This is a genomic window from Sphingomonas sp. QA11 (assembly GCF_028473665.1).
GTDB classification, from domain to species: Bacteria; Pseudomonadota; Alphaproteobacteria; order Sphingomonadales; family Sphingomonadaceae; genus Sphingomonas; species Sphingomonas phytovorans.
On sequence record NZ_CP098774.1, the window covers coordinates 2,844,196 to 2,901,866 of the forward strand.

Below are 57,671 nucleotides of genomic sequence, written 5' to 3' on the forward strand. Positions count from 1 at the left end.
CGCCCGCGGCCCGCAAAGTAATTCTGGTAGATATCGATCTGCGACGAGCTCAGGAAATAGAACTTGTTGAACAGATTCTCCACGCCGAGCGAGACGGTACCGATGCTGCCCGCCTTGACGTTCGCCGTCAGGTCGAAAAGCGTGTAGCCCTTGGTATATTCGTTGATCGCCGGGAGGTGACGACTGAAATAGCTGGTCGAACCGAGCGACAGCGAAGCCGCTGGAATGAAGCGCCACGTCGCCGTCGCGGTGAGCTTGTCAGGCGCGATATTGAGTACGCCGAGCGGCGTATCGATCGGACTGGCCACGCCATTGGCGGCCGAAGTCTTGCCGACGACGTGGCTGTAGACGACATTGAGGCGCACGTCGCTGGTCGGGCGCAGCTCGCCGCTCACATCGAAGCCGTAGATCGAGATCGGCCGGCGATTGAGGACGTAGTCCTTGGTCACCGGATCGACCGCGTAGGTCGAGCCATCCTTGGACTTCGATTGATAGTAGGAAATGCCGAAGCTGCCGATCCCGCCACGCCAATTGAGGCCGATCTCCTTGTTCTTGAAGATCACCGCTTCGAGTCCGATCAGCGACGTGACGCTGTTGCCGGCCGTGCTGACGTTGCGCAGCGGAATGCCCACGTTCGGTAATGAAAAACCCTCGCTGTAGGTCGCGAAGGCAGAGAATCCGCTACCGAACCGCCCGATGATACCGGCGTTGAACAGGTCGGCGTTATATTTGAGCGTACCACCCTTCACGAACACGCTGTTGCGATAATAGGTCGTCGTATAGTCGGCGATCTTCACGCGGCCGGCCTCATGGCGCCACCCGCCACTCAGCGTCACCGGACCGATATCATAGCTCAACTGCGCATACGGCTCGATGCCGGTATAGTTCATCGGCGGCACCCATACGCGATTGGTCTGCGCGAGGTACTGCTGCGTCTGGTCGTGAACGAGGTCGATGCCGAAGCGCAGCTCGAGGCCCTTGGTCAGCAGATCCTGATAGGTGTCCGACGTACGCAAGCCATATTTCTTGGACAGAATCTCGGACTGATCGAAGATGACGCCGGTCGAGATGCGCGGATCCTGCTTGTCGATGAGGTTGTCGCCAGGGAAACGCATCTCCTGCTTGGCATAATAGGCCGTCGCTACCAGGTTGCCGCCCAGCAAATTGGTATTGCTGTAGTTTAGCGCAAATTGCAGGAAGCGGTTGAAATCGGGCTTGAACAGCAGCTGGCCGGTGACCGGATCGGTCGGCGGACCGGGCTGCGCGGTGTCGGGAATGCCCGTGGTCTGGTCGGTGCCGGCCGCGGGGCGGACACCGGCGACATAGTGATAATTACCGTTCGATTTCAGATAGAAGAAGCTCGCCGTCGCCTCAAGGCGCTGCGAGCCATTATCGCCGAAGTCGTGGCCGACCTTGAGGAACAGGTCATATTGCTTCGAATCCGCCAGCGAGCTCGACGCGCTGAGGCCGATGCGCCGGCCATTGGCATCATAGGTGATGCCGCGCGAGAGGAAGGAGCCGGCGGCGAAGATGTCGATCCCGTCGGACTTGTGGGCGACCGTGGCACCGAGCTTCCACTGCGAACTGTCGTCGCGGAACTGGGTGCCGAAGCGAGCTGTGACGCCGAGGTGCGTGCCGTCCTGGGTGGCTCGCTTCGAGATATAGTTGATGATACCGCCGGCCGCACCGACGCCCTCGGCCGCCGAGGCGCCGCCGATCACCTCGATGCGTTCGATCGTCCCCATGTCGGTAAAGGTCGCGTTGCGGCTGCCGTCGCGCAACGGGGTCGATTGCGGAATACCATCGAACAGATAGAGCGCGGTGCGGCCGCGGAACGTCTCGCCCAGCGTGTTCATCGTCTGGTTCGATTCCGAATAGCCCGGCACGGTACGCGCCAGAATCGCGGTAGCGTCCTCAGTGATGGTGAGCGAGCGCTGCACCTCGGCCGGCGTGATGACAGTGATCGCCCCGGCGATCTTATCGACCGCCTTGGGCGAGCGGCTGCCGGTGACGATGACTTCGCCGCGATCGGCTGCCATGTCCTGTCTATCGGCGGAACCACTCTGGCCACCATCGGCGACCGATGCCGCGGAATCGGCGCCGGCCTGGGCAAAGGCCGGCAGGGCAACGCTCGATAGCAAGGCTGCCGCAAGCGTCAGACGCGCATGACTAGTCATCGGATATCCTCCCCATACCTATTTTTTCCGGAGGGTATAGCGGTGTAGACGCACGCAAAAGCGGCGGCCTACTACGTTCACACATCACATTTTATGTGGTTCGTCCGCCAAATCTGACTGCGGTTCAGGTCGGCCAGACCACAGTTTTCCTGCGCTGTGAACGCAGCATCAACGCGCTTTTCGCGCGCTACACACCAGCCGACCGCATCGAACACATTAACCGGCGCGGCGATCAGGGGAGAGTGTGTCGATGCGCAGCAAATTGTTCGTGCCCTGCTCGCGTCCCGAATTCTTCGCCAAGGCGGTGGCCGGCGATGCCGATGCTCTATCGTTCGATCTCGAGGACGCCGTTGCGGGCAGGGACAAGGCGACGGCGCGCACGAAGCTGGTCGAATGGCTGCAATCAGACGCCGCCGCATCGTCGGCCAAGCGCCTGATCGTCCGGGTCAACGCGCCCGACACCCCTTTCTTCGCCGACGATCTTGCCGCCCTGGCCGGCCTGCGCATCGACATCGTCAACCTTCCCAAGGCGGAATCGCCAAACGTCGTTCGCTCCGTCGTCGCACGGATGGATGAGGTGGGCATCGCGGCAGACCTGCTGGTCACCATCGAGAATGCGAGCGGGCTCTCTCGCGCCGCGGCGATCGCCGACGCGAATCCGCGGGTGATGGGGCTGCAGGTCGGCCTCAACGATCTGTTTGCCTCGCTCGGTATCGATCGGAACGATGTCCGCCATACCCATGCCGCCTTGTGGTCGATCCGGCTGGCCGCAGGCGAAGCCTCGCGCATCGCCTTTGACGGAGCGTGGCCGGATCTGGCCGATGACGATGGGTTCCGCGCCGAAGCCGAACTCGCTCGCAGCCTAGGCTTTCTCGGCAAAAGCTGTATCCACCCGCGCCAGGTGACGATTGCCAACAAGGTGTTCGACAAAGGCGAAGATATGTCGCGCGCGCAACGCCTGTTAGCCGCCGCTGCGGAGGCCGAGGCCCAGGGCCGGGGCGCGTTCCTGTTCGAAGGTGCGATGGTCGATGCGCCGGCAATCGCGGCGGCGCGCAGAACCGTTCGCCGCTGGGGGGAATCGACCTGATGCGCGGTCTGCTGAAAACGTTGCTGGCCGCGTTCCTTTTGGCATGGATAGCGACCCCCGCCTTCGCCGAACCGCCGGTATCGACCGTCACGACGCCGCTGCCGCCTCTGGCAACCGGCGAGCCAATCCTGCTCGGGGCGGTCGACGACCATTTGATCGCGATCGATCAAAGTGGGAAACACGCCTTCGCGTTCGACGGCCGCAACTGGTCGGCAATCGACGCCCGCCGAATCGCGGTAGCCGGGAGAATTCTTGCCGTCGTGAGCGACGGCCGCCGTGCGGTCCTCCTGATCGGGGCTGAGGGCCGCGCCCGAGCATCGGTCATGCTTGCTTATTCGGGCGGCGGCCTCGACGGACGCGCCCTGCCGCCGCTCCCCCTCCCCCTGCGGTCGGCCACTGGCGCGTTCGAACCCGACGCGCTGCTGGTCACTGGCATCGCCCGCGACGGCACGCCGCGGCTGTTTCGCCTGTCATGGTCGAAGTCGGACACTTGGCAGGCATTCCCGGCGTGGCCGGGAGGTGGCGCACCGACCGCGCTCGCGGCACAGAATGGCGGCATCTTCGTCACGCTTGCGAGCCGGCAGCAATGGCGCTGGCTGTCAACGCAAGGCTGGCATGCGGGTGCGCCGTCACCGGGCACGATCGTCCCCGGTTCGCCGCGCTCCATCGGCCAAGCGTATCTACTCTATCTGGTCGGCAATTCGGGCCGGACGCGCTTGTACAGCTATAGTGCAATCACCGATGCCTGGGCACCGCTGGGACCGGCTCTGACCAAACCACAGATTGCTGCGGTAAGTCGGGGAGACGGTATCCTGTCGGCAGCGCGCGACGGCGTGGGATTGGCCTTCTCGACGTTGACGCTCAAATCGGCGCGCCAATCGATCTCGCCGATCGATATGGCCATCATCGCTGTCTACATGTTCGCGATGCTTGGCATCGGCCTCACCTTCTACCGCCGTGCCAAGCAAGGGCCGTCGAGCGAATTCTTCCTAGGCTCGCGGGCAATTCCCTTCTGGGCGGCCGGCATCAGCATGTTCGCCGGCAGCATCAGCTCGATCAGCTATCTCGCCGTCCCGGCGAAAGCATTCGAGACCAATTGGGAATACATCATGTCGAAGATGACGACGGTGTGCGGGCTGATGTTCGTCGCCATCTTCGTCGTTCCGATCTTTCGCCGTCTCAATCTGGTCTCGGTCTTCAACTATCTTGAGCAGCGTTTCCACCCCGCGATCCGCCTGCTGTCGAGCGCCTTGTGGATCATGATGCAGATAGCCGGACGGATGGGAATCGTGCTCTATCTGCCGGCGATGGCGATCGGCACGATCACCGACATCAGCGTTGTCTGGTGCATCGTCGTCGTCGGGCTGTTCACCATTGTCTACACGGCGCTCGGTGGCATGCGTGCAGTGGTCTGGACGGACGTCTTCCAGGTGCTGGTGCTGACCTGCGGCGCGCTCTTCGCCATCGGTTTCATCGTCTGGCAGATCGGTTTCGGCACCGTGGTGGACACGGCAGCCGCATTCGACAAGACCAAGATGCTAAACTTCAGCTTCGACATCACCCAGCCGACAGTGTGGGGATTCCTGGTGCTGGTCCTGTTCGACGTGGTCCTGACCTTCCCCAAGGATCAGGTCCTGATGCAGCGCGTGCTGGCGACGCCGTCGGAAAAGGCTGCAAGCCGATCGGTCTGGCTGTTCGCGGCCGTGCTGCTGCCCAGCGCCTTCATGTTCTACATGATCGGCACGGTGCTGTTCGCGTATTACCGGGTGCATCCCGCACAGCTCAATCCGATGCTGCCGATCGACACGGTTTTCCCGTCCTTCATCGGCACCGAGTTGCCGCACGGGGTGGTCGGGGTGATCATCGCGGGCTTGATCGCCGCGGCGATGGGCACCCTGTCCGGAATCATCAACAGCGTCGCAACGCTGCTGTCGGTCGATTTCTATGATCGCCTGGTGCCGGGGCGCAGCCAGCGGCAGATCGTACGCTTTGCCGAGATTTCCAGCGTGGGGGTCGGCCTGATCGGAATCGGAATCGCGATCATCCTGTCACGGCTCGACATCCATTCGCTGCTCGACCTCACGATCGAACTGTTCGGGCTATTCGGCGGCAGCTGCGCGGGTGCCTACACGCTCGGTCTGTTCACCAGGCGCGCCAATTGGCAGGGCGTCGCGATCGGCATCGTACTCGCCTCGATCATCACGCTCGTCGTTTGGATCTTCAGCCTCGTCCACCCCTATCTGTATCTCGCGCTCGCAATCGCCTCCTCGATCGTGATCGGCTATGTCTCGAGTTTCCTGTTCCCGCCGCCCAGCCACTCGCTCGAAGGGTTGACGATCTTTTCGCCGCGCACCGGTAGGGCCGAAACCGAGGAGTCAGCGTTATCGATACAGGCTTCCTGAAGACATTCGTCACTGTCGTCGACCACGGATCGATGGCCGCCGCCGCGCGCATGCTCAACATCAGTGCATCAGCGGTCGCCCAGCAACTGCACGCTCTTGAGCGCGAATTGGGCGCGCCCTTGCTGTTGCGCGTCGGCCGCACGATGCGGATGACCGAGGAAGGTGCGCGTGTCCTTGCACCCGCACGCAAACTTTTGCGCGACGCGACCGACCTGCGCGGCATCGCACAGGATGGTACGGTGACGGGCGAATTGTGGCTTGGCGCCTGCACCACGCCATTGACCGGTCTCCTGCCCGACATCCTGGCGGGCGTGAGCAAGAAGTTCCCGCAGGTGAATATCCACATTCAGTCGGGCAATTCGGCGCAACTCTTCGTCGATGTCGAAGCGGGAAAGCTCGATGCGGCGCTGGTACTCGAGGCGCCCTATCCGCTACCCAAGACGTGCGACTGGCTGCTCCTGCGCGAGGAGCCGCTGATCGTGCTGGCGCCACGCGTGCTGGCGGATCGAGATCCGCTGGCGCTGCTGCGCGAGGAACCGCTGATCCGCTACGACCGCAATCAATGGGGCGGCCGGTCAGCCGACGTCTATCTGAACGAGCGCGGCATTGTGCCGCGCGAACGATTCGAACTGAACGCCCTAAATGCAATCGCGATGATGGTCGATCGCGGGCTGGGCGTATCGATCGTGCCCGATTGGGCGCCACCCTGGCCGGAGGGGATCGATATCGTTCGGCTGCAACTGCCGGAACGACGTATCGGCCGGCGCATCGGCATCGTCTGGTCGCGCTCTAGCGTGAGGACCCGACTGGTGACGGTATTGCTGCAGGAAAGCGAACGCCTCGCGAGTACGCAAGATCGGCCTTCAGGGCCGCAACAGAGCCTGTTGGACAGGAAGCCCTGATCATCCCCGCCCCCGTCGGCCAACGTCATTCGTCAACGCGCTGGCTGACACGAACCCGCCAGGAATAGTGGTCCGGCTCCTGCGCCGCACAACCGCGATTGTCGCGCATTGCGGGCAGCCAGATAGGTTTCGAGCGCCAGCCGGACGGTCAGCACAGGCCCCGACGCATCGGCGGCGCGCCTCAGCCTTGCTTTTGTGACGGCCCTCTTCGCAGCCCTCACCGCCTCGGCATAGTCGAGCGTGCCTTCGGTGACGACATCGTCGGCTACCCCGAGATCGAGACGCTGGTAGCAGCGATTCTGATGAGTATACCACCGGACGAACCAGAGCCCGCCCTGGCGCCCCTTGCGGTATCCAAGATGGATGTCCGTATCCATGCCGCGCCAATATATGCCCTTTTTTCAGCGCCGCGCGCGATGCGCGCGTCGTGATCGGGCTCTCGACCAATGTCCGAGCCAACGTCCGACAGGTCATACCAGACCGACAGTAGCAGTGCCTTGAACATCGCCAGCGGTGGCCAGGCCGCTTCACCCCTGGCGTTCGAATGGATGCTCCCGAGCAGGCCGGCGATCTCACTCCAGTCGAGCATCCTCGCAAGCCCATCAAGCGACGACCCCGATCTCGCCGCTGCCGCAAAACCCAGACGCTCCTGACCAATAGAACGATGCGCCATTTTCGTCTCCAGCATGACTCATAGTCGCATTGAATCAGTCATCTAACGGATAGTCCAGACCTACCCGCGCACAGGTCTCATTGGATCTCGACGCCTTTGGGAATCCTCGGCGATTCAACCCGGTCGGGTGCGAGTCTAGCCGCCAGCACCAGTCGTCATGTAGACGATGGCCCATCCGCCGAACCGGCCGCGACGATCATGGATCGACGGGCTGTGAGCATTTTTAAGCGTTTTGCTGACGGTGTAACGCGGGCAAACCATATCATGGTTGTCGATCGTATCGGTTGAACCATCCGATGATGGCCTCGGCCCTGGCTGCGGACTGACTTGGACGTGCAGCCATTTCGTGGAACGCGTCCGGCACCCTGAGCAGGCCGGTTGCGACACCACGATACTGCAACGCGCCGTAGAATTGCTCAGCTTCCGCGATCGGCGTGCGCACGTCCTTCTCCCCAACGACCACCAGCGTCGGTGTTTTGACATTGGAGATCAGCGACAGCGGCGAATGCTTCCAATAGCTCTCCGGGTCCTCCCAGGGCGTCTTGCCGATCCAGTTGCTCATGACCTTGTAGCCGGCGTCCGAAGTCAGCGCGAGGCTGGTCCAGTTCATCGCGGGGCGCTGGGACGCCGCGGCGCGAAATCGATCCGTCTTGCCCACGATCCAGGCGGTCATGATTCCGCCTCCCGAGCCCCCGGTCACGAACAGGCGATGGGGATCGGCATATCCTTGCGCAACCGCGGCGTCGACGACGCTCATCTGGTCGCTATAGTCGATGCCGGGATAGTCGCGATTAATCGCATTGGCGAATGCCTCGCCGTAGGAAGTCGAACCACGCGCATTGGCATATACGACAACGTAGCCGGCCGCTGCGTAGAGTTGGTCGTCGGTCGAGAAATAGGGGCCATAGTGCAGGAACGGCCCGCCATGAATCTCCAGGATCATGGGATATTGACGCGAGCGGTCGAAGCCCGGCGGCGTCAGTACCCAGGCGTCGATCGGCGTCCCGTCGGATGCGGTCACCTTCAACGGCGCCAACGCGCCCAGCGATCGCTTTTCCAGCAGTCCAGCGTTGAGCCGGGTCAACCGCTCGACCACGCCATCGCGCACGATCGCCACGTCGGCCGGGTGATCGGAACCGCCCTGCGGGATGGCAACGGTGCCGCTCCGCGCGACCGAGAACGAGCCACCGCTATAGGGAAGATCGAGCCCGCTATCGGCCAGTCTTTCGGCGACGACGCGCACGATGCCGCCCGGTTCGAACCGGACTACCTTGTTGACGCCCCGATCCTCCAGCGCAGCGAAGAGGCTGCGCCCATCCGCCGCCCAGACCGGGGTGCTCAGGCTGCGGTCGAGATCTTCGTGCGCGACGCGGACATGGCTGCCGTCGCTATCCATGAGATAGATCTTGCGATTTTCGTACGGACGGCGGCGGCGATCGTCATAGCCGCTAAAGGCGATGGTCCGACCATCGGGCGAGACGGTCGCGGAGGCAGCCGGACCTTCAAGCTGCGTCAATCGTGTCAGTGCCCCGCCGGCAAGCGACACCCGATAAATCGCGCTGCGATAGCTGTCGGTCTCCCAACCCTTGTCGCGACGGCTGGTGAAGACCAGTGACAGGCCGTCCGGTGTCCATGACACGGGACCGGCGTCATCAAATGGGCCGGTGGTCAGTTGCCGAAGTGTTCCTCCGACCACGGAGGTAACGAAAACATGATCATAGCCGGGATCGAGATCGCCCTTCCCATCCTTGTGGTACATCGCGCGGGTCGTGAGCGTGATCGACTTCGCCCAGTCGGCGCCCGCGGGCTTGACTAGGGTCGTTCCGAGCGTCTCGGGCGGCACGGACGCATGCATGATCAAGGCGATCTTCGCGCAGTCCGGCGACCAGGACACGCCCGAGGCGGGGCTGGCCAGCGTGGCGATACGCTCGATCCTGCGCGAGACCGGCATGTAGGTGAACAAGCCGCGCGCCTGCCCCTTTGGCGTGGCGGTGAATGCCAGCAGCTTGCCGCTCGCGCACCAGCGCGGCTGCGCGCCGCCGGCGGCCGCTACACCGCCGAGCGGCCGCTGCACGCCAGTGCGCGTGTCGACCAGCCAGATCGATTCCAGCCCCTCATCGGCCATGATATCGTTGGTGATCCGGACATAGGCGACCAGATTGCCGTCAGGGCTGATTTGCGGATCGCTTGCCTGGGTCAGGCGGAAAATGTCCTGAGCCTGGAACCTGGCCGGCTCCGCTGGCGCTCCGGCCATCGCTACCCCCGATACCGCAACCAATCCCATCGCAAAGAGGGCGCGAAATACCGCCATCGATCTTCCCCTTGTATGCGGGCGTATGCGGGCAGCCCCCAATCCGAAAATATGACAGCCCGCCGCTATGAACACAGTCGGCTAAGCCCAAGGATCATAGCGATCCCCGGGCTGGTTTGCCGTTCACATATCGACCTTGAGCGATAGCGAGTAGACCCGCGGCCGGATGAGATAATAATCAGCGTAACCGTCCGTCCCGCTTCCCGTCGAATAATAGCTATAGGAGGCCTGGGAGATGCCCTTCGAATTGAACAGGTTCGAAACACCCAACCCGACCTCGAAGCGCCCCTTCGACACCTTCGCGCGCAGGTCAGCCGTGGTGTAGGCGGACAGCATGAGGGCGCTGTCGATCTGCGCCTGACGGCTGCCGGTATAGGACAGCGTGCCGGACAGGCTCAGTTGCGTGCCCGACGGCCCAGCCGTGACGAATTCCGGCTGAAAACTTGCCTGCAGCTTCGGCGTACCCGGCAGGCGCGTGCCAGCAGGAACCTCGAAATTGCCGGTATAGCCGCCCGCGACGTCCGTGGCGAAGTTGCGTGTACTTTGGAACGGCGCCTTGGTCTTGGCATCGGTGTAGGTCATGCTGCCGTTGAACCGCAACGCCTGGACCGGGCGCCACCGTATTGCGAGCTCAGCTCCCTTTGACACCGCCTTGCCCACGTTCGAGATGATCAGGAAACCGTTCCGATCGGCCGATGTGATCTGCGGATTCCGCCAGTCGATGTAAAAGGCGCCGACGTCCACGTTGAGCGTCGAGGTCGGGGCCAGCCGAATACCGGCTTCATAGTTCCAGAGATTGTCGGACTTGTATTCCGCCGCCCCCGGCGCCGTGTTCACCCCGCCGAACCGGAAGCCCTTCGCCGCCAGTGCATAAAGCACCGTGTTGCCCGGCATCCGATATCGCGCCTCGAACTTAGGGGTAAAGCCGCTCTCGGTATGCGTCAGCGACCGGCTATTGGCGCTGGACGCGAGCGCGGCCGTCCGGACCTGATCGAAGCTGACGCTGGTATGAAAATACCGCCCGCCCGCACCGAGTTCGAGTCCACCGATATCCAGTTCGACTTCACCGAAAACGGCGCGCTCTTTCGCGATGCCCGTACGCGAGACGTTGAAGTACAGATCGCGATAGACCGGATCGTTCGCACCGACCAGGAAGACGTTCTGCGTCCGGTGAAAATTCACATCCTGACCGAAGACACCGACCAGCCAGTTGAACGTCCCCTTTTGCGCGGAGGCCACGCGGAATTCCTGCGAGAAGCCGTTGGAGTTTCGGGCCTCGACGTTGCGGGCTTCCTTGACCTGCGGGAACGGCCCGAAGCCCAGAAAGTCCTGTGAAGGAACATCGATGCCGGTGGTGACATCCGGCACGAGCAGCCGGGTGAGATCGCTGTTTGCGTTTCTCGTCTTGCTCTGATGCGCCGTCAACGAGGTCAGCTTCACCGGCCCGAGGAGATAGTTCACCTCGAGCTTCGCCAGGCTGAACCGAGACTCGTAGGACGAGGGGTGGCGCGAATTATAATAACGCACATCCGGCCCCACCGAGGCCGACGTATCACCCTGATGCGACTCCTGGTAGATATACAGGGCGTCGATCGTCAGCCGATCGTCAGGCCGGTACAGTGCGAGGACGCGACCACCCTTCACCGATCGACCATTCACGTTCTTCTCGTTCGTCCCGATATTATCCTGATAGCCGGGATCATTCTGATACTGTCCGACGAACCGCAGTGCGAATTTGTCGGTGGCGACCGGGAGATTCAGCGCGGCATAAACCGAGGCCTGGGCTTCGCCGCCCTGCGCGACGTCCCCGGTCACCATCATCGAGCCGCCGATCTTCGCAAGGTCGGGCTTCTTGAACGTGTAGTTGACCGCGCCGCCCAGAGAACCCGAACCATAGAGCGCGCCCTGCGGCCCACGCAGCACTTTCACCGCATCGAGATCAAACGCCGAAATGTCAGGCGTCGACACATATTGGAACGGGTCGGTGAATGGTACGTCTTCGATATAGATTCCGGTCGGCAACTGCCCGACGCTGGTGTTGTCGGACGACGTGCTGGTGCCGATGCCGCGGATCGACAGCAACGAGCCATCGGCGGATCCCTTGTTGAACTGAACGCCGGGAGTCAGTTTGAAGATATCCTCGGCGTCCTTGGCACCGGTCTTTGCCAGATCCTCTGAGGAAACGATATTGACCGTACCCGCTATATCCCGGACGTTCTGGGCACGCTTGCCGACGACCACGATATCACCCTGCCCGGCCGGGGCTATGGGGTCGTCCTGGCTTTGACCTGCAACATCCTGCGCCATTGCAGCGCTGCACTGCGCAAACGCCGTGATAGCTATCGTCGAACCGACAGCCCCAAATAACCGGACCGCATTACAGATCTTCCCTGGCATCCTCAACATCCCCAATGAATTTTTACCGCATGGAACGGCTATTGCCGCCACCCAATCCAGCCAGAGCGCCATTATTATAGCTGCTTAGTTTTATTGTTACTTGCTGAATCGCATATTCTTCCGAATAAATATTATGCCTTCTACTCCTCGGGTCGCGGGGCTTCGAAAACTTCCACTTCCGATAAAGCATATTAGGATATGCGAGCATGCCGGCCCAATGCCGGATCGGCATATAATCATGCAGGCCATGGCTGGATTCGCTGCAGCTCGAAGCCGTCATGCGCGCTCCTTGTCGCGGCCAATAGCCGGTCCCGGATCACAGAAATGCGTCGAGCGCCTGCAACAAATCCCGGGGCGTCTCCTCCTGCGGGCTATGCCCGCAGTCGATCGGATGGCCGCTGACATCACGCGCCTTGTCACGCCAGGTGGCGAGCACATCGTATAGTGCGCCAACGGTACCGCGGCCGCCCCATAGCGCCAAAAGCGGGACTTCGATCCGGCGATCGCCGTCCTCGGCATCATCCTCCAGATCGATGCCGGCGGCGGCGCGATAGTCCTCGCAGATCGCATGACGCGTGGCGGGGTCGCGATAACAACGCCGATATTCCGCCAGGACGCGCGGATCGACGGCGCCCTCGACCTTGATCTGGCCGGCCAGATGGCGGTCGAGAAAGAAGTCCGGGTCGGCCGCGATCATCCGTTCGGGGAGATCGAAGGGCTGGATCAGGAAGAACCACCAGAAATAGCGTGTCGCGAACTCCTTGTCGGTCCGATCGTACATCGTCGCGGTCGGCGCGATGTCGATCAGGACAAGACGGGTAACCTGTCCGGGATGGTCCAGCGCCATGCGGTGCGCGACGCGTGCGCCGCGGTCGTGACCAACCACGGCGAAGTGGTCAAAACCCAGCGAGCGCATCACCGCGACCTGGTCAGCGGCCATCGTCCTTTTCGAATAGGTCGCGTGATTGCCGCCACCCGGCGGCTTTGCACTGTCGCCATAGCCGCGCAGATCCGTCGCGACCACGGTGAAGCGCTCGGCGAGCGCCGGCGCGACCTTGTGCCAGGTGAGATGGGTCTGCGGATGCCCGTGCAACAGCAGCAGCGGCGGCCCCGAACCGCCGACCGCCGCTCGGATGCGAACTCCTTCCACCTCGATGTCTTGCCAGCGGAACCCCGGCATCAGGGCCGGATACCCGATGATGCCGCTCATCGGGCCGCCGCCTCGACCAGCCAGGGATGTTCAGCGAAATAGGCCTGTTGAAAGGAATGAATTTCCGCCGCGTGAGTCAGCGTGTCGCCGATGCGATCCAGCCCGAGGAGCAGCGCACGCCGAACCTCGGGGTCGATCTCGAAATCGATCGATACCTCCCCGGCCACGATCGTCCGCTTTTCCAGATCGATGGAAATCAGGCCGGTGTCGTCGGACAAACAGGCCGCGAGCGACGCGATCCCAATCGGATCGAGCACGATCAGCAGCAGCCCGTTATTGGCGGCGTTATCCGCAAATATGCCGGCAAAGCCAGTGCCGATGATGGCCCGTATTCCATATTGCAACATCCCCCACACGGCATGCTCGCGCGATGAGCCGCAGCCGAAATTCGGTCCGACCAGCAGGAAGCGGGTATCCGCCATGTCAGCGCGATGCAGCAGGAACTCGGGGCGCCGCCGGCCTTCCACATCGAACCGCAGATCGTGGAACAGGCCCAGGGCCAGACCGGTACGGTCGATTCCCTTCAGAAATGCCTTTGGCATGATCACGTCGGTGTCGATGTTCGCCGCCGGCATCGCCGCGATACGTCCGGTCAAGTGCGTGAAGCACTCCATCACAATGCCTCCAGCGGTGAAAAGCGCCGCACATCGGCAAGCTTGCCGGTAATCGCCGCGGCCGCCACCATTGCCGGGCTCATCAGATGGGTTCGGCCGCCGATGCCTTGTCGTCCCTCGAAATTGCGATTCGTGCTCGACGCGCAACGTTCACCGGGCGCCAGCATGTCATCATTCATCGCCAGACAAAGCGAGCATCCCGACTGCCGCCACTCGAAACCGGCATCGATGAAGATCTGGTCCAGGCCCTCGGCTTCCGCCTCGCGGCGCACGGTGCTGCTGCCCGGCGAGATCATGGCACGGACCCCGGGCGCGACCCTCCGTCCGTTGAGGATGCGCGCGGCATCGCGCAGGTCAGTGATCCGGGCATTCGTGCAGGAACCGATAAAGGCCCGGTCAATCGATACATCCTCCAGCGGCATGTGCGGCGCCAACCCCATATAGGCGATGGCGCGTGCGGCATCCGCCCGGCGGTCGATCGGCAAATCATCGGGATTGGGCACTCGATCGCCGATCGCCAAAGCCTGATCCGGGCTGGTTCCCCAACTCACCATGGGCGGGATATCCTCGGCGCGCAGCACGACTTCCGCGTCGAAATGCGCCGCCGCGTCAGTCGCCAACGCCACCCATTGTTCGCGCGCCCGCTCCAGCATCGCCGCCGGCGGCGTGCGCGGACGCCCCGTGATATAGTCGAATACCTTGCCGTCGGACGCCATCAACGCCACCCGGGCCCCACATTCGACCGCCATGTTGCACATGGTCATCCGCCCCTCGACCCCCAGGCCGCGAATGGCTTCGCCGGCGAACTCCAGCGCATAGCCAGCGGCTCCCCCCGCCCCGATCAGGCGGATGACCGCCATCACCGCATCCTTTGCCGTCACCCCCGTCGGAAGCTGCCCATCGATCGTCACACGCATATTCTTCAGCCGGTGATGAATCAGTGTCTGCGTCGCCAGCAGATGCTCGATATCCGAGGTGCCGATGCCGAACCCGACGGCCCCGAACGCGCCATAGGTCGTGGTGTGGCTATCCCCGGCGGCGATCACCAGCCCGGGCAGAACCCAACCGAGATCGGGCAGGACCACATGTTCGATCCCCTGCCGGGGATGCAGCACATCGTAGATCTCGATGCCGAAATCGCGGCCATTCCGGACAAAATAATCGATCTGCCGCTGCGCGCCGCCATCGCTGCTGCCGGCGCCGCGCACTGGGTCGGTCGAATTGACATGATCAACGACCCCCAAGGCCGCTTCAGGCCGCCACAGCCGCCGTCCGGCATCGCGCAGTCCGCTGAACGCCTGCGGACTGGTATATTCGTTCAGCACCGTGCGATCGACATACAGGAGCATCCGTTCGCCGGCGCCCACGGCTTCGCCCAGGGACAAGATCCGATGCCGATCGATGATCTTGTCGTAGAGCGTTCGCGACGCTGGCATATCATTCCCTCTTGGCGGTTTGCGAAAGCGCGACTTACAGTGCGCGCGACGTCCGTTACCAATGCCGGGAAATCATCAAATCATGCGATCTGCGCGGTAATATGGACACGATGTGGCTCGAGGACTTCATCACACTTGCCGACGAGATGAATTTCTCGCGGGCAGCGGAAGCGCGCAATATGACTCAGCCTGCCTTCAGCCGGCGGATCCGCGCGCTTGAAGAGTGGATCGGCGCGACATTGGTGGATCGCGATACGCACCGCATCGCGCTGACCGAAGCGGGTTTCGCCTTTCGCGGCATTGCCGAGGAAATTCTGCGCAGGCTGTCGCTCGGTCGCGATCAGGTCCGTGAAATCGGGGGCGCGCAAGTCAGCGAATTGCGGTTCGCGTCCACGCACGCGCTCTCCGTGACCTTCTTCCCATCCTGGTTTCGAGGACTGGAGGACGGATGGGATGTGGGTACCGTCACGCTCGTTGCCGATCATATGACCGCGTGCGAGCGCTTCATGCTCGAAGGCAAGGCCGATCTTCTTCTGTGCCATCATCATCCGGCCGCATCCCACCGGCTCGATCCTTCGGGTTTTTCATCGCTTCATCTGGGTGACGATGTGCTGCTGCCTGTTTCCGCCGCGGCATCCGATGGCACGCCGATTCATCGCCTGCCGGGCACCGATGCCAATCCGCTGCCTTATCTCGAGTTCGAGGAACGGTCAGGCATGGGCCGGATCATACAGGCGGCAAAGGTGGCCGGCAGCGGGATTACCGCCCTGCAGCCGGTCTTCAGGTCGCATATGGCCAGCGTCCTGCTGACCATGGCGCGCGATGGACGCGGCATCAGCTGGACTCCACTGAGCCTGGCGGAAACCGACCTCAAGGAAGGACGGCTGGCCTTGGCCGGCGACGATCAATGGCATATCCCGATCGAGATACGGATATTCAGGCCGCGCGCCAGACGGAGCCAAAGAGTCGAGGCGTTCTGGAATATGCTGAAAGCGCGAAGCGCATAGCCGGGGCCGGGCGGGGTCTGTCGCTACCCAGCCCTATTTTGCCCGCGGCCTATACTCAAGCACCTGTGTCGAAGCAGCAACCGCCCGCACATCGTCGGGATTCATGACGATCTTCTTCAATTCGTTGGTCTCGTGCATCATGGTCTGGTCCGACAGATGCGGGTTGCCGACCCCGCGCGGATCGACGAACAGACTTTGGCCCCCCGCGTCCACCACCGAATAGAGTGCGGGATGATCGGGGTTGAGCTCCATCAACCCCACCCAGCCCTCGCCACCATTGTGCGGAGCCATCGTCGGCCCGATGCGAAGGATGGCGGACAGACGGTTCGACGGATTGTCATCATCCGGAAGTTCGGGACGATCAGCCCTCTTTGCGGCAGGATCATAATATTTCCAGAAAACCGGCATCCGCCATTCGGTCATCGGTTTGCCGGGAAATTGCGGTTTGACCTGTCCGACCGTCGCCTTGATCGTCTCGATCAGCACCGCGTTGCGATCGCGGCCGTGGAAATAGTCGAAGACAAGAGGGGCACCGGCCTTGTCGCCCTGGAAGGCGCGCAACAACAGGCTGGTCTGATATCGCAGGTAGCGGCCCTCGTCGACCTTGCTCCACCAATTGTCGATATCCTTGCCGAAAACGATGCCGGGCGCGACGTTCAGCCATGCCCGGAACAGGGTCAGTCCGGGATTGTCATATTGATGGTCGGCATCGAGATCTTCGTAGAGGCCATTATAGCTCAGCATGAGCTCGCCTGCCTGCTTCACCTCCGGGTCATCGCTGGCAGCGATCGCGGCGCGAATATAGGGGACAAAGAACGCCGGTGTCGTCTGCGTCCGGTCCTGCGCCCCCATGGCATTGAAAATCTTGCGGTTGAACTCCCGCATGTCCAGCAGCGTGATTGCGTTGTTCGAAGCGGCTAGCTGATTGCCCAGCCAGGTCCGGAACGTCGCACCGATGCGGGCGTCATTCCCCTCCATCGACCAGCTCGTCGCCTTGCTGTTCCAGCTATGGATATAGCCCTGGCGAGGATTGAGCATGTGTGGCCGCTCCTGCGGCGTCAGGAAACCGGTCCATTCATACTCGCCGGTGCCCGGCGTCGGCAGGCGCGGATCCGCGCCGGGCGCCAGCTTCGGCAAATTGCCGGCTTCCCAGAATGCGATCTGGCCGTCTTCGCCACCATAGCAGATGCCCAGATTCCAGCCGACGCGATCCACCCCCTTGGTTTCGAAATCGGACAAGCTCTTCGCCCGTGCCATTTCGACGATCCCGACCCAGCTATCCAGTTCCTTGCCCCGCAGCCCGAAACGGTGGGAATAGGCGACGCCATGTTCCGCGTCCCAGTTCACGACCGGGCCATGGATCGTCCGGGCGACCTCATATGTGATCGGTTCGCCGCCCTTGACCAGAATGGTCTCGATCCGATGCTCCATGGTCTGCCAGGCGCCCTTGAACCAATATTGATATCGGTTCGCCGGGTTCAGGCGTTCGGCGAAAATCGTGTTCGCCTGCGCCACGCCCGAGGTCAGCAACCAGCCATGCTGCACGCCACGCCCCATGAACGGAGGCCCCCAGCCGCTGGAGCTGAAACCAGCACTATCGAACCCGCCGCCATTGAGATGGATTTCGGGCCCATCGGCAGTGGCTTCCATCATCAGCACATGACCGCTCGCCGACTTTTTCGGGCCGACGACCAGGCAACGGCTGGCTTCCTTGGGCAGTTCGGATGGAACCGTCGCGATATGTCGCAGCGATCGGAGATCGACCGCGCCTGCCTGTAACGGCAAAGGGGTCGCGACGGGTATTGGCCGGGGCGGCGCGAGATCCTCCCCCTTGGGTATCGCGGTGGGTGAATCAGGGTCCGAAATCGGCACGACGTCGTCAAAAATCTGACGCCCGATCTTTTCGCCATAACGGCTTGTCATCGCGTTCAGAAACTGGAGATTTTGCAATTCGTAGCTGTCGCGCCCATTCGGAACGGACGCGATATAGGCGAGATAGTCGATCAGGCTCCACGGCGTCGGCTTGATGCCCCAACGGATGAACTCCAGCGGCATCTTCTGCTCCGGGTCAGCGTTTACCTCGGCGATCGCGCGATTGACCCCATCGACAAATGCCTGGATCATCTGCTGGTGCTCGACCGGAATTGCCCGGTACATGCGCATCAGCTCGGCACTGGAAAGCTGCCGATCACGGGCGGTCTTGTCCGATTCGATTGCTGTCTTGCCCAGGACCTCGGCGCGCCGGCCGGTAGCGCCACGCCGGGCGAGTTCCATCGCCGCGAGCCGGTCCTGCGCTTCGACATAGCCCGCGCCAAACATGATTTCCGCAGAAGTCCTGGCGAAGACGTGCGGCACGCCCTTCGCGTCCCGGTAGATCGTTACCTTCTGCTCCGCGCCATCGGTATTTACCGGTTGGCGTTGGGCATCGACTGCCGGGGCAAGGAACAGGGCGGCGAGAAGAGCAGTGCTCTTGCCGCTCAAGGTCACGCAATTCGCCAGTCGCATGGTGCGCCCTTCAGCAGGATGTTTTCGAGAGAAACCGTTCGGCAAGCGTCGCCCACAAGGCGGCGCCCACAGGTGCGACCGTGTCGTTGAATTCATAATGTGCGTTGTGCAGCATCACCGCGCCGGCCCCCTGGTCGCCGTTGCCGATCAGCAGGAAACAGCCCGGTTTCTCTTCCAGATATCGTGCAAAATCCTCGCCCCCCATCGTGGGTTCGTCGAGATCGATGAAGCCCTCTTCACCGACGAGCGAGATGGCAATCTCACGGACGCGCGCGAACATATCGGGCGGATTGTGCATCGCGGGATAGCCTCGTTCATAGACCAGCTCAGCATGAGCCCCGAAGGTCGACGCGACGCTGGCCACGATTTCCTCCAGCCGCGACTGCACGATGTCCTGCGTCGCCCTGGACAAGGTGCGGACGGTTCCCGCCAGTGCGGCAGTTTCTGGAATCACGTTGAACGCAGTGCCCGCCGCCACCTTGCAGACCGACAATACGGCGCTGTCGAGCGGATTGACCCCACGCGACACAATGCTTTGCAGCGCGATCACCATGTGGGAAGCGACCAGCACCGGGTCGACCGCGAGATGCGGGCGAGCGGCATGACCGCCGCGACCGGTAATGACGATCTCGAAACGATCGGCCGCCGCGTACATTGGCCCCGCCCGACCGGCCAGCTTGCCGGCAGCCAGACCGGGCCGATTATGAATGCCGAAAATGGCCTGCATCGGGAAACGATCGAACAGACCGTCCCGGATCATGGCGCTGGCGCCGCCGTCGCGGTCGCCGTCCGCCCCCGAATAGCCGAGCGCTTCCTCGGCGGGCTGGAAGATGAAATGAACCGCGCCATCGAAATTACGCGTTTCGGCAAGATATTTGGCGGCGCCCAGCAGCATCGTGGTGTGCCCGTCATGGCCGCACGCATGCATGACCCCCGGGACGACCGACATATGATCCGATGCGCGTAGTTCCGTCATCGGCAGCGCATCGATATCAGCGCGGATGCCGATCCCGCGGTCCGACTGCCCAGCGCGCACTGTAGCGACGATGCCGGTTCCGCCGATGCCGGTATGGATCTCTTCGATCCCGAACGCGCGCAGTTTCTCGATGATGAACGCGGCCGTGCCGTGCTCCTGAAAGCCAAGCTCGGGATGCCGATGGAGATGTTGGCGCCAGCTAGCCAGTTCCGGCTCAAGAATGGAAAGATCGATGGTCAAAGCCTTGCCTCGTCGACAATGATTTGGTGAGTGCGGACGCCTATCACGCCGCGACGGGCGCGCCTGCTCGTTTTTCCCGCTGACGCGCTGCTATCGGCATCGCCAGTCCCGACACGACACCCGCCACGCTGGCCGCCATTAACCACCATGCCGGCACCAGCGGGTCGCCTGTAATCTTGAGCATCCATGCGATCAGAAATTGTGCACTTCCGCCGAAGATCGACACGGCAAGCGTATAGGTCAGCGCATAGCCCAGGCTGCGACGGTCGCGACGGAATCCTTCCGCCAGGCAGACGTTGGCGGGCGCGGTGCACAGCGCGTAGAGCGTGGTCAGGATGAAGGCGCCCACCGCAAGCGTCGTGAACGACGGATATCGCGTGATCTGAACGAAGATCGGGTAGATGAGCAGCAGCAAGGCAATCCGCGGCCAGACGATCAGCGGCCGCCGGCCCAGTCGATCGGAAAGGCAGCCACCCAGCAATCCGAACACGAACAGGCAAGACCCGGTAATGGCCGTGGTGGTAAAGGCGGTGACGGTATCGAGCTTCAATATGCTGACGGTATAAGTGTTGAAATATTGCAGCGTGTAGTTGGTGATGGTCCCCGAAAGGATCAGGACCAGGCCAGCGATGACGACCCGGGCGAAAGGCAGATCCTCGCTTTCCGGTTCGGAAGTGGGACCTTGGTGAAGCGTTTCCGGAATGATGCGGCGCAAATAGAAACCGATCGGCAGCAGGACGGCGCCCAGCAGGATCGCGATGCGCCATCCCCAGTCCGTTACGGCACTGGCCGGCAGCATCCAGGATATGACAAGCCCGACAATCCCTGCGGAAAGCACCGCGACACCCTGGCTTGCGATTTGCCATGCGCCATAGGCGCCTCGGCGATCGGCGGGAGCAGCCTCGATCAGCAAGGCGGTCGTGGGCCCGACTTCGCCGCCAAGCGCGAACCCCTGGACTAGGCGCGCCAGCACGACGATGATCGCACTCCCGATGCCCAGCACCGAAGCCGGCGGCGTCAATCCGATAACCAGAAGCGCCCCGCCCATCAGGGAGAAGCTGAGCAGCATGGCCGGCTTGCGGCCAGCCCGGTCGCCGTAGCGGCCGATGACCGCGGCACCCAGCGGCCTTGCGAGAAACCCCACGGCGAACGCCGCCAGGGCCGCGAGCAGGCCATCCGATTTGCCCGCGAACAGGCTGGCCCCGATCTGGGGGGCAAAGAACAGGAAGATCGTAAAGTCGTAAAACTCGAGCGTATTGCCTGCGACCAGGCCGACAAGATGGGAGGTTTTCAGATTGTTCTTAACTGGCTGGTCGAAACCCAGTCCCATTGTGTGTCTCCCCTGCCGGCTCGACGGGCCGCTCTACTCACACTCTCCAAAAACTGCCTTGATTGTGCCAATGCCCATTCGACATAGATATATTCTCGTCGTGGAACGACGAGGTCTACCGGGATTGGTGCACATCCCTGCTCAGACTAGGCTGCCGCCGCCATCTACCCGCACGATCTGGCCCGTCACATAAGTAGCGCGCATCAAGTAGAGATAGGCCTCGGCAGCCTCCTCTACCGTTCCGCCGCGTGGCAGTGGCAAGTTGACCGTGAAGCTGCTGATCGCGGCGTCGCCCATGGCCAGCACTTGCTCGCTCATGATCAGGCCCAGGCAGACGGCGTTGACACGAACGGGAGCCAGATCACGAGCGAGGCCCATTGCCAGGCCCTCCGTTGTGTTGGCCGAGGCGGTCACCAGCGGAGCGCCCCGCATCGGCCGGTGTGCCAGCATGCCGCCAGTCAACGTAATCGAGCCGGCGCTGGCGATATGCCGCATCGCATGTTTGGCGACACGCGCGGCGCCCCAGAACCTTACCTCCATCCGCGCTTTGCTGGCGTCGATGTCGAGCTCTCGAGTGGGCCCGAACATGTGGCCCCAATCGCCCGCCGTGAAAACAAGATGGTCGAACCGGCCAGCGACGTCGAAGAAGGCGGCGACCGAGCCCTCATCCTTCACGTCCACGGTCCGGCCCGTAGCCCCGTGTCCGAGCTTCTCAGCCGCCGCTTGGATGCGCGGCGCTTGGCTAGAGCCGACCACCACCTCGGCGCCACCCGCCAGCGCCGCTGCCGCCACAGCAAAGCCGACACCAGAGGCACCCCCGATCACTATGACTTTCGTACCGCTCAACTCTGCCATCTTCCAAGTTCCTCATATGACCAGATTCGACAATGCATCCAATGGGCAGGCTCAATGGACGGCCCATGGCAACCCACCTCGCGGGTGCGACCGCGATCAACCGTCGCCGCAAGGATTATGGGGACGGATCAACCGGCTTCGGCCATCCACTGGACCGCGTCCTCGCCTGCCGCGATCCGCAAGGGGGCATTCGGATCGGTGGCGGCCCGCCAGACCGCCTTCGCCACATCGGCCGCATGGGTGACGGGGCCCGTGTCTTCGCGGAACCGGGCGATCATGCCTTCGATCAGGGGCTTGTAGTCGGGGTTGTCGAGCCCGCGCAGGTGCGGCATCGCATTCTCGCCGAAGCTGGTCTCGGGCGAACGACCCGGCAGAACAATGTGCACGCGCACGCCGAACGGCTCGACCTCGACCGCGAGCGATTCCGTAAGCGCATTCACCGCTGCCTTGCTGGCGCGGTAAACGCTGACCAGCGGCAGCGGCCGCAACGTAGCGGTGGACGTGACATTGATGATCGTCCCGCTGCGACGTTCGCGGAACCTGGGCAGAACCGCCTGCACCGTCGCCAGCGTGCCGAGCATGTTGGTTTCGAACAGTTGCCGCGCGGTTTCGGGCTCGATCAGTTCGATCGGGACTGCGGCGCCGAACCCGGCATTGTTGACGAGGACGTCGATCTCACCAGCCTCGCCGAACGCGCTGGCGACGCTGGCGGGATCGGTGACGTCGAGCGGGAGGATCGTGAGGTTGTCGGAAGCAGGGAGGAGATCGCGCTTTGGATTGCGCATCGTGGCGACGACCTTCCACCCCTTTTCGAGGAACAACCTGGCGGTCTCGAGGCCGAACCCCGAGGAGCAGCCGGTGATGAGAACGGTGGGCATGGAGAAACTCCGGATGATTGCTGGTGCGCTGGAGATAGCCATGGCCTGCAAGACCTTCTATGCTCCACAATCTCGAATCAATTGGCGATAGTCCTGATATGGCCACCGATCCGCTCGCTGAGATCGTGACTCTGCTGCAACCCTCGGCCAGCTTCTCCAAGCAGGTCGACTATGCCGGGCGCTGGCGCATCAACCGCGACGTTGAGGGCAAGCCCGTTTATTTCGCGGTCCTGGAGGGCCAATGTCGCGTGGTCGCCGCGGGCCGCCCGCCGATCACCGTCCATGCCGGTGATTTCGTATTGTCGCCATCGACCAGCGACCAGGTGATCGAGAGCATCGACGCACCCCCGCACGGGATCGACATGGCGCCAGCGGAGGTCGGGCCCGGCCGGTTTCGGGTCGGCGCGGCGAACGAGCCGGTCAATCTCAGGATGCAGGTCGGATTATGCAGTTTCGCTTCGCCTGACGCTGCGTTGCTCGTCTCGCTTCTCCCCGCAATGGTCGTGGCCCGCGGCGAGCCGCGGCTCGCGCAATTGCTTCAGCTGGTCGGCGACGAGACGCGCCAATCGCGGCCGGGGCGCGAGTTGGTGCTGGAACGGCTGCTCGAGGTGCTGCTGATCGAGGCGCTTCGGTGCGGTACTGACATCGCAGCGGTGCCGAGCGTCGCGCGCGGACTGTCGGACGATCGCCTGGTAGGTGCCTTGCGCGCCATGCATGCGCGTCCCGCGCACAGCTGGACGGTCGCCGCCCTGGCCGCTGAGGCAGCGATGTCGCGTTCCGCCTTCTTCGCGCGGTTCAGCCGTGTCGTCGGGCTTCCACCGATGGAGTATCTGCTCGCATGGCGCATGGCGCTCGCCAAGCGCCTGCTGCGCGGCCGCGAGGTCGCGATCCAGCATGTCGCGGCGCAGGTGGGCTATGGGTCGGCGAGCACGTTTAGCACCGCCTTCACCCGCCATGTCGGAACGCCGCCGATGCGATACGCTCGGGCAGCGCTTATCGGGTGAGCCAGGCAGTTGCAAAGCACGACCTCCCGCCTCGAAGAAGATCGAGCGAACAGCAGTTTGGGAATCACGCAATCGGCATTGAACGACTATAAAGGCGCGCTGCCAACCGTCCGCCCGCTCCCAGCCACGAAACGCCATTCCTTCGAGCCCGCTGATGTTGCTGGTGCTACTCGCGCTTGAAAGGTTTCGGCCAGCCAGCCATCTGCTGCGTTGTTCAACCTCGGAAGGCCATTAGGAAAACTGCATGACGACGATCACCGAAGCCGTGCCTGAAACCCGTTCATTCGAAGCGGATGTCGCCAAGCTGCTGCACCTGATGGTGCATTCGGTCTATTCGGACAAAGATGTCTTCCTGCGTGAGTTGATCTCGAACGCAGCCGATGCATGTGAAAAGCTGCGCTACGAGGGACTTAGCAACGCGAGCCTCCTCGGCGAGGATGGGCAGCCCCGCATCACCGTGACGCTCGATCCCGACAACCGGCGGTTCACGATCGAGGACAATGGCATCGGCATGAGCGAGGAAGAGCTTGCCGATGCGCTCGGCACCATCGCGCGGTCCGGTACCAAGGCGTTCATGGACAAGATCGCCGGCGCCAGGGAAGCGGAAGGCAGTCACCTCATCGGCCAGTTCGGCGTCGGATTCTATTCGGCCTTCATGGTCGCCGATCAGGTCGAGGTGATCTCGCGGCGCGCGGGCGCCGATACGGCCGCATCATGGTCGTCCGACGGCCTCGGCACCTATACGATCCAGCCGGTCGATTCAGCCGACGCGCCGGGGCGCGGCACACGCGTGCTGCTGCACCTCAAGGAGGAGGCATCCAGCTATACCGAGAGCTTCACGATCGAGCGCACGATCAAGACCCAGTCGGGCCACGTGCCGGTGCCGATCTTCCTCAAGGACAGGCCCGACGCGGAGCCGAAGCAGATCGCCGACGGTGCCGCGCTCTGGACAAGGCCAAAGACCGAGGTCACGGCCGAGGAATATAAGGATTTCTATCGCAGCGCCGCCGGCCAGTTCGACGAACCCGCGTTGACGCTCCACTATCATGCCGAGGGTCTGCACGAATATTCCGTGCTGGCCTTCGTACCGGAGACCAAGCCGTTCGATCTGTTCGATCCCGATCGCGCCGGTCGGATGAAACTCTACGTCCGGCGGGTCTTCATCACTGACGACGCACAGATTCTGCCCCGCTATCTCCGTTTCGTGCGCGGCCTGGTCGATTCCAACGATCTACCCCTCAACGTGTCGCGCGAGATGATTCAGGAGAGTCCGGTCCTCGCCGCGATACAGAAAGGCATCTCCAACCGCGTGCTGTCGGAACTGGACAAGCTCACGACCGGCGACACCGAGCGCTATCTGAAGATCTGGGACAATTTCGGCCCGGTGCTGAAAGAGGGCCTCTACGAGGATTATACCCGACGCGAGGCGCTGCTGGGCCTCGCCCGTTTCAAGACCACCGCGCCGGGCAGCGAATGGCGCTCGCTCAAGGACTATGAGGCCGGTCTGAAGGAGAACCAGACGGCCATCTACTACGCCACCGGGACTGACCTCGACCGTCTTGCCGCCTCACCCCAACTTGAAGGCTTTCGCGCCCGCGGGATCGAGGTGCTGCTGCTCACTGACCAGGTCGATAGTTTCTGGGTTACATCCGGCCTCGACTATGAGGGCAAGCCGTTCAAATCGGTGACCCAAGGCCTTGCCGACCTTAGCCTGATCCCGCTCGCTGATGGCGAACAACCCGCGGTAGCTGCTTCGGATGCGGTCAACGGATTCATCGCCTTCGTGAAGGAGACCCTGGGTGACGCGGTCTCCGACGTTCGTGTGTCCGATCGCCTCATCGAGAGCGCGGCCTGCCTTGTCGCGCCGGAACATGGGATGGACCGGCAACTCGAAAAGCTGCTTGCCGGCGCTGGCCGGCTCGATACTGCGGCAAAGCCGGTGCTTGAGATCAATCCGCACCATGCTCTCGTTGAGAAACTGAGCGCGGTCGACGGCAGTGACGAGGTCATCCGTGCGGATGCCGCGCATCTTCTCTTCGACGAGGCCCGGATCGCCGACGGCGAGTTGCCTGTCGATCCGCGCGCCTTCTCCGCTCGGCTGATGCGATTGCTGGAGCGTGGAATAGGCTGAGCTCGAGATCAGCGTAGCGCGGGAGCTTTGACGGCTTCCGCGCCATCGCATTTGCCGGCTCCCAGCCCGTCCGGAGCCAGCGCCCTGGCCAGCGATAGACGAATGGACGTCCGTTACCGATATGACGGGTGGTCGCCAGAGTCACCAACCTTGGGGCGCAAAGATACCGGTCGACAGGCCAGAGAATTACCCAGTCATCGCTCCGTCTTAGGTTGATTGGGCGGGCGAAAGCAAATGACCACCATCAATATCAGCAGCCCAGCCAATCAGTGGCCTGGCCCACGAGCACCACAATTTCATTTTGCACAGCCGCGGCATAGCCTGCACTGCCCAAGACCCGACCAGGGCCGGCCATATTGGCTGCTTTGGTCGGCGCTGATCTTCAGCGTTCTGGATCGATATCGGCCAGCCCTAGCCGCTTGGCCAGGTCCCGGAATGCTGCGTGCGCTTCGGCCATCGCCGCTGCATGACGCTCGCTGGCGGCGGACAGTTGCCAGCCGCAGTGCGGGCAACGCACCTCTTCGTCACGGACGAACTGCCGGCAATTCAAGCAGAGCGCCAGTTCGGCGGCGACTCGGCCTGGCTCATGGGGCAATGGTCGCCGGCTCTCTCTTCGACTCGCCCGGCCGGGGTTCGACGACGATTTCGAAGCGCCCGTGGTCGAATCTTTTGCCGCCCGCATCTTCGACCTTGACCAATCGCTCGCGCAGGCCGCGTCGATCGAAATCGAGCGCGCGGAAATGGCACATCGGATTGTTGCCGGGACGCCCCAGGAGCGAGTGACTCGTCCAGGTACAGCCCGCCATGCAGACATCGGCATAGTAGCAGTCGCTGCAATGGCCCCAAAGATCGTCGACCGTGCTGTTGCGTGTGAAAGCGAGACGCTGCGGGTTTGCCCAGATTTCGGCAAGCCGCATGTCCCGAACGTTTCCGCCGATGTAACTGGCCGACAAGCCGGGACAGCCCTTAACGCTGCCATCGGCCTCGATCCCGAGAACATTGTCGCCAGCGCTGCAGCCGGTCCAATGGACCGGCTCGTCGTTCACATAGCGGAGCTGCTGCTCATAGGGCCCGAAATAGCCGATGTTATTGGACGGCTGGAGCACCATGCCGCCGTCACGCGATTCGCGATGCAGGTCGGCGAGCATGGGAAACAGATCGAGCAGTTCGTACGGCTGGACGATCAATTCCGGTCGATCGGCCGCATTGCCCATCGCAACGGTCAGCGCGAGTTGCCAGTTGCGCACCGATTTCGACACCAACAACCGCATCAGTGTCGGCAGTTCGGGCATCGACAGGCGGTTGATCTGAGTATTGACGCTCACCGTGATGTCGAAGCGAGCGAGCCGCTCGATCAACCCCATCGCAGCATCGAAAGATCCATCCACGCCACGCAGGAAATCATGCGTGTGACGGATTCCGTCGATCGACACCCCGACCCCCTGCAGCCCAGCATCGGCCGCAAGCTCAAGTTTATCGTCGGACATGTTACGGCCGCCGGTCTGGATCGAACAATCCATGCCGGCCGACCGGATGGCGCGAATGATGTCGATCCAGTCGCGCCGTAAATAGGTTTCACCACCGATCAACCCGACATCGCGGGCGCCGAGCGCCGCAATCTGCTCAACCAGATCGAGGCATTCGGCGGTGCTCAGTTCGTTTGTCCGGCGGCGGCCCGCGCGCGAACCGCAATGCATACAGCCCAGGTCGCACGCCGAAGTCAGTTCCCAGACGACGCTGACTGGCGTGCGTGCGCGCTGGTCATCATGGTCCAGGAAACGCCTCGGCAGCTCGGACGTCGCATGAGACACCGGATGGCCTTCCTGCGACCCTCCTATGACGCTGCGCGGATCGCCGCTTCCAGCCTGGCGATCGCCTTACCTAAATCACCCTGCTGCCGATGGAGCTCTTTGGCGTCCGTGAGCAGCGTTTTCATGTGATCGAGGTTTCCCGCGGTGATCGTCTCGCGGATCGCTGGATCGTAAACGGCGCGGCTGGCCCTGATTGGGCTACTTCCGGAAGGCTTTTCCATGTCAAAAATCCTCGTAGCTTCCGTTCATGTTAGTTAACAATGCTGACAAGGTCGAATACCATATCGTCCGGAATGGATATAACGTTTCTACAATGGAGCCCGATCCTGACTAGGGTTATTGACGCGAAAGAATGATCGGCTCATCAATGCATTGTTTCAACTAGAGTCGCTAACACGGGCCCATATATTATATCGTGCCCAGCGATGTTGAAGCGGAGCAAACACGCAACATAAGAGGATATCGACATGGATAAGCCAATTACGTTCGATGTTTCAACCAAGGTGACGAAATCACTGGAGAAATTGAGCGCGGACGGCCACAAGGTCGAAGTTGTCGGCCAGTTGAAGAATGGCCAGCTGCAGGTGAACTCCGGCGCGCTGGCCGAGCTGAGCCGCAAATTTCCCAATGCGCACATCTCCTTCGTCGCGGTGAACGCCCCATTCATGGGTAGTCGCACCTGACGGGGGACTGGTCTTGCGGGACACGGCGCGGGCCGTGTCCCGATCATTCGCGAGGGGACGAACATGGACGCTGTTGGCGACCTGACGATCCAAGCCATGGCGGAACTGGGCTTCGAGGCCACGCCGCTATTCTCCCAGGCCTTGCGGACCGCGGTGAGGGAGGTGAAGCCGTTATTCGGCACCTGGGAATATGGCGAGTTGTACCGTGAAGCCGCCGCCAATCCCGATTGGCTCGCAATTTCGCTGATCACCAACGCCGAGCGCGAGGGGGATGGTGCGACGCGCCTGTGGAGCCTGGCAGCGTCGACTCCGGATCCTCATCTCGCGACCGAGGTCCGCCAGCACGGCATCGACGAATCCATGCACTCGCTGGCCTATCTTCGGATGCTGGATTTCACCTTTCCGGGGAGCGTCGACGACGGTTTTCGCGCCGCGCTCGAGAATCTCTCACCCAAATTCGGCGCGAACGATCAGCCGTTCGCGGTCACCGGTTCTCCTTACTCCCACTCGATTACGGTCGATGACCTCATTCAGATGAACATCGCGGAGATCCGCACGCGTATTCACCACCTGCTGCAGCGCCCGATGCTGTTGGCGCATTGCCCCGAACGCCACCGCCCTCGCGTCCGGCCGATCCTTGACCGACTGTTACGCGACGAAACCCGGCATGTCGGCTATACGGCGCGTCTCATCGAACTTCACGCGATCGACCATCGCGACGAAGTCGAGGACCTCATGATCCGCCGGATGCGCGACTTCAACGAAATCACCGATGACGAACTCGATCACCGGATTTTCGACTAATTGCCCGGCGACGGAGCACCCTCCGCATCGTCCATATCGCAGTTGACCGTTCGTCGCTGGGCGCAAGCGAAAGCGATTGCGCCACGGCAATTCAGGGCCGCGGTGCGGACGTCGCTCATGATCGGATTGTCGCTGTTGCTGGATGCGCTCCGGCGGGAGTTTCCGGACGTCGTCAATGTCAAGGCTCGTACCGGCGGATATAGCCTGACGTTAGGCAAAGGTCCCATTATCGAGGCGTTGCTGACCGGTTCGCCATTGTTCCCGCCCATGCTTTTGGCGAGCTTTCCCACGGTGGATGGATCGACGCGCCAACTCGATCGCCCCGTCGTGGCGATACGCACCCTCACAGCGGCAGTTGCTTCGACGGGCGTGGACCTGACGCTCGGCCCGATGCAGGAATTGTTTCTCAACAGCATCGCAAACCTCACGCTCAACCGCCTGATCGGCCAGGCCCGCTTGCCCGATGCGGCCCCAGAGCCAGCCTGGCAGGGGCACGGCTACTTCCCGTTTCCCGCGCTTCGCTGCGGCCCCTCTGCTGATGACGTGAGCCAGTTCTGCAACCTGGTCGAACCGAAGGATCGCATCCTCTTCGCGCATTGCGAGGGTCTCATTCGGCACACATCCAGCGAATCGATACCGGCGAGTTGGGACGAAGAATGGAGTCCCGGTCAGAGAATGCCGCCGGGCGCTATCCCGCTTCATCCCTGGAACTTGAAGCGTAGCCGAACGATCAGGGATTTGATCGAAGGAGGCTGGCTGCGCGTGACGTCTTACGGTCTCATCGCCCAGCCGCTTGCGTCACAACGCACCTGCCGGATTCCTGATGGCGGCTACGATGTCAAACTTGCGCTGGACGCGACCCTGACCGGAGAGCGACGGTTGCTCTACGGCAACAATACCGCCAACGCACCGGTTGTCTCGGCGATCGCGGAACGCGCGCTGGACTATCTTGCCACACGCCTGAACTTCCAGACGGATATCGCCTCCTTTTCACACATGGTCCCGGGAGTCAGCCCGTTCCTGTCGTGTATCGTCCGCTCTCCACCGCGCATCGCGAACGGTGAATCTCTCCATCCGGCGATCGATCTTTGGACCGGCCGTTGCCGCGCGGCCTCGGTGTTCGGCATCGAGGGTCGCGATGCTGCGGAGGAGTTGATGGCAAAATATGCGCTGGCATTACTGGCGGGGCCGGTGCTGGCATGGGCCAATTACGGGTTCGGGTTCGAACCACATATCCAGAACGTTTTGATCCGCGTGCGTGGTCGAATGCCGTTCGGGATCACGCTACGCGACCTCGACGCCACGATCATCGATCCGGCGCGGCTGCCACCCGATTTGCTGAACGGCACGGCGGGGCTTTCCGAAAACGCTTGGCGTGCCATGCCGACGCCCCAACTAGGCAATCGGCGATTGGCCCACGCCCTCAACATCGGCCATCTGGCGATGGTCGCCAACGCCCTGCACCGGCAATTCGGCGCGCGCTACTCCAGGCTCGATGATGCAGTGCAAAGCGCATGGGCGGCGGTCGAGGCAATGGGCACAATGTCGGATAGAGTCTCGATAAGCGGCGTCCGCAACGCGACGTCGCGCGTGAAACGCAGCCTTTCGATGGCGGTAACCGGGAGCACCGCGATGCAATTCAGTTGAATGAGGACCATCCGGATTGTTGCGTCCATATCGAACAACATGAAGCAACATTCAGCGACGCACTTGAACTCCTTTATTTTTCAGAAGAATCTTTCGATCAGGTGTCACCAAACGTAGATGACAGCATCGATCTTCAGTTTCCGCGCGCGGGCGGGATGCTACGAGATGACGATGCGGACACCGCGCCTGTCGAGGTCGGCGACGAGCGCAATATCATCAAAAGCTCTGTCCGCAATCCGGCGGTCAAAAGTGATTAAGTCGATCAGCGGCGGCGGTCGTTTGCCCCTCGGCATCCGACTTACCACCTCCACCTTGACAGAAATTCTCGAGGTTCACCAACGGCTTGGTGCGCAAAGCAGCGATAGGTGCAATGATGGGCTGGCCAGGATCGCGACATCGAAGCGCTCCCGCGCGCGGTTACGCTCGACAATACGATAAATAACCATTTTCGACATGGCTTCCGCCGCCGCCGAATGGAGAGCTTAGGGCGGTGCCTGCGCCGCGGAGAAGCGCAGCTTCTTGGGCCCCTTGACGAGCAGCAATCCCCAAACATTGCCGTTCAGATGGATATCGCGCTTGATCCAGCAACCGATCGAACAGACCGGTGTGGAGGAGCGTGGCTACCTTACGGGGGCACCTTCTTGATTTTGGCCGGCCAGCGCCGTCTCGAAAGCCGCCCTGGATTCTGCGACCAGCGCCGAAAGGGCGGTTGGGTCGATGAAAGCGTCCGCCTTGCCGGCCTCGCGGCGCGCCTCCCGATCAAGCACGTCCGCCATTTCGGGATGGCTGGTCAGAAGAATGTCCGCCCGCATCGCCGCGAGCTTCGCGAACGTCGCACGATAATCCCTGACAATCCCAGGATAAGCGCGGTTCCCGACAAGGGTATTGCCAGCAACCGTGATGCTGCACAGGAACAGGACGCGGCGCGGCCGGCCACCGTCCCGGATCGTCATACTCCAGCTCGTGCAACCCGGCGTATGCCCCGGGGTGAGATGCGCCGTCAGCATCGTGCCACCGAGGCGGATCACCTGTCCGTCCCGAACGATCCCATCCACCCTCACCGGTGGAAATCGCCTGACGCCATAATTGGTGTCACCGCGGGGCAGGCCATGCTCAAGCGCCCATCGATCCCCGGCGCTGGCCAGGAAACGCGCTCCCGTAGCACGCTTGATCTGCGCCAGCGCCCCGACGTGATCGTCATGGGCGTGATCGCTGATCAGCAACCTGACATGGTGAAGCGGGACACCCAGGCTTTGGATATTGCGTTCGACCAGCGCAGCGTTCTCGGCGAGGGTCCCGTCCAGCAGAACCGCACCCTGCGTGGTGACGATGAGATAGGCCGCCAGGCCCTTCGTCCCGACATAATAGATGTCGCCCGCGATACGGAAAGGTTTGACCGGGGCAGACCATTCCGGCGGGTCAGTCGCCAGGGCCGGCGACGCAGCCACCGAGACCATGATCGCGGCAAGCATCTGGAGCCCCACGCGAAACCTGTAGCCGATTTTCATTCCGCAAGCCTCCCTGGCGCGCTCTCGGGGAGACTTGACCCCAAAAAACTGAGTGGAACAAAAGATCAAAATTTGGCCGGGGCATGAATAAATCTAGGGATCTGCGGGCTTTCGAGCCGTCCACCCGCATCTGCAGGTCATTGAACGACGCCCGCTAGGCGGCCAACGCCCGGCCGACCAGTTGAAAAAAGGCACGCCCGTCAGCACGGTGTGCGCCCGCCCATTCGGGATGCCACTGCACTGCCAGCACCGGCGCGCCATTGGGGCGGGCCGAAAAGGCCTCGATCAGCCCGTCTTCATCAGCGCGTGCTTCCACCGCCAGACCGCCGCCCAGTCGTTCGATACCCTGGCGATGCACCGAATTCACCGTCAGCCGCGCGACGCCGGTCGCGCCGGCGAGCATGCCGTCGGGGCTGAGCGTCACCATATGGTCGTGGGCGAACAGCGCTTCGAACGGAACCTCGTCGCCCAGATGGTGGCCCGTGAGATCACGGGTCAGGGTGCCACCGAACAGCACGTTCAGTTCCTGCAGGCCCCGACAGATCCCGAAGACCGGCCTGCCCGCTTCGATCATCCGACCGGCCAGTGCGAACGCAACCTCGTCGCGTTCCTCGTCAAGCGGCGTTTCGTCGGGCCAATGCCCGCCGTAACGCCGCGATGCGACATTGGATCTCGACCCGGTCAGCAACAAGCCGTCAAGCCGCTGCGCCAGCGCCGGGGCGTCAAGCACGTCGATCAGCGCAGGCACCAGCACCACCGTGGCGCCGGAGATCTGCGCGAGCGGCTGGATGAACCGGCTCGCCACGGCCTGCACCGGACGTTCAGCAATCTCGTTGCAGCAGAGCACACCGATCAGCGGCTTCATGAGTCACGCCCCCCAAATCGAGGGAGATCGGCGAAGCGCGAAAGGGCGCGCTCCCTGTCCCGGCTTTCGCACCGACCCGATCGCACCATATTCGGCGTGGAGGGCAGTTGGGCCTTCACGACAGCGGTCAGTCCGCCGGCTCGGGCTGTGGCACGGTGCGCAGATAGGGCGTGTGCTCGGTCCAGCCATCGGGGAATAGCGCGCGCGCCTCCTCGGTGCCGAGCGACGGCAGAATGATCACGTCGTCGCCCTGCTTCCAGTCGGCGGGCGTGGCGACCTTGCTTCGGTCGGTGAGCTGGAGACTGTCGATCGTGCGCAGAATCTCGTCGAAATTGCGCCCCGTCGAGGCCGGGTAGGTCAGCGTCAGCCGGACCCGCTTCGCCTGATCGATCACGAACACGCTGCGCACCGTGGCCGTGTCCGACGCATTGGGATGGATGAGCCCGAGAAGGTCGGCGATGCGACGGTCGACATCGGCGATCAGCGGGAAGTTGAGCGCCGTGCCTTGAGTCCGTTCGATATCCTTCGCCCACTCGATATGCCGGTCGACCGGATCGACCGACAGGCCGATCACCTTGACCCCGCGCTTGTCGAACTCTGGCTTGAGCCTGGCGACCGCGCCCAGTTCGGTGGTGCAGACCGGGGTGAAATCCTTGGGATGCGAGAAGAGCACGACCCAGTCGTTGCCAGCCCAGCGGTAGAAGTCGAGTGGCCCCTCAGTCGATTCCTGGGTGAAATTGGGGATGGTGTCGAAGAGCTTGAGGGACATGACTACGCCTCCGTTGCTTGGGGTTCAGGCCGGTACGAGACTTGTGTCCGCCTCCCCGCGGAACCGTTCCAGATCGAGGATGCCGGCGCGCTTCGCCACGATTGTGGGGACCAGCGCCTGGCCGGCGACGTTGACCGCGGTGCGGCCCATGTCGAGAATAGGATCGATCGCGAGCAACAGGCCCACCCCTTCAAGCGGCAGATGCAGCGTCGACAGAGTGAGGGTCAGCATCACCGTGGCGCCGGTGAGTCCGGCGGTGGCCGCCGAACCGATGACCGAAACGAACGCGATCAGTCCATAATCGGTGAGGCTCAGCGGCACCCCGTAAAACTGCGCAACGAAGATCGCCGAGATCGCCGGATAGATTGCCGCGCACCCGTCCATCTTGGTGGTGGCGCCAAGCGGCACCGCGAAGGCCGCATAGGCACGCGGCACGCCCAGCGCCTGTTCCGTCACTTCCTCCGTCATCGGCAGCGTGCCGACCGACGATCGCGAGACGAAACCCAGCTGGATCGCCGGCCATGCCCCGGCGAAGAAGCGCAGCGGGTTCAGGCCATTCACCGCCAGCAGGAGCGGATAGACGACCAGCAGGACGAGGCCGAGGCCGATATAGATCGCCGCCGCGAACGATCCGAGCGCTGACAGCGCGTCCCAGCCATAGCGGATGACCGCGTCGCCGATCAGCGCGGCGCTGCCGATCGGCGTCAGCGCGATCACCCAGCGCAGCAGGCGGCGGAAGATCGAGAGCGCGGAGGCATTGAACGCGAGGAAGCTTTCACCGGGCGCCCCCACCCGAACCGCCGCCGCGCCGATCGCGATGGCGGCAACGATGATCTGCAGGATGTTGAACGACAACGCGGTCTTCGCCAACCCCGCATCGATGCTGGTGGACGCCGACAGCCCCAGGAAATTCGCCGGCACGAGCCCCTTGAGGAAATCGAGCCAGGAACCGCTTCCCGATGGCGCCCTGGCTGAAGCTGCGTCGACGCCGGCATGAAGGCCAGGCTGAATCACCAGGCCGAGCACGATACCGATCAGCACCGCGATCAGCGCGGTCACCGCGAACCAGGCTAACGTCCGCGTGACCAGTCGGGCGGCATTCTCCAGATCCCGAAGCGCGGCGATCGACGCGACGATCGCGGTGAAGACCAGAGGCGGCACCAGCGCCTTGAGCAGCTGGACGAAAATCTGGCCGAGCGTGTGCAGCGTTTCGCCGATCCCGGCGGCGGCGGCGCCACTCACGCCAGCACGAACGATCAGGCCAAGTGCCAGCCCGGCTGCCATGCCCAACAGCACCTGCCCGCCAAAACCCAGCCGGCCATTGCCGCCAGCGCCAGACCTATCACCTCTTGCCGTCTCAGACACGATACTCAACCGACCAATTACAGGGACCGGGCTCACGATATCCCACTAGATTAGTAGATAAACAAATAAATGCTTCGGCGACGCGAGATGAAGGTTGTTCCACCGCTCCCGTCGTGCACGAGGCCAGCCCGCCTTGTGCGTTCAATGCCCGCGGCACGGCCCGGCCAGGACCAGCACGGGCTCGGCCGTGGTCGCGCTCGCCTCCTCGGTCGGCAGGAAATCGGGCACTGAGAGATAGCGCTCGCCTGTGTCATAGGCGAAGCCCAGAATGCGCGTGCCAGCGAGTTCGGGAAGCTTGCGGGCGATGGCGGCGAGGGTCGCCCCCGAGCTCAGCCCAACGAGGAGCCCTTCCTCACGCGCCGCCCGGCGCGCGAATATCCGCGCCTCGTCGGCGCTCACCTGGATTACCCCGTCGAGCATGTCGGCATGGAGATTGGTGGGAATGAAGCCCGCGCCGATGCCCTGGATGGGGTGAGCGCCCGGCCGTCCGCCCGAGATTACCGGCGAGAGCTCGGGCTCGACGGCGAAGACCTGCAGGCCCTGCCATTCCATCTTCAGCGTCTCGGCAAGCGCTGTGATGTGGCCACCGGTGCCGACGCCGGTGATGATCGCGTCGACCGGGTCGTCCCGGAAATCGGCGAAGACCTCCTGCGCGGTAGTATGGACATGCGCATCGATATTGGCGGGATTGTCGAACTGCTGGGGCATCCAGGCCCCGGGCGTCTCGCGCACCAGTTCGAACGCGCGCTCGATGGCGCCCTTCATCCCCTTTTCGCGCGGCGTGAGATCGAAGGTCGCGCCATAGGCCAGCATCAGCCGGCGCCGTTCAAGCGACATGCTCTCGGGCATGACAAGGGTAAGCCGATAGCCCTTGACCGCGGCAACCAGCGCCAGGCCGACCCCGGTATTGCCGCTGGTCGGCTCGATAATCGTGCCTCCCGGACGCAGAAGCCCCTTGCGCTCGGCGGCCTCGATCATCGCCAGCGCGATGCGGTCCTTCATCGAGCCCCCCGGGTTCGAGCGCTCGGACTTGATCCACACTTCAGCGTCCGGGAACAATCGCTGCAGCCTGACATGCGGCGTGTTCCCGATGGTTTCGAGGATGCTGTTGGCCTTCATATGCGACTCCACTGATCGGGCCGAGCTTATATCCTATCGAATTGATGGACAATAGATCATGACGTCGTGATCGCGACGCCGGGGACGGGCCGATCCGCCCTGATAGTTTTTGCTCAGCCCTCCGAAGCGGAACTCGGGTTGCCCGCTTTAATCTCTACTAGAATGATAGAGATAAGGGAGGCACACACATATGCGTATCAAGAAAGTCCGGTTTATCGCCCTAGCGGCAACCGCATTCACCGCACTCGTAGCGGCTCCGGCATGGGCGGAGGACCCAGGGCCGGATCCGGCTTCCGGAGATCACGCGGCCAAGGATCCGGCTGCCGACGACGCGGCCGTCGACGATCCCGCGGCCGAGCCGCAGAGCCGCGACAATGCAGAAATCCTGGTCACGGCACGCCGTCGCGAGGAACGCCTGCAGGACGTGCCGGTGGCAATCACGGCGGTTTCGGGGAGCGCGCTCGCCGAGCAGCATCTCTACCGCGTCGCCGATTTCGCGGCCAAGCTGCCCAACTTCGCTGCCGTCCAGCAGAACACCCGGGTCTCGGGGCTCTATGTCCGCGGGCTCGGCGGCAACGCCAACAATGACGGCGCGGAATCGGGCGTCGGCCTGATCGTCGACAATGTCTTCTTCACTCATGTCGGATTCAGCTGGCTCGACTTTATCGACCTCGACCATATCGAGCTGGTGCGCGGGCCTCAGGGCACGCTGCTCGGCAAGAACACGACGATCGGCGCGCTGATCGTCACCACCAAGCGGCCGAGCTTCGATCCAGAGCTCAATCTCGAAGCCGGATACGGCAACCAGAATCGCTTCCAGGTACGCGCCAACGCCACGGGCCCGCTGATCGGCGATACCCTCGCCTATCGCGCGACCTTCTATGTCGACCGCTCGGACGGCTGGGCGAAAAACGCCTATGACGGGCAGAAATATCTGGACGTCAACCGCTGGGCCGCGCGCGGCCAGTTGCTTTTCCAGAGCGGCGCGGTCACCAGCCGGCTGATCGCCGAGCATTACGAGACCAGCGAATACAACAACTACTACCCGTCCTTCGCCGACGCGACGACCTTCGCCAACGGCACCGTCCGCACGGGTGCGTGGCAGAACAAGCTCCAGTCGATCTTCGGCTATACGCCCAGCTACAAGGGCAGCCAGAACGCCAACCTCAACACGCAGGATCGGATCAGCAGCAAGGTCAACGGCGCCTCCAACGAACTGACGATCGATCTGGGCGGGCCGACGCTGACCTCGGTGACCGCGTGGCGCCAGCTTCGCTTCCGGCCAAAAAACGACAGCGACGGAACTCCCTTCTCGATCCTGCGTGCCGGCTACGACGTCGATGTCGACCAATATTCACAGGAGATCAGGCTCGCGAGCCGGACTGGCGGTGCCCTTGACTGGCAAGCCGGCGGCTATTTCCTGCGCGAGGATCTGGTCAGCAACAACCGCTCAATCTTCCAGTCGGACTCGACCAGATATTTCCTGACCGGCGCGCTGCCGCCGGCGGCGCTCTCGCCCGCGATCCTCGACGGCGTCGAGTATGACCAGTACGGCAAGCTCCAGGTGACGAGCGGTGCCGCGTTCGGCCAGGCAACCTGGCATCTGACCGACCGGCTCGCCCTGACCGGGGGCGTGCGTTTCACCCGCGAAACCAAAAAGGCATCGAACACCCCGACCGTGTTCGGCGGCGCCACCCTGCCCGCGCAGCTCGCCCCGGCGCGCGCCGCGATCATCAACGCCTTTGGCGGCCTGATCGGGGTCGCCGGCAAGCGCACCACCGACAGCTGGTCCTGGCTCATCAACCCGTCGTTCAAGCTATCCGACAACGTGCTGCTCTACGCCTCGGTCAGCTATGGCGAGAAATCGGGCGCGGCGAATCTCGGCGCGACGGGAGACAAGCCGCTCATCATCGATCCCGAAAAGTCGACCGACTATGAGGCGGGCATCAAGACGACGTTGGCCGGCGGCCGCGCGACGCTCAACCTCAATTTCTACTGGAACGACATCAGGGATTTCCAGGCGACCCAGATCGATCCCACCAAGCTGACGCTCGGCAATTTCCTGGGCAACGCCGCGCGTGTCCGCCTGCGCGGCGTCGAGCTCGAAGCCTCGGCGCGGCTCGGCAGCGGCTTCTCGCTGTCGGCCAATGGCTCGTATAACGACGCGACCTTCCGTTCGTACAAGAACGCGCCTGTTCCGATCGAATTCACCTACCCGGGTGGCCCGACCTCGATCGATCTTTCCGGAACGCGCGTGCCCGGCTCGTCCAAATGGACCGGGCAGGTCAGCCTCGACTATGACGCGCCGGTCTCGGAAAAATACAATCTCATCGGCTATGCCAACCAGACCTATCGCAGCGAAACCAACCTGCTCGCTGCCTCGGCCTATGGATATCAGCAGGGCTATGGGGTGACCAATGCCGGCATCGGCATCCGCACCAGCGACAGCCGCTACTCGCTGCAGATCTGGGGCCGCAACCTGTTCGACAAGCGTTATGGAGTGGGGATCGGCCCGGCGACCGCGGTTTCGCCCTTCGTCAGGGTTCTCGGCGATCCGCGTACCTTCGGCGCCACCGCCCGGGCGCGCTTCTGACCATGGCACGCGACCGGCAGATGCGGCTTGGGGCCTTTCTGATGGGTGTCGGGCATCATGTCTCGGCCTGGCTGCACCCGTCGGCGAACCCTCGCGCGCTCACCGACCTCCGCCACTATGTGCATCTCGCGCGGGTGGCGGAGAAGGCGAAGTTCGACGCGATCTTCTTCGCCGACAATGTCGCGATGTTCGGCCCACCGTCCGAACTTTCCGCCCGGGGTGCGCCGGTCTATTATTTCGATCCGTTGACGCTGCTGGCGGCGCTGGCGCCGCAAACCGACCGGATCGGGCTCGTCGCCACCGTGTCCGCAACCTATCTTCCGCCCTACCATCTCGCGCGCAAATTCTCGACGCTCGATCATCTGAGCGGTGGCCGCGCGGGGTGGAATTGCGTGACCTCGGCCTCAGACGCGGAGGCGCGCAATTTCGGCCTCGATCATCAATATGAACATGCCCACCGCTATGAGCGCGCCGGCGAATATCTTGATGTCGTAAAGGCATTATGGGGCAGCTGGGAGGATGGCGCGCTGCTCGCCGATCGCGAGCACGGACGCTATTTCGATCCCGGCCGTGTCCACCCGATCAAGCATGACGGCCGCTTCTTCAAGGTCGAGGGACCGTTGCAGCTTGATCGAACCCCGCAGGGTCACCCGGTGATCGTCCAGGCCGGCTCTTCCGATGACGGCATCGCGCTTGCCGCCGCCACGGCCGAACTGGTCTTTACCGCGCAACAAGCGCGAGACGACGCGATCGCCTTTCGTGAACGGCTGCGCAACGCGGCCGTCGCCAATGGCCGGGAGGCCGATGATGTGCTCGTCCTCCCCGGCATCATGCCGTTCGTCGCCAGGACGCGGGAAGAAGCACTACGGCTTCACGACGAGCTTCAGGACCTGGTCGATCCGCGGATCGGTCTGGGCCTGGCATCGGGCCTGATGGGGATCGACCTGTCCCAATATCCGCTCGACGGCCCCCTGCCCGGCCCGGCCGTCACCCAGGGCTACCAAAGCCGCCAGAAGCTCTTCATCGATACCGCGCGGGCGGACGGCCTGACCATTCGCCAGCTTGTCGCCCGCGTCGTCACCGCGCGCGGGCACAAGACGATTGTCGGCACGCCAGTCGAGGTGGCCGATCTGCTCGAGGACTGGTTCGTCGGCGGTGCCGCCGACGGTTTCAACATCATGGGACCCACCCTGCCGCAGGGCCTGGAAGTCTTTGCCGAACTGGTCGTGCCGGAACTGCAGCGCCGGGGTCTGTTCCGTACCGACTATGCCGGCACGACGCTGCGCGAACATCTCGAGCTGCCGATCCCCCGAACCCCGGCCTTTGCCACCGCCACCAAATGACGTCCCGAGGAGGAGACCCGCAATGACCGTCTCTACAAATTCCAGCGCCTGTCAGAACACGCCGCATCCCGAGCCCCTGCCGGAGACCGCACGATGATCACCCGCCGTGAATCCCTCGCGCTACTCGGTGGCACCGCCGCCGCTCTCGCGCTTACCGGTTGCACGAACAAGCCTGCCCGCAAGGACGTGATCTTCGCCACGCAGAAGAACGGCGTCCCCTTCCTTGCCCAGACGCGCGGCGAATTCGCCGCGCGTCTCGAAAAGCGCGGCATCGGCCCGGTCAAATGGGTCGAGTTCGCGTCGGGACCGCCGCTGATCGAGGCGATCCGCGCTGGCGCGGTCGATATCGGCCTCGTCGGCAATACACCGGTGGTCTACGCCCAGTCCGCGGGAACTGACCTGTTCTATGTCGCCGCGCAGAGCGTGCCCGGGCTGGTCGGCAGCGGCTTGCTCGTCCCGGCCAGGTCGAACGTCACCACGCTCGCTCAGCTCAAGGGCAAGCGGATTGCCTATACCAAGGGGTCCTCGTCGGAGTTCGAACTGGCGGCAGCGCTGAGACAGGTCGGCCTTGGCCTCGGCGACATCATCGTCGCCAATCTGGCGCCCGGCGACGCGCAGACCGCGCTTGCCAATGGCTCGGTCGATGCGTGGGCGATCTGGGATCCCTTCTTCACCCTCGCCCAGGTCCGTGGCGGCGCGCGCGAGGTACCGCTGCCCATATCGGACATCAACACCGTCGCCTTCTATGTCGCCTCGGGCGCGTTCGTACGCGAGCGCGCCGAGATATTGCAAACGACGCTCGACGAGCTGAGGACCGAGGCGGCCTGGGGCAATGCCCATCGCACCTATTATCGCGACCAGGTGGCCAAGGCGACGCGGCTGCCGCCGCAGGTGCTCGACGGGATGCTGGCGCGCTACAAGGATTTCCTGTTCGCCGTCGATCCCGTCACGCCGGCCATCATCGCCAACCAGCAGAAGGTCTCCGACTATCTGTTCGAGACGCGCGTGATCCCGAAAAAGGTCGACGCATCCAAGGCAGCCTGGACCGACTGGAAACCCGTGACATGACCCGCGCCGCCGGCTGGAAAGACAGCCCGTTCGTCGCGGCGATCGTGCCGGTCGGGCTGCTCGCAATCTGGCAGCTCGCATCGACCGCGGGATTGCTGCCCTCGCAGATCCTGCCGGCACCCACCGCGGTAGTGAAAGCGGGCGCGGAACTGATCGCTGATGGAGAGTTGATCCATCATCTGGCGGTGAGCACCGGGCGGGCGCTGACCGGGCTCGCCATCGGCGGGTCGATCAGCTTCCTGCTCAGCCTGCTCTGCGGCCTTTCGCCCTTCGCGCGCCGGCTGCTAGATCCCACCTTGCAGATGGTGCGCACCATTCCCCATCTCGCGCTTCTGCCGCTGGTCATCCTGTGGTTCGGCATCGGCGAGCAGGCCAAGATCCTGCTCGTCGCCTGGGGCATCTTCTTCCCGATCTATCTCAACACCTATCACGGTGTGGTCTCGGTCGACCCGCAGCTGATCGAGATGGGCCGAATCTACGGCATGGACCGCTGGACGTTGTTCCGCCGCGTGATCTTCCCCGGCGCGCTGCCCTCGATCCTGGTCGGCCTGCGGTACGGACTCGGCATCATGTGGCTGACCCTGATCGTCGCCGAGACGATCGCCGCCAATTCGGGGATCGGCTATCTGGCGATCCAAGCGCGCGAGTTCAGCCAGACCGACATCATCGTGCTCGCGATCTTCGTCTATGCCGCGCTCGGCAAGCTCGCCGACAGCCTGACCCGCGCGCTCGAACACCGGCTGCTCAGCTGGAATCCTGCTTATGCAAAGGCCTGATTCATGAACCTTCCCGCGCTTCGCCTCGTCGAGCAGGCCGACCGCCCGGATGCCGGTGCATCCGTCGTCGTCCGCGAGCTATCGGTCGCCTTCGGGGCGAACCAGGTGCTCGACCGGCTGAGCCTGTCGATCGCGCCGGGCGAGTTCGTCGCTATCGTGGGCAGGTCGGGTTGCGGCAAGAGCACCCTGTTGCGGGCGATCATGGGTCTGGTGCCGGCCGGCGGGGGCAGCATTGAGGTCGACCGTGCAGCGGCCCGCCTGGTATTCCAGGAGCCACGGCTGTTGCCCTGGGCCACGGTTCGGGACAATGTCGCTGTCGGCGCTCCGGCCGGGCTCGACCGTGCCGAGCGCGATCGGCTGATCGACGCCCGGCTCGCCGAGGTGGGCCTTGCCGACAAGGCGGAGGAATGGCCCGGCACGCTCTCCGGCGGCCAGCGCCAGCGCGTCGCGCTCGCCCGCGCCTTGATCAGCCGCCCTCGTCTGCTCGCGCTCGACGAACCGCTTGGCGCGCTCGACGCCCTGACCAGGATCGAGATGCAGGCGCTGGTCGAAACGGTCTGGAACAGCGAAGGCTTCTCCGCATTGCTCGTCACCCATGACGTCGCGGAAGCAGTCGCGCTGGCCGACCGGGTCGTCGTGCTTGAGGCCGGCAGGGTCGCGCTCGACCTGTCGATTTCGCTCGCCCGCCCGCGCCGCCACGGCGATGCCGAGCTGGCGGCGCTCGAGGGACTGATCCTCGACCGCCTGCTCGGCCATTGAGCCGCTTCAGGTGAAGCGGCCGGCGGGGATCGCCTCCCTCACCTTGCCCATGCCCTGGTCTGCCGAGGGTGGCGCGAAATAGGGCCTGAGCGACGGCAGCGTCGCACCGCGGCGATGCGGCAGGTTGAGCTTCGGGAAAAGCAGTTCCGCGACCCGATAGGCTTCCTCGAGATGCGGATAGCCAGACCCGATGATCGTATCCACGCCGATATCGGCATATTCCTGCAGCCGCTCCGCTATCGTTTCGGGATCGCCGACGAGCGCGGTGCCCGCGCCGGTCCGTACCAGCCCGATCCCGGCCCAGAGATTGGGCGCGATCTCGAGGTTGGCGCGGCTGCCCTTGTGCAGTGCCTGCATGCGCGCCTGACCGACCGAGTCGCTGCCCTTGGTGAGATAGCCCTGGAACTGGACGATCTGCTCATCGGTCACGTAGCGGATGAGATCGCTGGCGGCATCCCAGGCCTCGGCCTCGGTCTCTCGTACGATGAAGTGAATGCGCAGACCGAAGCGGATCGTGCGCCCCCGTCGCGCCGCCCGCTCGCGGACGTCGTCGATGATCTCCTTGAGTTGCGAAGGCGGCTCACCCCAGGCCAGATAGACGTCGACATGCTCGGCAGCGATCTCGCGCGCGATCTCCGAAGAGCCGCCGAACCAGATCGGCGCGTGCGGCTCCTGCACGAAAGGAAAGATCAGCCGGCCATTCTCGATGGAGAGATACTCCCCCTTCTGGCTCACGGTCTCGCCGCGCGCGAGCTTGCGCCAGATGTCGAGAAACTCGGCGGTCTGTTCGTAGCGCTGGGTATGATCAAGGAAGATGCCATCCTGCGCGAGCGCTTGCGGACTGCCGCCCGTCACGACGTTCAGCAACGCACGCCCGTTCGACAGCCGGTCGAGCGCCGCCGCCTGGCGCACCGCCTCGGCGGGTGCGGTAAGCCCGGGACGAAGCGCAACCAGCAGCCTGAGATTCTCGGTGAAGGGCGCGATGGAAGCGGCGCTGATCCATGCATCGGCGCACATCGCACCGGTCGGCATCAGCACACCATAATAGCCGAGCCGGTCGGCCGCCACCGCCACCTGGCGCAGATAGTCCGGATCGGGCGTCCGTTCGCCCTCGGGCCAGGCGAGCCGGCGATTGTCGCCGCCCGACGGTATGAACCACAGGAAATCCAGCGGGCTGCGATCCGCCGCCCCCGACCCGATGAAACCCGACATTTCCAAAACTCCCGCGCTCGTTTCCGTGGAGCACAGGCAAGCGCTTCCGCGCCGTGCCGGCAAAGCAGGATTAATTGTCTATCGATTAAGTAGAGTTAAGTCCCTCGGGCAAAGGCTGGGCCAGCGTGACGGCGTCCAGGATTCGTGCCGTTTCGTCGCGCAGATGGAGCATCAGATGGTGCAGGCGACATTCCGCCTCGGTGACGCAATTGTCGCACCGTTCGTAACGGAAGCGGCTCGCACATGGCACAAGCGCGAGCGAGCCATGCGTCATCCGCACCAGATCGCCGATGCGGACCTGCGCCGGATCGACCGCGAGCATATACCCACCGTCGCGGCCACGCTGCGAAGCGACCAGGCCTTCGCGGTTCATCTCCGAAAGGATGACGGTCAGGAACTTCGCCGGGATATTCTGCTTCGCCACGATCTCGGCCAGCGGCACCGGACCCTGTCCATGCCGGTCGGCGAGATGCTGGAGCGCACGGATGGTATAGCGGGTCTTCTGCGAAAGCATGGGCGCGCTCTATGCGCGACTGGCCCGGTTCTTTCAATCGACCCGAGTTCGCGACAAGGAATGCCGGGTGAAACGAGCTACATCCCCTCCCGGCTGCCATAGCCCTGTCGGCGACGATCCTCAGGCCTCCGGGAGGATCGTCGGCCGCGTGTTGGGATAGATTTGCTCGACCCGCGGCTCGCCGGCACCGGGTCGATGCATGTCATAGGCGTTGACCGGCTGGGACCGGTTCACCCAGAGCGCGTAATAGAGATGGTCCGCGCGAGGATCTTCAGTGTTCGGATGAAGCAGGATCGTCAGACCCAGGCTGTTGAGCTGGAGCCAGGGGACGATCACCGGCAGCAGATCATTGGTAAAGCCGAAATAGAAGGACGGGGTCACATGGGGGCCGCGCGGGGCCAGGTTCCAGTTGCCCAGCTCGACGGAGAACCGGTCCGCGACCCATTTCCGGATCAGCGCCGCCTTCTCGTGCGTGTCCTCGTCGAAATAGATATGGGCGTGATAGCTCTCGATCTCGGTATGACGGCGCGGCTTGACGGGCAGCACCTGCTCGCCCGGACGCACCGAGACCGGTCGCGGTGTCGGCTCCTTATAGGTTTCATATCCCCACGGGCTGATGCCCGGCCTGGCCGAAAGTGGCGAGGCGGCAGGCGCAGGAGCGGTCTGGGCCAGTACGGTAGCCGGAAGACCGAGCGCGCCCAGCGCCGCGGCGCCGCCCGCGAGCAGCGCCCGGCGATCCGGCGAGACCAAGTCGGCCCACATCTGGTCGTCCCGCTCATTGAAGAAATTGGGTTCGGTCACCTGTTCCCTTTCGCTAGATCAACCCGCGCGGCGCATCCGGGTCCGCCTCCTCGACCACATGGCCGGTCGGCACCGCCGAGGCGTTCGTTCGCTCACGCTCGGCAAAGGCCTGGTGGATGACGCTGCCTGGAGGGACATATTCGGTCAGCCAGACATTGCCGCCGATCACCGCGCCAGCGCCCACCGTGACGCGACCCAGGATCGTCGCGCCCGCATAGATCACCACGTCATCCTCGACGATCGGGTGCCGCGGCATGCCCTTGATCAGCGACCCGTCCTTCTCCGACGGAAAGCTGCGCGCGCCCAGCGTCACCGCCTGATAAATCCGGACTCGATTCCCCACGATCGCCGTCTCGCCGATCACGACGCCGCTGCCATGGTCGATGAAGAAGCTGTGGCCGATGCTGGCACCGGGATGGATGTCGATGCCGGTCAGCGAATGGGCGATCTCGGCGATGATTCGGGCGACCAGCGGCGCGCCCAGCGAGTACAGGCTGTGCGCAAGACGATAATGGATGACTGCCTGGATGCAGGGATAGCAGATGAGCACCTCGTCAACGCTGCGCGCAGCCGGATCGCCGGCATAAGCAGCCTCGACATCGGTATCGAGCAGACGACGGATGCCCGGCAGCTCGTGGGCGAACGCGCCGACGATCCGCCCGGCGCCATGATCCGTTTCAAGGCCCTGCTCCACCTGATGATAGCCAAGCTCCAGCCGCACCTGATCTCGCAAGGCCACCAGCGCCCGGTCCAGCGTCTCGAGAACATAGTCGGCTTCATTGTCAGCCTGCACCGAGCTGGGGCCAAGCCGCAGGGGAAAGAGCGCGCCGGACAGGTCGGCCAAAATCGCCTCTAGCTTTCGCCGGGACGGAAAGCCTGCCTGGCCATGCTCGGCGTGCCGGCGATACTCGGCGCGCCAATCCTCCCTCGCCCGAAACAGATCGCCCGCTATCTCAGCCAGGTTCCAGTCGCCAGTCATCGGCCCGATACAGCCCCTTGCTCCGGCCGGGCCGGTCGATGGCCAAGCCCGGCTTCCTGTGGTCGAGGGAAGCCCCCGGCCCTCGAAGATATCAAAACTCTACTCATTCGATAGAGATAACAGCTACGCCGGATGAAAGGGGAACTTGCTTACCGGCCAGCGCACGCCGGACTATCAGTTTCGCGGGCCCGGCGCGTGATCTGCCGATCTGTATTCGCCCGCCGACGCGGCGTCCGCGTTCGGCATCCCGATCGCGAGGCCGCTAATGACCCTGGCTGACATCCACCCGCTCTATTCGCTTGCCGGCGTGTTCGTCGGCCTGCTTGTCGGCATGACCGGCGTTGGCGGCGGATCGCTGATGACGCCGCTGCTCGTGCTCGCCTTCGGCTTCCACCCGGCGACGGCGGTCGGCACTGATCTGCTCTACGCGTCGGCGACCAAATCGGTGGGCACGCTCGTCCACGGTGCCGGCGGCACGGTCGACTGGAAGGTCGTTCGCCGCCTGGCCCTGGGAAGCGTGCCGGCGACGGTGATAACCCTGCTGGTCCTGTCCAGGATCGGCACCCATTTCGACGGAACCAACAGGGTCATTACCGTCACGCTCGGTATCGCCCTGCTCGCGACCGCGATCGCAATCCTCTTCCGCGGCCCCATCGTCGCCTATTTCGCGCGGACATTTCCGCCCAGGCCAGAGCGTCAGGTGCTGTCGCTGACCGTCATGCTGGGTGCGGTCCTGGGCGTTCTTGTCTCGCTCTCCTCGGTGGGGGCCGGTGCGCTCGGCATGACCGTGCTTCTCATCCTCTATCCGACCCTGCCGACCAATCGGCTCGTCGGGTCGGATATCGCTCATGCCGTCCCGCTCACCCTGATCGCGGGCACGGGCCATTGGATGATGGGATCGGTCGATTTCGGGCTGCTGGGATCCCTGCTGATCGGCTCGGTGCCGGGAATCATCGTCGGCAGCCTCGTCGCCACCCGTGTGCCCGATCGCGTGCTGCGGCCCGTCCTCGCCGGCACGCTCGCCGTCGTCGGCGGCAAGCTCTTCTTTTGAGCCTCCATCCGAAGAGCGATCCAGCGGTGATCGACAACCCGGGCAGCCTGTCTTCCATCGCTACCGCAGGCATGCGCTGCGTGCCGGGCGGTGTCTTCTCGATGGGTTCGGAGCGCTTCTATCCGGAAGAGGCGCCCGTGCGCCAGGTCCGGGTGGAGACCTTCTGGATCGATGAGACGCCAGTCACCAACGACCAGTTCGGTCGCTTCGTCGCTGAGACGGGCCATGTCACGCTTGCGGAAATCGCACCCGATCCAGCCGATTATCCCGGGCTGCTGCCCGAGCTTGCCCAGGCCGGATCGCTGGTGTTCGAGAAGACGGAGGGGCCAGTGTCGCTGACCGACGTCACCCAATGGTGGCTGTTCCTGTTCGGCGCCGACTGGCGCCACCCCACCGGCCCGGAAAGCGCCATCGAGGGTATCGGTGACCATCCCGTCGTTCATATCGCCTATGCTGACGCACTCGCCTACGCCATATGGGCCGGCAAGGACCTCCCGACCGAGGCGGAATGGGAATTCGCCGCGCGCGGCGGGCTGGAGAATGCCGATTATGCCTGGGGCAACGAGCTTGCGCCGGGCCGCGCGGTGCTCGCCAACTACTGGCAGGGCGACTTCCCTCACGCAAACAGCCTGCTCGACGGATGGGAGCGGACATCGCCGGTCCGACACTATCCCGCGAACGGATATGGTCTCCACGACATGATCGGCAATGTCTGGGAATGGACGCGCGACTGGTGGATGCTACATGGCGAAGCCCCCAGGCAGGGCTGCTGCATCCCCGCCAACCCGCGCGGCGGCGGCGAGGCCGGCAGCCGCGATCCGGCCGCGCCCGACTTCAGCACCGGCCGCAAGGTGCTGAAGGGCGGCTCGCACCTCTGCGCTGAAAGCTATTGCCAACGCTATCGACCGGCGGCGCGCCATCCGCAGCCGATCGATACCTCGACCAGCCATGTCGGCTTCCGCTGCGTAATTCGCGGCCACAGCCTTCCGGCGTGAAGGGCCGGCAACGACCGGCCCTCCCCCCTTCTACTTCAGAAGCAGGCGAACCTCGCCCAGCGGCTGGGAATAGCGTGCCCGGCCGGCGGCATCGGCGCTCGCCTGCGATCCGCGATCCAGGCCGATGTCGAAGCCTTCGGAATAGGCTCCGGCCGCGCTCGAGAATTTGCCGATCGGACCGGAGGCGACCTGTCTTCCATTCACGAAGAGCGTCACCGTTCCCGGCACCGTCGGGTTGAGCAGCGCCCCCTTGGCCGGATGATCGGGCACATATTCATAGGCGACCGTTGTCGCCCCGCTGGGCAACGCGTCGCTCGAGACGACAGTCTGGCGATCCTGCCCATAGGCATTGTTCTCGAACACCAGCCGCCCCTGCCTCACATACAGCGCGAACCCGCCAAGCTGGCCGCCCTCCGCAAGCAGGACGCCGCTGCCCGTCGCGGCGTCACCCCTGATGTCGACTTCGAAGCGATGCGCCCGCCCGGAAAGATCGGGCAGCGCATTGCGCGGCAGCTGGCCGATATCCGACTTGAAGACAAAGCGCTTCGCGGCGGGATCGAAGATCGTCGGCGCGCCGATCGGGGCGGGCAGCAGCGGAAAGACGCCGTTGCGCACGCCCTCCTTCTCGAATTCCGCCTTGAGCTCGGCGAGCCTGGCCGGTTCCTTTGCCGCGAGATCGTTCGCTTCGCTGAAGTCCTGATCGACGTGATAGAGTTCCCAACGATCAGTCTCCGGATCGCTCGTGTAGACGCTGAGCCCCGATTCGATCAGTTTCCACGGCAGATACGGCCGGCGTGCCGCCGCCACCCAGCCGTCGCGATAGATCGCACGGTTGCCGAAGATCTCGAAATATTGCTCGCGATGCGCTTCGGGCGCGGCCGGGTTGGTAAAGGTCGGCACCAGGCTGCGCCCCTCGAACGGGATCTGCTTCACGCCATCGATCGTGTCGGGGAAAGCGATGCCGGCCGCATCGAGAATCGTTGGAGCGATGTCGTTGACATGGCCGAACTGACCACGCACCGCACCATCGGCATTGGTGTGCCCGGGCCAGGACACGATCAGCGGGTTGCGCGTCCCGCCGAAATGCGAGGCGACCTGCTTCATCCACTGGAAGGGCGCGGTGGTCGCCCAGCCCCAGCCTGCCGCATAGTGATTGGCGACCTCCGGCCCGCCGAACTTGTCGAGCTGGGCAAGCTGCGAAGCCGCCCCCACCTGCCCGCCGGTGCCGGAAGCTGCCTCGTTGGCGAGCGATCCGTCGAGTCCGCCTTCGGCACTGCCGCCATTGTCGCCGACGATGTAGAAGATCAGCGTGTTCTCGCCGCCCGGCCGGCTGCGGATCTCGTGGATCAGGCGGCCGACCTCATGGTCGGTATGTTCGAGAAAGGCCGAATAGACCTCCATCTGCCGCGCATAGAGCTTCTTCTGGTCGGGTGTGAGACTGTCCCAGGCCGGCAGCCCGTCGGGACGTGGCGTCAGTTGGGTGTTGGCCGGGATCACGCCGAGGCGCTTTTGCCGGACAAAGGCCTCTTCGCGATATCTGTCCCACCCGCCGTCGAACCGGCCCTTGTTCCGGGCGATCCATTCCGCGGGAACATGATGCGGCTGATGCACCGCGCCCGTCGCGAAATAGAGGAAATAGGGCTTGGCCCCGGCGAGGGCGTCATGCTCGTCGACCCAGCGGACCGCATGGTCGACGAGATCGACCGTCAGGTGATAGCCGGGCGAGGCCTTGTTGGGTGACTCCACCGGCGTGGTGTTGTCGTACAGGTGCGGCTCCCACTGATTGTCCTCGCCGTTGAGGAAGCCGTAGAAATGGTCGAAACCAAGACCGGTCGGCCAGTGCGTGAACGGTCCGGCCGAGGAAATCTCCCATTGCGGGGTGTTGTGCCATTTGCCGAAGGCTGCGGTGCTATAGCCATTGTCATGCAGGATGCGGGCGACCGACGCTGTCTCCTTCTTCCAGATCGTGTTGTACGCCGGGAAGCCTGCTGCGATGTCCTGCAGATTGCCGAAGCCCACCTGATGCTGATTGCGCCCCGTCAGCAGCGCGGCGCGTGTCGGCGAACAGATCGCGGTGGTGTTGAAGCGGTTGTAGCGCACGCCGTCGGCCGCGAGGGCGTCGAGATTGGGCGTGCGGGCCAAGCCGCCAAAGGTCGAGGTGGCCGCGAAACCGACATCGTCGAGAAGGATGACGACGACGTTCGGGGCGGACTTCGGCGCCTCGGCCTGTTTGGGGAATGCGGCGACCGATCGGGCACGGGTAAGGCCGATCTTGCCGCTGAACCCCTCCGATCCGCCGGGCGCCGATTGTGCTTGCGCCGCAAGGGGCACCGAGAGCGAAAGAGTCGATACGGACAGCAATAACAATGTGCGACGCAATATGGTCATGGGGCCCCTCCAGTCGGAAGCCGCCATACTCTATCATATTAGTAGAGAATAAACGTAGCATTCCCTTGGGCGACTCAATTTCAGCTTTCCGGCCCCTTCCCCCTGCGACACACCCCGCAGGCAGAACGCGCGCGTCAGTTTGATGTCGGTCGAAAAGGAAGCGGCGCTGCTATCAGTCTCATCGCCGACCGATGCCGTCATCGGTCGTTGGCAGAGAGGGGAACCGGCCGCTGGTCAGCGCCGGTCCCCCGCCCGGATCAGAAGTCCTTCCGCAGCAACAGACCCGCATAGCGCTGGTCGTCACGCGGGACGAAGCGCACCGTACCGGCGGCGCTGCCATTGCCCAGGAAGCTGGAATAATGCGTGTTCGTGATGTTCTTCACATAAGCGCGCACCTGCCAGCCCGACTTGCCGGACAGCACCGCCACGCTGGCGTTCCAGATCGCATAGGCAGGCTCGATCGTGTTGGCCGTTTCAGACAGCGAATATTGGGTCTTGCTGCGGAACGAAAGATCGCTCTGGAGTTCCAGGTTAAGCGCATCGGTCACCGGGAAGCGATAGGCCGCATTGCCGTAGAGCTTGACCTTGGGCGCGAACGGCAGGGGCTTCCCGTTGATGTTGCAGCTCACCGCGGCGCCGACCGGGCAATTGAAATTCACCACCTTGGCGTCAGTGTAGGCAGCTGACAGGTCGACCGTGAAACCGCGGATCGGGCGAAGCGTCACATCGGCCTCCGCGCCGCGCGACCTGACCGAGCCTGCGTTGATCAGGCGCGTCACCTGCAACCCGCCGACCGTATCGGCGAAGTTCGCCTGATAGCCTTCGAAGCTCGTCGAATAGACCGCCAGCGCGTAGCTGAAGCTCCGGTCCGACGTATTGCCCTTGATCCCGGCTTCATAGGAATTCGAGGTCTCGGGCTGGAGCGGCACCTCGTCGAGCGGCAGGACCGTGGTGCCGACGAGCTGCGAGCGCATGTTGAAATAGACGTTGTAGCCCGGCCCCTTGTAGCCGCGCGAATAGGTGAAATAGGTCTGCGCGTTCTTGCCTAGGTCGAGCTGGAGGCCGAGCCGGTAGCTGTCGCCGCGCCTGCTCGTTGAGCCGGTCGCATTGTGGTAGCCGCGAATGCCCGGTCGATCGACCGACGGCGCCGCGGCCCCGAGATTGTTCGGGTCGTTGGTCGAGGTCCGGACATGATAGAAATCGACATCGTCCCAGGTCGAGCGGTAACCGGCGATGCCCCGGAAGAAGCTGGTGAAGTTCAGATTGGCCTCGCCGAACAGCGCGTAATTGTTGTTGGTGACACCGTAGTTGGCCACGCCCACCGTGGTCAGCGGTCCCGGCAATGTCGTGATCGTACGCTGGTAGCGCTCATCGGTATCGGCATGGAGGTAATAGGCACCGAGAACATAGTCGATGAAGCCTCGCTTCGGCGAGGTCAGCCGCAGTTCCTGCGAGAACTGGCGCGAGTTCACGTCGCCGAAATCCTCGCCCTGCGGGAAGCCGACCGCCAGCGTCGAGATGCCGTCGAAATCCTGATGCTGATGGTTCAGCCATTTGCGATAGGCCGTGATCGAGGTGACATGATAATCGCCAAGCGCAAGTTCCCCGGTCAGCGACACGCCGAAATTCTTGTCGCGAACATCCGAATCGAAGTTCGACGCGATGGTGCGATTGTCCCGTGAGGGCACCACACCGGCCCCGGCGAGCAGCCCGGCGAGCGCTGCCGAGTTGGTGACGACATTGGTCGGATACGCCGTCTGCGATGTGGACGCGTAGATCGCGGTCGGCACGGTATCGCGCGATTGGAGATAGTCGCCGATGACCGTGAACTTCAGGTCGTCGTTCGGCGTGAAGATCAGCTTGCCGCGGCCGCCATAGCGTTCGAACCCGTTCACCTCATGACCGTTGGTGAGGTTGCGGACGTTTCCGTCCCATTTGGTGTAGAGGCCGCCGATCAGGGCCTGGAGCTTGCCGGGGATGAGCGCGCCGGAAACACCGGCCTTCACGCGATATTCCTCATCGGTCGTGATGCCGGCCTCGCCGAACGCGCTGAACTGGTCGGTCGGATTCCGCGTCACGATGTTGACGACGCCGGCCGACGCGTTCTTGCCGAACAAGGTACCCTGCGGCCCGCGCAGCACCTCGACCCGCTCGACCTCACCCAGATCGAGCGTCGACTGACCCGGGCGAGTCAGCACGACCCCGTCGAGCACGGTGGAGACCGACGGCTCGACGCCGGGCGAGGTCGTGATGGTGCCGACGCCGCGGATGAAGATGGTGCGATCCTTGTTCGACGCACCCGTACGGAACTCGACCGATGGCACCGAGGTCGCGATCGACTGGAGATTGTTCAACTGGCGGCTGGCGAGCGATTCACCGCTGATCGCCGTGATGGCGATGGGAACGTCCCTGACCGCTTCGGAACGATAGCGCGCCGTCACGACGATCTCGTCGTCCTTGCTTTCATCGGGGGCGGCCGGTTCCGGCGCTGATTGCGCCCAGGCCATGTTCGGCGCCAGCGCGCTGCTCGTCGCGAGCAGCATGAATGCGATAAATTTCGAGCGCCTGCTGGTCATCGATCTACCCTCTTTATGTCAGTCCCTGTGGGGTGGCGTATAATCCACCGATTTGGTGGGAAAAGAAAGTTTTCCTTCCCCACCCTGTAGTCTCGGGTGCGCCCGGTCAGACGCCGGGCTGCATCACCGACGGGCCGACCCGCCGAATGCGCGGCAGCAGCAAATGAATCCAGCCAAGCGCCAGGAGATAGGCGACGCTGGCGAAGGCGAAGAGCGGCCCGTAGCCAAGCCCGGCCGCAAGGACGAGGCCGGCGATCTTCGCGATCGCCATGCCACCGAGATTGCCGCAAAAAGCCCCGAAGCTGGTGACCCTGCCAACTTTCGCGTGCGGCGTCACATCGGCAATCAGGGCGAACACGCTGGTCGAGAAACCCTGATGCCCGGCCAGCGCCAGGGCGAGCAGCGCGACCGCCGGCCCATAGGCGTCGACGTGCAGCGCGAGCGGGATCGGCGCCACGCACAGCGCGGAGGCGAACATCACGCTCTTGCGCACCCGGTTCTCGGTCCAGCCACGCCCGAGCAGCGCGCTGGAGGCAGCTCCGGCCACGAGCGAACCGAGCGCGGCGCCGGTATAGGCAATCGCGAGCGGCGGCCCAAGCGCGGTGCCGCTCAGGCCGAACTGGCGATTGAAGAAGTCCGGCATCCAGAAGAGCATGAGCCACCAGGTCGAATCCGACAGGATCTTGCCCACCGCGATCGCCCAGGTGCGCCGCTCGGTGAGGATCGGCCCATAGGTCTCGACCGGCGTGTCGCCTCCGGGCGCGACCTCCGGCTCGGCGCCGAACCTCACGCCGCGGGTCGCCAGCAGCCAGACGCCCGCCCACAGCAATCCCGCCACGCCCGCGGCGACGAACGCGGCGCGCCAGCCCCATGTGACGGCGACGGCCGGGATGAACAGGGGCGTGATGATGGCCCCGATGCTGTTGATTCCATTCGTCAAGCCGAAGCCGAGCGAGCGAAGCCGTGGCGGGAAGATCGTCGCGATCGTCTTGATCCCGCTCGGGGTGCCCATTGCCTCGGTCGCGCCGAGCGCCACCCGGCACAGGATGAACTGGGTGAATCCGCTGGCCCAGCCGTGCAGCATCGCCGACACGCTCCAGGCCGCGACCCCGACCGGGTTCGCCCATTTCACGCCGAGCCGGTCGACGATCGCACCGGTGAACAGGAAGGCAATGGCGGCCGCGCCCTGAAACCAGGCAGCCAGCGTGCCATAGTCGTTGTCCGACCAATGAAGATCAGCGCTGATGACCGGCTTGAGGATCGAGATGATCTGCCGGTCGACCAGGTTGAGGATACCCGCCGTGAGGATCAGCGCGAACAGCAGCCAGCGGCGGCGCGGCGACATCGTCACGCGACGGTGACCTGCTCGCCATTCTGGAGGATCCGGATCGCATTGCGCCGAAGCTGGCGCGTGCCAGGGTTGAGCATCGCCTCCGCGGTATATTGCGCGAGATAGACCCGCCTCGGCGCCGTGCTGAGATTCGCGCCGGTGGCGTGGAGCAGGAGGCTGGAGAAGGCCACCACGCTGCCGGCAGGCACTTCGATCGCAAGGCCTTCCTCGCCGGTCGCGACCGCGAGATCATTGGTCGCGGCCTGCCGGTCATGAGTGCGGATGCCATCCAGATGGCTCCCCGGGATGACGCGTACCGTGCCGTTCTCGATCGTCGTGTCGTCGAGCGGGCACCAGCAGGTGAGATAGGGCAGATGATCCGCCGGCCCGCCATTGCCAACGACATAGCCGGAATCCTGGTGCCAGCTGAAGGCGAGACCCCGATCCGGCCCCTTCACGACATATTGGTCGAAGAAGAAATAGGCGTCGGGTCCAAGCGTTGCCCGGCATATCTGCGCCATCGTCCGGCTGAACAGCATCCGGCGGAGCGACGGCTGCTCGCGCTGGCATTCATTCGCGAAATAGCGGGTCCCGCGGTGGCTCAGCCCGAGCGCATCGACCCCCGCCGCATCCATCCGGGCATTCTCGCGCGCGACGAAATGGTCGCATTCCTCGCGCAGCAGATCCAGCAGATCGCCCGCGAGGATGCCGGGAAACACCGCATAGCCCTCACGCGCAAAACCACCGGCCTGTGCCGCTATCGCCTGATCTGTCTCCATGGGGCGAGGCTATGCCGGGGGCCGGGTGTTGGCCAGCCCAGTTTTTCTATGGATCGGATCGCCTATGCTATGACCAGCGGGCCGTGATCGAGGCGCGGCAGGACGTGCCGGGCGAACAGGTCAGCCTCGGCGCCGTGCGGATAGCCCGACAGGATGAACGCCTCGATGCCGAGCGCCCGATATGCCTCAAGCTTGGCGAGCACCTGGTCCGGATCGCCGACGATCGCCGCGCCGCATCCCGACCGTGCCCGCCCGATGCCGGTCCAGAGATTGTCCTCGGCATAGCCCTCGCCGCCCGCCGTCTCGCGCAGTTCGGCCTGGCGCCGCACGCCCGCGGACTGGGAATCGAGCGACTTCGCCCTGATCGCCGCGCCGGCCGCGTCGTCGAGCCGCGAGAGGAGCCGGTCCGCCGCGTCCCGCGCCGCAGCCTCGGTCTCGCGCACCACGACATGAACGCGATATCCGAAGCGGAGGCTGCGGCCGGCCTTGTCGGCGCGGGCCCGCAGGTCGGCGATCGTCTCGCGCACGGCTTCCATCCGGTCCGGCCACATCAGATAGACGTCAGCCCCCTTCGCGGCGGCCTCGCGCGCATCTTCCGACAGGCCGCCGAAATAGAAAGCCGGCGAGCGGCCCGAAACCGTGCCGACGCGTGGCGGATCAAGCTTGAGCTTCCAGAAGTCGCCGTCATGATCGAGCGGCCGTCCGTCGAGCAGCGTGCGCAGGATATGCATCGCTTCCACGGTGCGCGCGTAGCGCGGGGCACTCGCGAGCGTTTCGCCGGGCAGGTCGCTGGAGATGATATTGATCGTCAGGCGTCCCTGCCCGCTCGCATCGGCGCCGAGGATGCGATCGATGGTTGCGATCTGCCGCGCAAGCTGCGGCGGCCAGCTCTCGCCGATCCGCACCGCCATGAGCAGCCGGATGCGACGGACGAGCACGGCGATCGCCGCGGCAAAAGCCGTGGTGTCGATGCCGAGCGCATAGCCCGACGGCAGCAGGACATTGTCGAAACCACCGCTCTCGGCCTGAAGCACGATGTCGCGGCAATGCTCCCAGCTCGACTGGAGCTTCGGGTCGGGCACGCCGAGATATTCATAATCATCGTCGCACAGCGCCGAGAACCAGCTGACTTCGCAAGCATTCATGGCAGGCGTTCTCCGATGGAGGCTTCGAGCACGGCGTACCATTCGGCACGTGTCCATTCGACCTTGAACGCGTCGCATGCTTCCCGGATGCGCGCCGGCGTCTGGCTGCCGACGATCGGGATCACGGTCGCCGGGTGCTCCATCAGCCAGGAATACGCGGCAGCGCTCGACGAAACACCGAATTTCCTTCCCTGCGCCGCAAGCAGGCCCCCGACCGGACCGTCAGCCGCGCCGAGGCGCCCACCGCCGAGCGGCGACCAGGCCAGGACCGCCAGATCATGCGCCATCGCCTGGTCGACAACACCGTCCCACAGCGGCGCCGTGCGCAGCGCGGAAAATTCCGGCTGGATCGACGCGAGGGGGACCGAAAGAAAGGCGACTAGCGCCGAAACCTGGGAAGCCGTGAAGTTCGAAACGCCGATCGCCCGAACCTTGCCCGACTGGACCATCCGCTCCAGCGTGCGGGCGGTTTCCTGCGGATGGGCCAGGAGATCGGGCCGATGGATCTGCCAGAGATCGACCTGATCGACACCAAGCCTGCGGAGCGAGGCATCGAGGGCCGATTCGAGATAGGACGGGCTCGAATCATAAGGGACGCCCGGCACGATCCCGCCCTTGGTGGCGAGGACCATCCGGGCACGCAGTTCGGGCGCGTC

Annotated in this window: 45 protein-coding genes and 1 pseudogene (2 of these 46 only partly in view); 17 read left to right on the forward strand and 29 right to left on the reverse strand. The window is 63.8% G+C overall.

Going from position 1 to position 57,671, the window contains the following annotated elements; translation table 11 throughout:
* Window positions 1–2,177: the 5' portion of a TonB-dependent receptor gene (locus NDN01_RS13185; protein ID WP_272621894.1), read on the reverse strand. The gene continues 34 nt to the left of window position 1, outside the view; only the first 2,177 of its 2,211 coding nucleotides appear in the window; it begins with the start codon at window positions 2,175–2,177; the stop codon falls past the left edge of the window.
* A 250-nt stretch (window positions 2,178–2,427) separates the two neighbouring features.
* On the opposite strand from NDN01_RS13185, the gene NDN01_RS13190 reads away from it, so the two are divergent.
* The 3 genes from NDN01_RS13190 to NDN01_RS13200 are packed head-to-tail and all read left to right on the forward strand — an operon-like array spanning window position 2,428 to window position 6,568.
* On the forward strand, window positions 2,428–3,264 hold the full coding sequence (locus NDN01_RS13190; RefSeq protein ID WP_272621896.1) for an HpcH/HpaI aldolase/citrate lyase family protein: 837 nt from the start codon (window positions 2,428–2,430) through the stop codon (window positions 3,262–3,264).
* Window positions 3,264–5,666 carry a sodium:solute symporter gene (locus NDN01_RS13195; protein ID WP_272621897.1) on the forward strand — a complete coding sequence of 801 codons (2,403 nt, stop codon included), beginning with the start codon at window positions 3,264–3,266 and terminating at the stop codon, window positions 5,664–5,666. The genes NDN01_RS13190 and NDN01_RS13195 overlap by 1 nt, the downstream gene beginning before the upstream one ends.
* A gap of 32 nt (window positions 5,667–5,698) precedes the next feature.
* Window positions 5,699–6,568: a LysR family transcriptional regulator gene (locus tag NDN01_RS13200; RefSeq protein WP_272621899.1), complete on the forward strand. Its 870-nt coding sequence runs from the start codon at window positions 5,699–5,701 to the stop codon at window positions 6,566–6,568.
* A gap of 32 nt (window positions 6,569–6,600) precedes the next feature.
* On the opposite strand, the gene NDN01_RS13205 is transcribed toward NDN01_RS13200, so the two are convergent.
* From NDN01_RS13205 to leuC, 6 genes are all read right to left on the reverse strand, one after another.
* Window positions 6,601–6,945: a hypothetical protein gene (locus NDN01_RS13205; RefSeq protein WP_272621901.1), complete on the reverse strand. Its 345-nt coding sequence runs from the start codon at window positions 6,943–6,945 to the stop codon at window positions 6,601–6,603.
* 558 nt (window positions 6,946–7,503) lie between these two features.
* Window positions 7,504–9,552, reverse strand: a complete 2,049-nt coding sequence (locus NDN01_RS13210; RefSeq protein ID WP_272621902.1) for a S9 family peptidase — start codon at window positions 9,550–9,552, stop codon at window positions 7,504–7,506.
* Window positions 9,553–9,675: 123 nt separating this feature from the next.
* Window positions 9,676–12,021, reverse strand: coding sequence for a TonB-dependent receptor (locus tag NDN01_RS13215; RefSeq protein ID WP_272621903.1), 2,346 nt, complete (start codon window positions 12,019–12,021; stop codon window positions 9,676–9,678).
* Window positions 12,022–12,265: 244 nt separating this feature from the next.
* Entirely contained in the window at window positions 12,266–13,159 is an 894-nt protein-coding gene (locus tag NDN01_RS13220; RefSeq protein ID WP_272621904.1) for an alpha/beta fold hydrolase, read from the reverse strand.
* Window positions 13,156–13,773 carry a 3-isopropylmalate dehydratase small subunit gene (leuD, locus tag NDN01_RS13225; protein WP_272621906.1) on the reverse strand — a complete coding sequence of 206 codons (618 nt, stop codon included), beginning with the start codon at window positions 13,771–13,773 and terminating at the stop codon, window positions 13,156–13,158. Before leuD ends, NDN01_RS13220 begins: the two co-directional genes overlap by 4 nt.
* Window positions 13,773–15,209, reverse strand: a complete 1,437-nt coding sequence (leuC, locus tag NDN01_RS13230) for a 3-isopropylmalate dehydratase large subunit (RefSeq protein ID WP_272621908.1) — start codon at window positions 15,207–15,209, stop codon at window positions 13,773–13,775. Before leuC ends, leuD begins: the two co-directional genes overlap by 1 nt.
* 101 nt (window positions 15,210–15,310) lie before the next feature.
* On the opposite strand from leuC, the gene NDN01_RS13235 reads away from it, so the two are divergent.
* A complete protein-coding gene (locus NDN01_RS13235; protein WP_272621909.1) occupies window positions 15,311–16,216 on the forward strand; it encodes a LysR substrate-binding domain-containing protein in 906 nt (301 codons plus the stop codon).
* A gap of 33 nt (window positions 16,217–16,249) precedes the next feature.
* On the opposite strand, the gene NDN01_RS13240 is transcribed toward NDN01_RS13235, so the two are convergent.
* The 5 genes from NDN01_RS13240 to NDN01_RS13260 form a co-directional block, all read right to left on the reverse strand.
* Window positions 16,250–18,721 (reverse strand): penicillin acylase family protein, encoded by a 2,472-nt coding sequence (locus NDN01_RS13240; protein ID WP_272621910.1) that lies wholly within the window; start codon window positions 18,719–18,721, stop codon window positions 16,250–16,252.
* A 10-nt stretch (window positions 18,722–18,731) separates the two neighbouring features.
* Window positions 18,732–19,937, reverse strand: coding sequence for a M20 aminoacylase family protein (locus NDN01_RS13245; protein WP_272621911.1), 1,206 nt, complete (start codon window positions 19,935–19,937; stop codon window positions 18,732–18,734).
* Between the two features lie 43 nt (window positions 19,938–19,980).
* Window positions 19,981–21,267, reverse strand: a complete 1,287-nt coding sequence (locus tag NDN01_RS13250) for an MFS transporter (RefSeq protein WP_272621912.1) — start codon at window positions 21,265–21,267, stop codon at window positions 19,981–19,983.
* Window positions 21,268–21,408: 141 nt separating this feature from the next.
* Window positions 21,409–22,122, reverse strand: coding sequence for an SDR family oxidoreductase (locus NDN01_RS13255; RefSeq protein ID WP_272621913.1), 714 nt, complete (start codon window positions 22,120–22,122; stop codon window positions 21,409–21,411).
* A gap of 128 nt (window positions 22,123–22,250) precedes the next feature.
* Window positions 22,251–23,000, reverse strand: a complete 750-nt coding sequence (locus NDN01_RS13260) for an SDR family oxidoreductase (RefSeq protein WP_272621914.1) — start codon at window positions 22,998–23,000, stop codon at window positions 22,251–22,253.
* Between the two features lie 98 nt (window positions 23,001–23,098).
* Here NDN01_RS13260 and NDN01_RS13265 point away from each other — a divergent pair, with 98 nt between their 5' ends.
* Window positions 23,099–24,004 carry an AraC family transcriptional regulator gene (locus NDN01_RS13265; RefSeq protein WP_272621915.1) on the forward strand — a complete coding sequence of 302 codons (906 nt, stop codon included), beginning with the start codon at window positions 23,099–23,101 and terminating at the stop codon, window positions 24,002–24,004.
* Between the two features lie 244 nt (window positions 24,005–24,248).
* The gene (gene htpG / locus NDN01_RS13270; RefSeq protein WP_272621916.1) at window positions 24,249–26,135 is read left to right on the forward strand and encodes a molecular chaperone HtpG; all 1,887 of its coding nucleotides are present in this window, start codon (window positions 24,249–24,251) and stop codon (window positions 26,133–26,135) included.
* 584 nt (window positions 26,136–26,719) lie between these two features.
* Here htpG and NDN01_RS13275 read toward each other — a convergent pair.
* Both NDN01_RS13275 and NDN01_RS13280 read right to left on the reverse strand, forming a co-directional pair.
* Window positions 26,720–27,946, reverse strand: coding sequence for a radical SAM/SPASM domain-containing protein (locus NDN01_RS13275; RefSeq protein WP_272621918.1), 1,227 nt, complete (start codon window positions 27,944–27,946; stop codon window positions 26,720–26,722).
* A gap of 23 nt (window positions 27,947–27,969) precedes the next feature.
* Window positions 27,970–28,167 (reverse strand): DUF1843 domain-containing protein, encoded by a 198-nt coding sequence (locus NDN01_RS13280; RefSeq protein ID WP_272621920.1) that lies wholly within the window; start codon window positions 28,165–28,167, stop codon window positions 27,970–27,972.
* A gap of 246 nt (window positions 28,168–28,413) precedes the next feature.
* On the opposite strand from NDN01_RS13280, the gene NDN01_RS13285 reads away from it, so the two are divergent.
* The 4 genes from NDN01_RS13285 to NDN01_RS13300 all read left to right on the forward strand — a co-directional run bounded on the left by NDN01_RS13285 (window position 28,414) and on the right by NDN01_RS13300 (window position 31,337).
* On the forward strand, window positions 28,414–28,629 hold the full coding sequence (locus NDN01_RS13285; protein ID WP_272621922.1) for a hypothetical protein: 216 nt from the start codon (window positions 28,414–28,416) through the stop codon (window positions 28,627–28,629).
* 63 nt (window positions 28,630–28,692) lie between these two features.
* The gene (locus NDN01_RS13290) at window positions 28,693–29,433 is read left to right on the forward strand and encodes a hypothetical protein (RefSeq protein ID WP_272621924.1); all 741 of its coding nucleotides are present in this window, start codon (window positions 28,693–28,695) and stop codon (window positions 29,431–29,433) included.
* Between the two features lie 117 nt (window positions 29,434–29,550).
* The gene (locus NDN01_RS13295; protein ID WP_272621926.1) at window positions 29,551–31,080 is read left to right on the forward strand and encodes an IucA/IucC family protein; all 1,530 of its coding nucleotides are present in this window, start codon (window positions 29,551–29,553) and stop codon (window positions 31,078–31,080) included.
* Entirely contained in the window at window positions 31,077–31,337 is a 261-nt protein-coding gene (locus NDN01_RS13300) for a hypothetical protein (protein WP_272621927.1), read from the forward strand. The genes NDN01_RS13295 and NDN01_RS13300 overlap by 4 nt, the downstream gene beginning before the upstream one ends.
* A gap of 363 nt (window positions 31,338–31,700) precedes the next feature.
* Here the strand turns inward: NDN01_RS13300 and bla are convergent, their stop codons facing one another.
* From bla to cysK, 5 genes and pseudogenes are all read right to left on the reverse strand, one after another.
* Window positions 31,701–32,588, reverse strand: coding sequence for a subclass B3 metallo-beta-lactamase (bla, locus tag NDN01_RS13305; protein WP_272621928.1), 888 nt, complete (start codon window positions 32,586–32,588; stop codon window positions 31,701–31,703).
* Between the two features lie 154 nt (window positions 32,589–32,742).
* Window positions 32,743–33,453, reverse strand: coding sequence for a gamma-glutamyl-gamma-aminobutyrate hydrolase family protein (locus NDN01_RS13310; RefSeq protein ID WP_272621929.1), 711 nt, complete (start codon window positions 33,451–33,453; stop codon window positions 32,743–32,745).
* Window positions 33,454–33,580: 127 nt separating this feature from the next.
* Complete coding sequence (locus NDN01_RS13315; RefSeq protein ID WP_272621931.1) at window positions 33,581–34,222, reverse strand: peroxiredoxin; 642 nt, start codon at window positions 34,220–34,222, stop codon at window positions 33,581–33,583.
* Between the two features lie 24 nt (window positions 34,223–34,246).
* The gene (locus tag NDN01_RS13320; protein ID WP_443025248.1) at window positions 34,247–35,506 is read right to left on the reverse strand and encodes a dicarboxylate/amino acid:cation symporter; all 1,260 of its coding nucleotides are present in this window, start codon (window positions 35,504–35,506) and stop codon (window positions 34,247–34,249) included.
* A gap of 291 nt (window positions 35,507–35,797) precedes the next feature.
* Window positions 35,798–36,706, reverse strand: a pseudogene (cysK, locus tag NDN01_RS13325) (cysteine synthase A); the annotation flags it as partial.
* 190 nt (window positions 36,707–36,896) lie between these two features.
* Here cysK and NDN01_RS13330 point away from each other — a divergent pair.
* The 5 genes from NDN01_RS13330 to NDN01_RS13350 all read left to right on the forward strand — a co-directional run bounded on the left by NDN01_RS13330 (window position 36,897) and on the right by NDN01_RS13350 (window position 43,245).
* Entirely contained in the window at window positions 36,897–39,299 is a 2,403-nt protein-coding gene (locus NDN01_RS13330) for a TonB-dependent receptor (RefSeq protein WP_272621933.1), read from the forward strand.
* A 2-nt stretch (window positions 39,300–39,301) separates the two neighbouring features.
* Window positions 39,302–40,642, forward strand: a complete 1,341-nt coding sequence (locus NDN01_RS13335; protein ID WP_272621935.1) for an LLM class flavin-dependent oxidoreductase — start codon at window positions 39,302–39,304, stop codon at window positions 40,640–40,642.
* A 93-nt stretch (window positions 40,643–40,735) separates the two neighbouring features.
* The gene (locus tag NDN01_RS13340) at window positions 40,736–41,710 is read left to right on the forward strand and encodes an aliphatic sulfonate ABC transporter substrate-binding protein (RefSeq protein WP_272621937.1); all 975 of its coding nucleotides are present in this window, start codon (window positions 40,736–40,738) and stop codon (window positions 41,708–41,710) included.
* Window positions 41,707–42,486, forward strand: coding sequence for an ABC transporter permease subunit (locus NDN01_RS13345; protein WP_272621938.1), 780 nt, complete (start codon window positions 41,707–41,709; stop codon window positions 42,484–42,486). The genes NDN01_RS13340 and NDN01_RS13345 overlap by 4 nt, the downstream gene beginning before the upstream one ends.
* Window positions 42,487–42,489: 3 nt before the next feature.
* On the forward strand, window positions 42,490–43,245 hold the full coding sequence (locus NDN01_RS13350; RefSeq protein WP_272621939.1) for an ABC transporter ATP-binding protein: 756 nt from the start codon (window positions 42,490–42,492) through the stop codon (window positions 43,243–43,245).
* A gap of 6 nt (window positions 43,246–43,251) precedes the next feature.
* Here NDN01_RS13350 and ssuD read toward each other — a convergent pair whose 3' ends face one another.
* From ssuD to epsC, 4 genes are all read right to left on the reverse strand, one after another.
* Window positions 43,252–44,457, reverse strand: coding sequence for an FMNH2-dependent alkanesulfonate monooxygenase (ssuD, locus tag NDN01_RS13355; protein ID WP_272621941.1), 1,206 nt, complete (start codon window positions 44,455–44,457; stop codon window positions 43,252–43,254).
* Window positions 44,458–44,542: 85 nt separating this feature from the next.
* A complete protein-coding gene (locus NDN01_RS13360; RefSeq protein WP_272621943.1) occupies window positions 44,543–44,971 on the reverse strand; it encodes an RrF2 family transcriptional regulator in 429 nt (142 codons plus the stop codon).
* A 120-nt stretch (window positions 44,972–45,091) separates the two neighbouring features.
* The gene (locus tag NDN01_RS13365) at window positions 45,092–45,772 is read right to left on the reverse strand and encodes a DOPA 4,5-dioxygenase family protein (RefSeq protein WP_272621945.1); all 681 of its coding nucleotides are present in this window, start codon (window positions 45,770–45,772) and stop codon (window positions 45,092–45,094) included.
* Window positions 45,773–45,785: 13 nt separating this feature from the next.
* On the reverse strand, window positions 45,786–46,751 hold the full coding sequence (epsC, locus tag NDN01_RS13370) for a serine O-acetyltransferase EpsC (RefSeq protein WP_272621947.1): 966 nt from the start codon (window positions 46,749–46,751) through the stop codon (window positions 45,786–45,788).
* 265 nt (window positions 46,752–47,016) lie between these two features.
* Here epsC and NDN01_RS13375 point away from each other — a divergent pair, with 265 nt between their 5' ends.
* The gene (locus NDN01_RS13375) at window positions 47,017–47,802 is read left to right on the forward strand and encodes a sulfite exporter TauE/SafE family protein (RefSeq protein WP_272621949.1); all 786 of its coding nucleotides are present in this window, start codon (window positions 47,017–47,019) and stop codon (window positions 47,800–47,802) included.
* Window positions 47,803–47,873: 71 nt separating this feature from the next.
* Window positions 47,874–48,797 (forward strand): formylglycine-generating enzyme family protein, encoded by a 924-nt coding sequence (locus NDN01_RS13380; RefSeq protein ID WP_272628199.1) that lies wholly within the window; start codon window positions 47,874–47,876, stop codon window positions 48,795–48,797.
* Window positions 48,798–48,827: 30 nt separating this feature from the next.
* Here NDN01_RS13380 and NDN01_RS13385 read toward each other — a convergent pair whose 3' ends face one another.
* The 6 genes from NDN01_RS13385 to NDN01_RS13410 form a co-directional block, all read right to left on the reverse strand.
* Window positions 48,828–51,185, reverse strand: a complete 2,358-nt coding sequence (locus NDN01_RS13385; protein WP_272621951.1) for an arylsulfatase — start codon at window positions 51,183–51,185, stop codon at window positions 48,828–48,830.
* Window positions 51,186–51,442: 257 nt separating this feature from the next.
* Window positions 51,443–53,761: a TonB-dependent receptor gene (locus NDN01_RS13390; RefSeq protein ID WP_272621953.1), complete on the reverse strand. Its 2,319-nt coding sequence runs from the start codon at window positions 53,759–53,761 to the stop codon at window positions 51,443–51,445.
* 106 nt (window positions 53,762–53,867) lie between these two features.
* Window positions 53,868–55,106, reverse strand: coding sequence for an MFS transporter (locus tag NDN01_RS13395; RefSeq protein WP_272628200.1), 1,239 nt, complete (start codon window positions 55,104–55,106; stop codon window positions 53,868–53,870).
* A gap of 2 nt (window positions 55,107–55,108) precedes the next feature.
* Window positions 55,109–55,870, reverse strand: coding sequence for a phytanoyl-CoA dioxygenase family protein (locus NDN01_RS13400; RefSeq protein WP_272621955.1), 762 nt, complete (start codon window positions 55,868–55,870; stop codon window positions 55,109–55,111).
* Window positions 55,871–55,932: 62 nt separating this feature from the next.
* Window positions 55,933–57,015: an LLM class flavin-dependent oxidoreductase gene (locus tag NDN01_RS13405; protein WP_272621957.1), complete on the reverse strand. Its 1,083-nt coding sequence runs from the start codon at window positions 57,013–57,015 to the stop codon at window positions 55,933–55,935.
* Window positions 57,012–57,671: the 3' portion of an aldo/keto reductase gene (locus tag NDN01_RS13410; RefSeq protein WP_272621959.1), read on the reverse strand. It continues 228 nt past the right edge of the window; only the last 660 of its 888 coding nucleotides appear in the window; the start codon falls outside the window, past its right edge — the gene reads right to left on this strand; it ends in the stop codon at window positions 57,012–57,014. The genes NDN01_RS13405 and NDN01_RS13410 overlap by 4 nt, the downstream gene beginning before the upstream one ends.

Bases quoted from the DNA above. Each gene is read 5' to 3' on its own strand.
- NDN01_RS13390 (WP_272621953.1), bottom strand. From the start codon at position 53,761: ATGACCAGCAGGCGCTCGAAATTTATCGCATTCATGCTGCTCGCGACG.
- NDN01_RS13315 (WP_272621931.1), bottom strand. From the start codon at position 34,222: ATGTCCCTCAAGCTCTTCGACACCATCCCCAATTTCACCCAGGAATCG.
- htpG (WP_272621916.1), top strand. From the start codon at position 24,249: ATGACGACGATCACCGAAGCCGTGCCTGAAACCCGTTCATTCGAAGCG.
- NDN01_RS13360 (WP_272621943.1), bottom strand. From the start codon at position 44,971: ATGCTTTCGCAGAAGACCCGCTATACCATCCGTGCGCTCCAGCATCTC.
- NDN01_RS13280 (WP_272621920.1), bottom strand. From the start codon at position 28,167: ATGGAAAAGCCTTCCGGAAGTAGCCCAATCAGGGCCAGCCGCGCCGTT.
- leuC (WP_272621908.1), bottom strand. From the start codon at position 15,209: ATGCCAGCGTCGCGAACGCTCTACGACAAGATCATCGATCGGCATCGG.
- NDN01_RS13385 (WP_272621951.1), bottom strand. From the start codon at position 51,185: ATGACCATATTGCGTCGCACATTGTTATTGCTGTCCGTATCGACTCTT.
- NDN01_RS13265 (WP_272621915.1), top strand. From the start codon at position 23,099: ATGGCCACCGATCCGCTCGCTGAGATCGTGACTCTGCTGCAACCCTCG.
- NDN01_RS13220 (WP_272621904.1), bottom strand. From the start codon at position 13,159: ATGAGCGGCATCATCGGGTATCCGGCCCTGATGCCGGGGTTCCGCTGG.
- NDN01_RS13235 (WP_272621909.1), top strand. From the start codon at position 15,311: ATGGACACGATGTGGCTCGAGGACTTCATCACACTTGCCGACGAGATG.
- NDN01_RS13255 (WP_272621913.1), bottom strand. From the start codon at position 22,122: ATGGCAGAGTTGAGCGGTACGAAAGTCATAGTGATCGGGGGTGCCTCT.
- NDN01_RS13290 (WP_272621924.1), top strand. From the start codon at position 28,693: ATGGACGCTGTTGGCGACCTGACGATCCAAGCCATGGCGGAACTGGGC.
- NDN01_RS13195 (WP_272621897.1), top strand. From the start codon at position 3,264: ATGCGCGGTCTGCTGAAAACGTTGCTGGCCGCGTTCCTTTTGGCATGG.
- NDN01_RS13375 (WP_272621949.1), top strand. From the start codon at position 47,017: ATGACCCTGGCTGACATCCACCCGCTCTATTCGCTTGCCGGCGTGTTC.
- NDN01_RS13205 (WP_272621901.1), bottom strand. From the start codon at position 6,945: ATGGATACGGACATCCATCTTGGATACCGCAAGGGGCGCCAGGGCGGG.
- bla (WP_272621928.1), bottom strand. From the start codon at position 32,588: ATGAAAATCGGCTACAGGTTTCGCGTGGGGCTCCAGATGCTTGCCGCG.
- epsC (WP_272621947.1), bottom strand. From the start codon at position 46,751: ATGACTGGCGACTGGAACCTGGCTGAGATAGCGGGCGATCTGTTTCGG.
- NDN01_RS13295 (WP_272621926.1), top strand. From the start codon at position 29,551: ATGATCGGATTGTCGCTGTTGCTGGATGCGCTCCGGCGGGAGTTTCCG.
- NDN01_RS13335 (WP_272621935.1), top strand. From the start codon at position 39,302: ATGGCACGCGACCGGCAGATGCGGCTTGGGGCCTTTCTGATGGGTGTC.
- NDN01_RS13310 (WP_272621929.1), bottom strand. From the start codon at position 33,453: ATGAAGCCGCTGATCGGTGTGCTCTGCTGCAACGAGATTGCTGAACGT.
- NDN01_RS13345 (WP_272621938.1), top strand. From the start codon at position 41,707: ATGACCCGCGCCGCCGGCTGGAAAGACAGCCCGTTCGTCGCGGCGATC.
- NDN01_RS13210 (WP_272621902.1), bottom strand. From the start codon at position 9,552: ATGGCGGTATTTCGCGCCCTCTTTGCGATGGGATTGGTTGCGGTATCG.
- NDN01_RS13320 (WP_443025248.1), bottom strand. From the start codon at position 35,506: ATGGCAGCCGGGCTGGCACTTGGCCTGATCGTTCGTGCTGGCGTGAGT.
- NDN01_RS13395 (WP_272628200.1), bottom strand. From the start codon at position 55,106: ATGTCGCCGCGCCGCCGCTGGCTGCTGTTCGCGCTGATCCTCACGGCG.
- NDN01_RS13380 (WP_272628199.1), top strand. From the start codon at position 47,874: ATGCGCTGCGTGCCGGGCGGTGTCTTCTCGATGGGTTCGGAGCGCTTC.
- NDN01_RS13285 (WP_272621922.1), top strand. From the start codon at position 28,414: ATGGATAAGCCAATTACGTTCGATGTTTCAACCAAGGTGACGAAATCA.
- NDN01_RS13260 (WP_272621914.1), bottom strand. From the start codon at position 23,000: ATGCCCACCGTTCTCATCACCGGCTGCTCCTCGGGGTTCGGCCTCGAG.
- ssuD (WP_272621941.1), bottom strand. From the start codon at position 44,457: ATGTCGGGTTTCATCGGGTCGGGGGCGGCGGATCGCAGCCCGCTGGAT.
- NDN01_RS13240 (WP_272621910.1), bottom strand. From the start codon at position 18,721: ATGCGACTGGCGAATTGCGTGACCTTGAGCGGCAAGAGCACTGCTCTT.
- NDN01_RS13400 (WP_272621955.1), bottom strand. From the start codon at position 55,870: ATGGAGACAGATCAGGCGATAGCGGCACAGGCCGGTGGTTTTGCGCGT.
- NDN01_RS13250 (WP_272621912.1), bottom strand. From the start codon at position 21,267: ATGGGACTGGGTTTCGACCAGCCAGTTAAGAACAATCTGAAAACCTCC.
- NDN01_RS13190 (WP_272621896.1), top strand. From the start codon at position 2,428: ATGCGCAGCAAATTGTTCGTGCCCTGCTCGCGTCCCGAATTCTTCGCC.
- NDN01_RS13405 (WP_272621957.1), bottom strand. From the start codon at position 57,015: ATGAATGCTTGCGAAGTCAGCTGGTTCTCGGCGCTGTGCGACGATGAT.
- leuD (WP_272621906.1), bottom strand. From the start codon at position 13,773: ATGGAGTGCTTCACGCACTTGACCGGACGTATCGCGGCGATGCCGGCG.
- NDN01_RS13215 (WP_272621903.1), bottom strand. From the start codon at position 12,021: ATGGCGCTCTGGCTGGATTGGGTGGCGGCAATAGCCGTTCCATGCGGT.
- NDN01_RS13330 (WP_272621933.1), top strand. From the start codon at position 36,897: ATGCGTATCAAGAAAGTCCGGTTTATCGCCCTAGCGGCAACCGCATTC.
- NDN01_RS13340 (WP_272621937.1), top strand. From the start codon at position 40,736: ATGATCACCCGCCGTGAATCCCTCGCGCTACTCGGTGGCACCGCCGCC.
- NDN01_RS13200 (WP_272621899.1), top strand. From the start codon at position 5,699: ATGGCCGCCGCCGCGCGCATGCTCAACATCAGTGCATCAGCGGTCGCC.
- NDN01_RS13350 (WP_272621939.1), top strand. From the start codon at position 42,490: ATGAACCTTCCCGCGCTTCGCCTCGTCGAGCAGGCCGACCGCCCGGAT.